We start from the raw sequence: 57,488 nt of genomic DNA, 5'->3' as shown, positions 1-57,488 counted from the left end.
GCGACGCGGTGCGTTGCCGGATCGAGCTTCAGACCGTTGATCGCCACCAGGTCTTCGGTCAACTGCGGCGCGCGGCGGCGCAACACCGCCTTGATGCGCGCCATCAGTTCTTTCGGCGAAAACGGTTTGGTGACGTAGTCGTCGGCGCCGATTTCGAGGCCGAGCACCTTGTCCTGCTCATCGCCACGTGCGGTCAGCATGATGATTGGAATGTGCTTGGTGCGCTCGTTGTTGCGCAGATCGCGAGCGAACGCGATGCCCGACTTGCCCGGCAACATCCAGTCGAGCAGCACGAGGTCGGGCAGTACGTCGCTGATCAGGTTCTGCGCCTGCTCCGCGTTGTACGCGCGAATCGGGCAGTGTCCGGCGTGTTGAAGATTCACCGAAATCAGTTCGGAAATGGCGGGCTCATCTTCAATGACGAGAATGCTGCTGGGCATCGGCACCTCTGATCCTTATAACTGATTAACTGAGTGCTTCGCGTTCGAGCGCGTCGCGCGACTTGTGCCGCACGTCGGTGCCCTTGACGATGTAGATGATGAATTCAGCGATGTTTTTCGCGTGGTCGCCGATCCGTTCGATCGCCTTGGCGATGAACAGAAAATCGAGACCCACCGAAATCGAACGCGGATCTTCAGTCATGTACGAAATCAGCTTGCGAACGAAAGCGCGGAATTCTTCGTCGATCGCCTTGTCGTCGCGCATGATCTGCGCGGCAGCGACCGTGTCCAGACGCGCAAAGGCGTCCAGCGCGCGGCGCAGGATCGACACCGCCATTTCGCCCGACAATTTGATCTCGGCGATATTGATGCTGCGCGAAGCGCCGTCTTCCATCAGACGCTTGGTGCGCTTGGCGATTTTTTCGGCTTCGTCGCCGGCGCGCTCGAGATTCGTGATGGTCTTCGAAATCGCGATCAGGAGGCGCAAGTCGCGCGCGGCCGGCTGACGGCGCGCGATGATGTTGCTGCACTCTTCGTCGATCTCGACTTCCATCGTGTTCAGACGGTCTTCAGCGGCGATCACCTGCTCGCACACATCGAGGTCGAAGTTGTTGAGCGCGATCATTGCGTTGACGATCTGCGACTCGACCAGGCCGCCCATTTCGAGCACCTTCGAGGAAACGAGGTTCAGGTCGGCGTCGAACTGGCTGGACAGATGTTTATCGGACATGTCGTACTCCGTTGTTTTGCGCGGCGGCTTAGCCGAAGCGGCCAGTGATGTAGTCCTCGGTTTCCTTGCGGACCGGCTTGATGAAGATCTTTTCGGTGTCGCCGAATTCGATCAGTTCACCGAGGTACATATAGGCAGTGTAGTCCGAACAGCGTGCGGCCTGTTGCATGTTGTGCGTCACGATTACAACCGTGTAATCGCTCTTCAATTCGGCGATCAGTTCTTCGATGCGGCCCGTGGAAATCGGGTCGAGCGCGGAACACGGCTCGTCGAGCAGCAGCACTTCAGGACGGATCGCGATACCGCGCGCGATACACAGACGCTGTTGCTGGCCGCCGGACAAACCGTAGCCGCTCTGGCCCAATTTATCCTTGACTTCGTTCCACAGCGCGGCCTTGGTCAACGCCCATTCCACGCGGTCGTCCATTTCCGAACGCGGCAGCGTTTCGAACATCTTCACACCGAACGCGATGTTGTCGTAGATCGACATCGGAAACGGCGTCGGCTTCTGGAACACCATGCCGATCCGCGCGCGCAGCAGCGAAATATCGCGCTTGGAGGTCAGCAGGTTTTCGCCGTCCATCAGGATCTCGCCTTCGGCGTGTTGCTCCGGATAGAGCGCGTACATCTTGTTGAGCGTGCGCAGCAAGGTGGACTTGCCGCAACCCGACGGGCCGATGAAGGCAGTGACCTTGCCTTCGGGAATCCGCAGATTGATGTTCTTCAGCGCGTGATACTTGCCGTAGAAGAAGTTCAGGTCGTTGATTTCGATCTTCGGACGCGACGGGGCTTGCGCCTGGCCGCTTTGGGCGGGATCGAAACCGGCCGGCGCCGTGGGACGCGTGCCCGGATTGAGTTGAGTTTCTGCCATATTCATCGGATTACACTCCGCCCTTACTTATTCGAAAAGATCGTGCGCGCGAGGATGTTCAATCCCAGTACCGCGAGCGTGATCAGGAAGACACCGGCCCACGCGAGCGATTGCCACTGCGCAAACGGGCTCATCGCGAACTTGTAGATCGTGACCGGCAGGTTCGCAACCGGCTGGTCCATGTTCCACGAGAAGAACTGGTTCGACAACGCGGTGAAGAGCAGCGGCGCCGTTTCACCGGCAATGCGCGCGACGCCGAGCAGCACGCCGGTGATAATGCCCGCGATCGAAGCTTTCAGCGTGATCGACATCACCATCTTCCACTTCGGCGTGCCGAGTGCGAAAGCGGCTTCGCGCAGCGCATTCGGCACCAGCTTCAGCATGTTCTCGGTGGTGCGGATCACGATCGGAATCTGCAGCAGCGCGAGCGCGAATACGCCGGCCCAACCGCTGAAGTGGCCCATCTTCGCCACGACGAGCGCGTAGACGAACAGACCGACGACGATCGACGGTGCCGACAACAGGATGTCGTTGATGAAGCGCGTGAGACTGGCGAGCCAGCCCTTCTGCCCGTATTCGGCGAGATACACGCCCGCCAGAATGCCGATCGGCGTGCCGACAAAAGTTGCGAGCGCAACCAGCATCACGCTGCCGACGATCGCGTTGGCGAGACCACCGCCATCGGTGTTCGGCGGCGGTGTGGATTGCGTGAACAATTCGACCGACAAGCCGCCGATGCCCAGGCGCAGCGTCGTATAAAGAATCCACACCAGCCACAGCAGGCCGAACGCCATGGCCGCGAGCGACAGCGTCAGCGCAACGGCATTCTTCGCGCGGCGGCGGCCTTGCAGACGCACGCGCATCGCTTCGAGCGCGACGGCGTCGTTCGAACCCGGCATATTCAAGGTGGGCTGGCTCATTTCGCGCCCTCCCCTTTTTCGAGGCGAAGCAGCATGACCTTCGAGATCGCCAGCACGATGAAAGTAATCACAAAGAGGATCAACCCGAGTTCCATCAGCGCCGACGTATGCAGGCCCGGATCCGCTTCCGCGAATTCGTTGGCGAGCGCCGAGGTAATACTGTTGCCCGGCGAAAACAGCGAGACGTTATCGAGCAGATTGGTGTTGCCGATCACGAACGTGACCGCCATGGTCTCGCCGAGCGCGCGGCCGAGGCCGAGCATCACGCCGCCGATCACGCCGCTCTTGGTGAAGGGCAGCACGATCTTCCACATCACTTCCCAGGTCGTGCAGCCGATGCCGTACGCCGATTCCTTCAACAGGACCGGCGTGACTTCGAACACGTCACGCATCACCGAAGCGATGTACGGAATGATCATGATCGCGAGAATCACGCCCGCGCAGAGAATGCCGATGCCGATCGGTGCGCCCTTAAACAACGCGCCGACGATAGGAATGCCGCTGAGGAGCGTGCCGAGCGGCTTTTCGAACCACGTAGCGAAGATCGGCGCGAACACCAGCAGACCCCACATGCCGTAGACGATCGACGGAATCGCGGCAAGCAGTTCGATGGCGACGCCGAGCGGACGGCGCAGCCACGCGGGCGCGAGTTCGGTCAGGAAAAGCGCGATGCCGAAGCTGACGGGCACCGCGATGATGAGTGCAATGAGCGAGGTCGCGATCGTGCCGTAAATAGGCACCAATGCGCCGAATTGCTTGCTAGGTGGATCCCAGTCGGCGGTCCATAGGAACGCGAGGCCGAACTGCTTGATCGACGGCAGGGACGCGACGATCAGCGAAACGATAATGCCGCCGAGCAGCAACAGGGTGACGATGGCGGAGAGACGGGCAAGGCCGCCGAAGATGACGTCGCCGGCGCGGCTGGGCGCTTTCTGCTGCGACGTGCTGCCGGGCGGTGTCGACTTCGCCGCGCCAGACGCTAATTGGATATCGGACATGAGAGCCTGATGGACCTGTTTCCAGTTGCCGTACGACACTTGTCGCGCGGCGGACAATGCTGGCTAATGCCGGGGTAACGCCATTGGCCGTCCTCGAATGAGGACGGCCAATGTATTGCCGCATGCTTACTGCATGCTGTGTCGCTTAGTTGCGGCGCCTAGCTGCGTCGCTTATTCAGCGATCGGCTTGCCCGCAGCGTCCTTCACCTTCGACTTCCACTGCGTGCGGATTTCCGACACAACCGAATCCGGCAGCGAGATGTAGTCCAGATCGTTCGCAGCCTGCGAGCCATTCTTGAACGCCCAGTCGAAGAACTTCAGCGTTTCGGTGCCTTGCGCCGGCTTGTCCTGCGCCGTGTGCAGCAGCACGAACGTTGCGCCGACGATCGGCCATGCGTTCTTGCCCGGCTCGTTCGTCAGGATCTGGTAGAACGACTTCGACCAGTCCGCGCCCGCTGCCGCTGCCTTGAACGTTTCCGTCTTCGGCTCGACCACCGTGCCCGACGAATTCTTCAGGCCGACATACGTCATCTTGTTCTGCTTCGCGTACGCCCATTCGACGTAGCCGATTGCGCCCGGCAGACGTTGCACGAAAGCTGCGACGCCGTCGTTGCCCTTGCCGCCCGTACCCGTCGGCCAGTTGACCGTCGAACCTTCACCAACCTTCGACTTCCAGTCAGCATTGACCTTCGACAGATAGTTCGTCCAGATGAAGCTGGTGCCCGAACCGTCGGCGCGGCGAACCACGGCGATGTCGGTATCCGGCAGCTTAGCCTTCGGGTTCAGCGCAACGATCGCCGGATCGTTCCACTTCTTGATCTTGCCCAGGTAGATGTCGCCGAGCACTTCGCCCGACAGCGTCAGTTCACCCGGCGTCACGCCCGGCACATTGACGACCGGCACCACGCCGCCGACAACCGTCGGGAACTGGAACAGGCCTTCCTTCGCGAGGTCTTCGTCCTTCAGCGGAGCGTCCGAACCAGCGAAGTCAACAGTCTTCGCGACGATCTGCTTCACGCCCCCCGACGAACCGATACCTTGATAGTTGACCTTGCCGCCACCCGACTTCTGGTAGGCATCGGCCCACTTCGTGTAGATCGGTGCTGCGAAGGTGCTGCCCGCGCCGGTGATGTCTGCGGCTTGCGCTGCGATCGCGAAAAGCGCGCCAGCGACGCCAGCGAACACGGTTTGCATCAATTTCATGAGACCTCCAAGGGGTGTGAGCGGTGTGAGCGAGTAACACGAACACCGCGAAGCTTAGGGTCTCTTTGTGACAGTAACGTGACTAACCGTGAAACGGATGTGACAGTGGGATTACTAAGGTGAAAGGCGCACGCGCGGACAAATCGCCGGTTTAGCGGCGTTGCGGGCGTCGTTTTACAGATTAGACGAAAAAAATGGGACGCGAACGTTTGCGTGTGGGGAGACGCGTATTGCAGAGGGGTGCGGCAGCGGGGACGCGCTCATGGTCGTCCCTCGCCGCCGTAGGCCAGGCGCGGTTTAGGCCGTGGCCAGCTTGACCGCGTTAGCGATCGCTTCGGAATGGCGAACCGCGTCGTCGACTTTTTCCGCCTCCACCATCACGCGCAGAACGGGCTCGGTGCCCGAGGCCCGAATCAGCACGCGGCCGCGGCCGTTCAGCGCTGCCTCGGCCGTGCTGATGGCGCGGCGGATCGCATCGCTGCCCTTCCAGTCCGCGCCGGGCTGCATCCGCACGTTGATCAGCTTCTGCGGAAACAGCGTCACACCGTGGAGCAGTTCGGCGAGCGTTTTGTCGCTGCGCTTCATCGCGGCCAGCACCAGCAGGGCCGACACGATGCCGTCGCCGGTCGAATGGCGGTCAAGGGAGAGAATATGGCCGGAGCCTTCCGCGCCCAGTTGCCAGCCGTGTTCACGCAACTGTTCGAGCACGTAACGGTCGCCCACCGCCGCACGGACGAACTTCACGCCGGCTTCCTGCAGCGCGACTTCGACCGCCATGTTGGTCATCAAGGTGCCGACCGCGCCTTCCACTTTACCGTCGGTCGCCATCCGGTCCTTGACCAGCACGTATAGCAACTCGTCGCCGTTATACAGGCGACCTGCCGCGTCCACGACCTGCAGCCGGTCAGCGTCGCCGTCGAGCGCGATGCCGAGGTCCGCGTGGTTCGCGCGCACCGCGCGCACCAGCGCGTCCGGCGCGGTCGCGCCGACGCCGTCGTTGATGTTGAAGCCGTTCGGCGCGACGCCGATCGGAATCACATCGGCGCCGAGTTCATGGAACACGTGCGGCGCGACGTCGTACGCGGCACCGTGCGCACAGTCGACCACCAGCTTCAGGCCGCGCAAGTCGAACGCTGCCGGGAAGGTGCTCTTGCAGAACTCGATATAGCGGCCGGCAGCGTCATCGAGGCGCCGCGCCTTGCCGAGTTGCTCGGAGGCCGCGCATGCGAGCGGCAGATCGAGTTGTTCTTCGATCTGCAATTCCACTTCGTCGGGCAGCTTGTTGCCGTCGGCGGAGAAGAATTTGATGCCGTTGTCGTAGTACGGGTTGTGCGACGCGCTAATCACGACGCCCGCGGCGAGCCGCAGTGCGCGCGTCAGATAGGCAATACCCGGGGTCGGCATTGGCCCGGCCAGCATGACGTCGACGCCCGCCGCGGAAAAGCCCGCTTCGAGCGCGGCTTCGAGCATATAGCCCGACACCCGTGTGTCTTTACCGATCAGCACCGTGGGCCGTGCGCCCGTTCTCGCCCAGCGGTCCGCGCCCGCGAGCACCTTGCCGGCAGCGTAGCCGAGCCGCAATACAAACTCCGGCGTAATCGGCCCTTCGCCGACCTTGCCCCGAATCCCATCCGTTCCGAAATAACGACGTGCCATGTTTTATGTTCCTCCTTGGCTTGCGGGTTCAGCCGCGCGCGCGGCTGTGATTCGCCGCGTCGCGCATGGCCGCCCATACTTTCAATGCATCCACTGTTTGCGCGACATCGTGCACGCGCAGAATTGCCGCACCGCGCCCGGCAGCACACACCGCTGCGGCGATGCTGCCCGCGACGCGCTCCGGCGCCGGGCGTCCGACAACCGCGCCGACCATCGACTTGCGCGACATGCCGGCGAGAATGGGGTACGGCGGCTCGGCCCGCGGCGCCGTGTCCGGCAGGTGCGCGAGCAGCGCGTAATTGTGTTCGATCACCGCTTTGCCGAAACCAAAGCCCGGGTCCACGCTGATGCGAGCACGAGCGATGCCCGCCCGCTTCAGGGTTGCCACCCGTTCTTCGAGAAACTGCCGCACCTCGCTCACCACGTCGTCATAGACGGGCTCACCGAGCTGCATGGTCTGCGGCTCGCCGAGCATATGCATCACACACAGACCGCATTCGCTGTCGCGTACGGCGTCGACCGCACCGGGCATCCGGAAGCCCCAGATATCGTTGATCAGGTCGGCGCCCGCGGTCAGTGCGTGACGCATCACTTCCGGCTTGTACGTATCGACCGACAACGGCACATTCGCGCCGCGCAGTTGTTCGACCAGCGGGATCACCCGCTCAAGTTCTTCGTCGAGCGGCACGGGCGGCGCACCCGGCCGGGTCGACTCGCCGCCGATGTCGATAATGTCCGCGCCGTCGAGCAGCATGCGCTCGGCCTGGCGCAGCGCGTCGCCGCGCATCGCGTACTGACCGCCATCGGAAAAAGAATCGGGCGTGACGTTCAGGATGCCCATGATCAACGGGCGTTCGAAGGTCAGCTTGAAGCGGCCGCATTGCAGCGGTTCGGGGAGGGGAAGAGAAGGGAATTCGACTTTCGACACGTAGCGGTCAATCACGTAAAACAAATAAATGCAAAACGGGCCGGTGTGAATCACACCGGCCCGCACTTTCTACTGGTCGCCGATCAGGCCGGCGCGGTCGCGCTGCCCGGCTTGACTTCGGTGCCCGGGCTGCCGCCCGACGAGGCGTCGCCAACCGACGGCGGCGAGCTCTTCGGCGAACGCGGCGGACGGCCTGCCATGATGTCGTTGATCTGATCGGCGTCGATCGTTTCCCACTCCATCAGCGCGGCGGTCATCGCTTCAACCTTGTCGCGGTTCTCGTCCAGCAGGCGCTTGGCGAGGTTGTACTGCTCGTCGAGCACGCGGCGGATTTCCGCGTCGACCTTTTGCTGCGTCGCTTCCGAAATGGTCCGCGTGAAGCCACGGCCAAACGGCGTTGCGTCGTTTTCGTCGTCGACGTAGACCATCGGTCCGAGTGCGTCGGTCATACCGAAGCGAGCCACCATGGCGCGGGCCGTAGCCGTTGCCTTGTTGAAGTCGTCCGACGCGCCGGTGCTGATCAGGTTCAGGAACAGCTCTTCCGCGACACGGCCACCGAACAGGATCGCGAGGCGATCCAGCAGGTAGTCCTTCGAATACGTTTCGTTGTCATGTTCCGGCAACTGCCACGTCACACCCAGCGCTCGGCCGCGCGGAATAATCGTGACCTTGTGCACCGGATCAGCCTTCGGCAACAGCTTGGCGATCACCGCGTGACCCGACTCGTGATACGCGGTGGCGCGCTTCGATTCTTCGCGAATCACGGCCGACTTGCGCTCCGGACCCATGAAGATCTTGTCCTTCGCGTCTTCGAAATCCGCCATCTCGACGATGCGCTTGCCGCGACGCGCAGCAAACAGCGCTGCTTCGTTGACCAGGTTCGCCAGATCGGCGCCCGAGAAGCCCGGCGTGCCGCGTGCGATCACCGCTGCGTCAACGTCGTTCGAAATCGGCACCTTGCGCAGGTGAACCTTCATGATGTGCTCGCGACCACGGATATCCGGCAGACCGACGTACACCTGACGGTCGAAACGGCCCGGGCGCAGCAGCGCCTTGTCGAGTACGTCCGAACGGTTCGTTGCAGCGATCACGATCACGCCCGAATTCGCTTCGAAGCCGTCCATCTCGACCAGCATCTGGTTCAAGGTCTGTTCGCGTTCGTCGTTGCCACCGCCCATGCCGGCGCCGCGATGACGGCCGACCGCATCGATTTCGTCGATGAACACGATACACGGCGCATGCTTCTTGGCCTGCTCGAACATGTCGCGCACACGAGCCGCACCGACACCCACAAACATTTCCACGAAGTCCGAACCCGAGATGCTGAAGAACGGCACCTTCGCCTCACCGGCGATAGCGCGCGCCAGCAACGTCTTACCCGTTCCCGGTGGGCCGACCAGCAGCACGCCGCGCGGAATGCGTCCGCCCAGCTTCTGGAATTTCTGTGGATCGCGCAGGAAGTCGACCAGTTCGGAGACTTCTTCCTTGGCTTCGTCGCAACCGGCGACGTCGGTGAAATTGATTGCGTTGTTGTTTTCGTCGATCAGACGTGCACGGGATTTACCGAACGAGAACGCACCGCCTTTCCCGCCGCCCTGCATCTGTCGCATCATGTAGAACCAGAAGCCGATGATCAGGATCGTTGGTCCGAGGTAGTACAGCGCGGACACCAGCGCATTCGGTTCGTCATCAGCCTTCCCGCTCACCTGAACGCCATACTTCATCAGATCGCCGACCATCCAGATGTCGCCGGGCGACACGATCTGGTACTTCTGGCCGTCTGCTGGAGTGACCGTGAGGTTCCGCCCCTGGACAATGACGTTCTTGACTTTGCCGTTCTTCGCGTCGTCCATGAACTGCGAATAGGAAACGCCTTCCTGGACACGGGGCTTGTCGAACTGCTTGAACACCGTAAACAGCACCAGTGCGATAACCAGCCACACTGCTGCTTTCGAAAACATATTGTTGTTCAAAGCACCACTCCTTCACTTAGACGGGCGCCTACATTTGCCTTGCGGCACCACGAAAGCATTCTAATCCAGTCCGCAGACCCCTGCCATAAGGTTTCACTACCACACAAATAGCGTAGCGGGCCATTTCAGCGCCAATTTCCGGTGCTGTAGGCACATTATCGGCAGATGCGGAACCTTCCTGCAGCGCACCTATGCGGGCCGCTTCAGATGCTTACCCAAAATAAACGTTTCTGACGATTTGTCCCGCGAGGCTTTCGGCTTGCGGGCCGCCACCACCTTGAACTGGCGCTTGAACTTTTCGACAATCTGGCTGTAACCGCTGCCATGAAAACATTTGACTAAAAGGGCGCCATCCGGCTTCAGGTGGTTTTGCGAAAATTCCATCGCGATATCGCACAGATGCTCGATTCGCGCGGCATCCGCGACCGCCACTCCCGACAGGTTGGGCGCCATATCCGAAATTACAAGATCAACCTGACGTTCCCCGACTAATTCTTCGAGTTGTTCGAGAACCGAGTCTTCGCGGAAGTCGCCCTGAATGAAATGGACGTCGGCGATCGGTTCCATCGGCAGCATGTCCAGCGCGATGATCGTGCCGTCGATGCCGCCCTCGCGCTCGGCGTCGCGCTGCGAGCCCTTGGCGAGCTTGTTGCGGGCGTACTGGCTCCAACTGCCCGGTACCGAGCCGAGGTCGACGATCACCTGGCCTGGCCGGATCAGCTTGTCCTGCTCGTCGATTTCCTTCAGCTTGTAGGCTGCACGGGCGCGATAGCCCTCCCGCTGCGCCATTTTGACGTACGGGTCGTTGATGTGATCATGCAACCACGCCGTGTTGAACTTGTTTTTTGCCATTAAAGGTGAACTCTTGCTGCGAAATGTGGCGCTTTAGGGGATAATACGCGGTTAATTCGCGCGGCCACCGCCAAAACTGGCAGTCATCCGCGATTCTGTTGTTCTGACGCGCCGCCCTGCGCTATTGGCCGAATCTCTCGGAAATGCAGGTGCCGCCATTTTAGTCGAGTCTCCCACTTTCCATGCCAGCCCTTAAAGTCTCTTCCGACCAACGCGCCGAGTTGCGCTCCCAGGCACATGCGCTCAAACCGGTCGTGCTCGTCGGCGCCGAAGGCTTGACCGACGCTGTGCTGTCGGAAATCAAGGTCCACCTTGGCGCGCATCAACTGATCAAGATCCGCGTGTTCGGCGACGAACGCGAAGAACGCATTGCCATCTACGAACAGATCTGCGACACGCTGAACGCCGCGCCGATCCAGCATATCGGCAAGCTGCTGGTGATCTGGAAGCCGGAAGCGGCAGTACAACCGGCTGTCAAGGCCAAGCGCGGCGCCCTGCCGAGCGCCCGCGAAGCGGCTGTCGAAGCCAAACCGGGTAAGGGCCGCGCACCGCGCGTGGTCACGGTGGTGAAGCCCAGCGAAATCCCGATGCGCAAGCCGAAGGCAAAAGCAGTCGTGGTGCGCGGCAATGAACGCGTCACGCAAGGCGGCAATATCAAGCGCGCCAAGAAGCGCCAGACCAGCGCGAAGCGCGCGCATCAGTCGTCGAAGTAAGCGAATGATGAGGGTGCGGGCGGCGTCCGCACCTTGGGGTGAACTGCTCAGGCGGCCTGGCTGATGCCTATTTGATGCCTATTTGATGCCCATTTGGGTAGCGCTGCAGGCAAACCCGCTCAAGCAAGGTAGAACCATACCACTCAACTGGTTACTTTCCCCGCAGCGCCGCGAGCGCCCTGCTCCGCGGTCACAATGCCGACGCTCGCCGGCAGCTTCCACACCAGCACCACACCCAGCAGGCTTTCGATCAGGTAAAACAGACTCGATACGCCGTGCAGGATGCCAAAGCGCGTCGCATAAGCCGAATGCCCGACATCACTGCCCGCTTCCAGCGCGGCAATGCGCATTGCATTCATGAACGGCTGCAGCGCAAAGTAACCCACCAGCACGCACACCAGCATGCCGACGATCAACCAGCGCAAACGACGATAAGCGTCGCTGCCCCGGCGCACCAGTACGTTCGCGAGACCCAGCAGCAAAATGCCGCACACCGCGCCCAGCACGCCCTCGATACGAAACAGTTGCGCCGCTACGGCGCCTGCCGTCATGCGATCGAGCGACGTGAACAACACCGGCGCGACGGCATAGCCGATAGTCAACAGACTACCGACCCACACCACCGTCAGCAGACGGAACAGCCGATGCGGCATCAAGGACACCGGGGCCACCTTCAAACGTAGCTAACCGCGATGATTTCGTACTCGCGCACGCCGCCCGGTGCCTGCACCGATGCAACGTCGCCTTCCGACTTGCCGATCAATGCGCGCGCGATCGGCGAGCTGATCGAGATCAGACCGTGGTCGATGTCCGCTTCATCGTCGCCGACGATCTGGTATTTGACCTTCGCACCCGAATCGAGGTCTTCGAGTTCGAGCGTCGCGCCGAACACCACACGCCCGTCCGCTTCGACCGCCGCCGGGTCGATCACCTGCGCCCCGGCCAGCTTCGATTCGATTTCGGCAATACGGCCTTCGATGAAGCCCTGCTTTTCCTTCGCCGCGTCGTATTCCGCGTTTTCCGACAGATCGCCCTGGGCACGCGCTTCCGCGATCGAATTGATCACGGAGGGACGCTCAACCGATTTCAGGCGCTGCAATTCATCGCGCAACATTTCCGCGCCGCGCTTAGTCAATGGAACAGTGCTCATAAACAACTCTATGCAAAAAACAGCCGTAAAAAAAATCACCGCGGTTAAGTGCATTCCGCGGGGGCCGGAGCACCGGGGGAAACCCGGGCCCAAAGCACCTGCGGAACGCCGCTTAACCGCGGCACTTACATCTTGGACAGGTATTCGAAGCCTTAGTTTAGGCGAGCGTGAAGACCTTGTAAATCATAGACTTCCAGGTCCTTCAAATAGCGCAAACCTTCAACCGCGGCCCGTGCACCGGACATCGTCGTGTAGTACGTGACCTTGTTCGCCTGCGCGCTCATGCGGATCGAACGCGAGTCGGCGATCGCGGCACGGGTTTCGTCGACGGTCGTGAAGACCAGCGCGATTTCACCGTTCTTGATCATGTCGACGATGTGCGGCCGGCCGTCCTTCACCTTGTTGACGACCTTGACCGGCACGCCGGCCGCTTCGATCGCGGCAGCCGTGCCCTTGGTCGCGACGATCGGGTAGCCGAGTTCGTGCAGCATGTGCGCCACTTCGACAGCCTTCGGCTTGTCGGCGTCCATCACGGTCAGGAGCACCGTGCCCGACTCCGGCAGACGCGAACCTGCCGCGAGCTGCGACTTGAACAGCGCTTCGCCGAACGTTTGACCCACGCCCATCACTTCACCGGTCGAACGCATTTCCGGTCCGAGCACCGGATCGACTGTCGGGAACTTGACGAACGGGAACACGGCTTCCTTCACGCTGAAGTACGGCGGATCGATTTCCTTCGTCACGCCCTGTTGCGCAAGCGTCTGGCCGACCATCGCACGCGCGGCGATCTTGGCGAGCGGCAGACTGGTCGCCTTCGAGACGTACGGCACCGTACGCGATGCTCGCGGGTTCACTTCGAGCACGTAGATCACGTCTTCTTTCGAACCATCCGCCTGCGGCACCTGCTGGATCGCGAATTGCACGTTCATCAGGCCGATCACGTTCAGCGCCTTGGCCATTGCGCCGGTCTGGCGCTTCAGCTCGGCAATGGTTTCCTTCGACAGCGAGTACGGCGGCAGCGAGCAAGCCGAGTCGCCCGAGTGGACGCCCGCCTGTTCGATGTGCTCCATCACGCCGCCGATGAACACGGCCTCGCCATCGGAGATGCAATCCACGTCGCATTCGATCGCGTCATTCAGGAAGCGGTCGAGCAGCACCGGCGAATCGTTCGACACCTTCACGGCCTCGCGCATGTAGCGTTCGAGATCGCGCGGCTCGTGGACGATTTCCATGGCGCGGCCACCCAGCACGTACGACGGACGCACCACCAGCGGATAACCGATTTCTTCAGCGAGCTTGAGCGCTTCGTCTTCAGCACGCGCGGTACGGTTCGGCGGTTGACGCAGGCCGAGGTCCTGCAGCAGCTTCTGGAAACGCTCGCGGTCTTCGGCGGCGTCGATCATGTCCGGCGACGTGCCGATGATCGGCACACCGTTCGCTTCGAGATCGAGTGCGAGCTTCAGCGGCGTTTGACCGCCGTATTGCACGATCACGCCGACCGGCTTTTCTTTGTCGACGATTTCGAGCACGTCTTCGAGCGTCAGCGATTCGAAGTACAGACGATCGGACGTGTCGTAGTCGGTCGAAACGGTTTCAGGGTTGCAGTTGACCATGATCGTTTCGTAGCCGTCTTCGCGCATGGCGAGCGCGGCGTGCACGCAGCAGTAGTCGAACTCGATACCCTGGCCGATCCGGTTGGGGCCACCACCCAGCACCATGATCTTCTTGTTGTTCGTCGGGTTCGCTTCGCACTCTTCCTCGTAGGTCGAGTACATGTAGGCGGTTTTCGTGGCGAACTCGGCTGCGCAGGTGTCGACGCGCTTGTAGACCGGGCGCACGTTCAACTCGATACGGCGCTGGCGCACTTCCGCCGGCTTCGCGCCGAGCAGCTTCGCCAAGCGGCGATCCGAGAAGCCGCTTTGCTTCAGATACTTGAGTTCTTCCTTCGAGAGGCTTGCCAGCGTACGGCCGGCCAGCGCCTTTTCCTTCAGAATGATCTGTTCGATCTGCGCGAGGAACCACGGGTCGATCGAGGTCTCTTCGAAGATTTCTTCTGCCATCATGCCGACACGGAACGCGTCGCCGACATACCAGATGCGATCCGGACCGGCTTCGCCGATCTCGCGGATGATCTCGTCGCGATTGACGGTCTTTTCGTCCAGGCCGTCCACGCCCACTTCGAGACCGCGCAGCGCCTTCTGGAACGACTCCTGGAAGGTGCGGCCAATCGCCATCACTTCGCCGACCGACTTCATCTGGGTAGTCAGGCGCGCATCGGCTTCGCGGAATTTCTCGAACGCGAAACGTGGGATCTTGGTGACGACGTAGTCAATCGTCGGTTCGAACGATGCCGGGGTTTGGCCGCCGGTGATTTCGTTCTTCAACTCGTCCAGCGTGTAGCCGACTGCCAGCTTCGCCGCGACCTTCGCGATCGGGAAGCCAGTCGCCTTCGAGGCCAGTGCCGACGAACGCGACACGCGTGGGTTCATTTCGATCACGATCATCCGGCCATCTTTCGGATTGATCGAGAACTGCACGTTCGAACCACCCGTATCCACACCGATCTCGCGCAGCACGGCGAGCGATGCGTTACGCAGGATCTGATATTCCTTGTCCGTGAGCGTTTGCGCCGGCGCGACGGTGATCGAGTCGCCGGTGTGGATGCCCATCGGATCCAGGTTTTCGATCGAGCAAACGATGATGCAGTTGTCCTTCTTGTCGCGGACCACTTCCATCTCGTACTCTTTCCAGCCGAGCAGCGATTCTTCGATCAGCAGTTCACGCGTAGGCGACAGGTCGAGACCGCGCTTGCAGATCTCTTCGAATTCGTCGCGGTTGTACGCGATACCGCCGCCCGAACCGCCCAACGTGAACGACGGACGGATCACGACCGGATAACCGCCGCTACCCGTTTGCGTTGCGATGTCGGCCTGAACCTGCAGTGCTTCTTCCATCGAATGCGCGGTGCCCGACTTGGCCGAACCGAGGCCGATCTTGGTCATCGCGTCTTTGAACTTCTGACGGTCTTCCGCCTTGTCGATCGCTTCCGGCGAGGCGCCGATCAGCTCGACCTTGTACTTGTCCAGCACGCCGTGCGCATGGAGATCCAGTGCGCAGTTCAGCGCGGTCTGGCCGCCCATCGTCGGCAGGATCGCGTCCGGGCGCTCCTTGGCGATGATGCGCTCCACCACTTCCCACGTGATCGGCTCGATGTAGGTGACGTCGGCCGTGTTCGGGTCGGTCATGATCGTCGCCGGATTGCTGTTGACGAGAATGACCTTGTAGCCTTCCTCACGCAGCGCCTTGCATGCCTGCGCGCCCGAGTAATCGAACTCGCACGCCTGGCCGATGATGATCGGACCCGCGCCGATGATGAGGATGCTTTTAATGTCTGTCCGCTTGGGCATAACGCTCTCGCTAATGTATTCCTGAATTCTTTCCGTCGGCGCGCTGCGTTGATACGTTGCGCGCGCTCTGTTGTGTGCGGCTCGCTGCGCTTGTGCGCCGAGGCGCTGTTCGCGCGGCGAGCCGTGCGCCACCTGGGCGCCTCGCACTCTGCTGCTTATGCCGCTGTTGCCTTGCCGGCCTTCTTCGTGTCCATCAACGCCGTGAAGCGATCGAACAGATAGGCGATGTCGTGCGGACCGGGCGACGCTTCCGGGTGGCCCTGGAAGCAGAACGCAGGCTTGTCGGTCAGCGCGAAGCCTTGCAGCGTGCCGTCGAACAGCGAGATGTGCGTGACCTTGGCATTGGCCGGCAGCGTGTCGGCGTCGACCGCGAAACCGTGGTTCTGCGACGTGATGACCACACGGCCGTCTTCGAGATCCTTTACCGGATGGTTCGCGCCGTGGTGGCCGGTCTTCATCTTCAGGGTCTTGGCGCCGAGCGCGAGGCCCATGATCTGGTGGCCGAGGCAGATGCCGAAGGTCGGGATGCCGCGTTCGATCAGCTCTTTAGTCGCAGCGATTGCGTAGTCGCACGGTTCCGGATCGCCGGGGCCGTTCGACAGGAACACGCCGTCCGGATTGAGCGCGAGCGCATCAGCCGCGGAAGCTTGCGCCGGCAGCACGGTAACGTGGCAGCCGCGCTCAGCCAGCATGCGCAGAATGTTGTACTTCACGCCGTAGTCAAACGCGACCACGCGGTACTTCGGTGCGTTCTGCGTGCCGTAGCCGGTGCCCAGACGCCATTCGGTCTGGGTCCATTCGTAGCTTTCCTTCGTCGACACGACCTTCGCGAGGTCCATGCCCGACAAACCCGGGAACGAGCGCGCGAGTTCGATTGCCTTCGCTTCGTCATCCGAACCGGCCAGAATGGCGCCGTTCTGCGCACCCTTGTCGCGCAACACGCGGGTCAGCATACGGGTGTCGAGACCGGCGATGGCGACCACGCCTTCGTCCTTCAGGTATTGCGGGAGCGTGCGCTCCATGCGGAAGTTCGACGCGAGAACCGGCAGATCGCGGATGATCAGGCCGGCGGCATGGACTTTCGTGGCTTCGACGTCTTCGGCATTCACGCCGACATTACCGATGTGCGGATACGTGAGGGTCACGATCTGGCGCGCGTAGCTCGGGTCGGTCAGGATTTCCTGATAACCGGTGATAGCGGTGTTGAACACGACTTCGCCGATCGTATGCCCGGGGGCGCCGATCGAGTAACCACGAAAGACCGTGCCGTCGGCGAGTGCGAGCAAAGCGGGAGAAAATGACGGCAACACGGGAGACTCCTTGGGGAACACCCTGTTGCCGACCTGTCTATCCGACTGCGAGCCGCAGCGAAACGCATCGGCAAGGATGCGCGCGCAGACTCGCTCGCGTACTGCTGGTGACGTCGCAAGGGGCGCGATGGGTCCATTGTGTGGACGGCTCGGCTGGGGTGCGGGGCGTCAAAAGCGCGCGGCGGATGAACGGTATGGGAGAGGTAGGCGCTAGGGTGCGGGTTGATAAGCTCAAACCTTGAAATTATAGCGTGAAACTACCCTTCCCTCCAAATCCGAGATGGGGAGCCGGCGTAGCGGAGCGCCCTCCCAAACGGGTCGAAGTCTTGCTGCACATGGCTCAGAAGCCGGTCGACAAAATTTGTGCGGGCCAGAATCGGGATAGAGCCGGCGAATATGACCCGACCCGGCGAACCATCCACAACGGCCTTAAACCGGCCGTTCAGCGCGCGCGTGCACCGGCTGAAGCCCTGTGCGGCCGGGCAATACGTACCAGATCGCGCTCAACAATTGCAGCGCCATCAGAATGCCCCAGGCGGTGAGATGCGCGGCGGCCGGATAATGTCCGCCACTGGCCGGCCAGTGCGACAGCACCGCGCCGACGCCAATCTGGAAGCCGAAAATCAGCAGAAAGATGATCAGTGTCAGGGTGGTGTTCACCCGGCCGATCATCTGCGCCGGGAAGTGCCGCGCCATCACCGCGTAGCTGAGAATCCCGGTACCGCCGAAGATCCCATACGCCGCCCACAGCAGGCTCGCGGGCAGCGGCGCATTGAACATGATCAGCAACTGGGTGACGACGAACAGCGCCATGCCGGTGCCGCAAAACACGTACAGCGAGACACCGCGCCGCTCGAGGCTGCGCGCGGCCGCGCCGAAGCCCACGCAGCCGGCCATCATCGCGAAGCCGAGAACCGATACGAGCGCGGCAGCTTCACGCGGCTCGAAGCCCTGCACGTCGCGCAACCAGGCGCCGACCCACAGCGATTGCATCGCGTAGAACACGCCTTGCGTGACGACCGAAAACGACGCGATCTTCCAGAATGCCGCGCTCTTCAAAATGTGCAAAGTGCCCTTGAACTGGGCGCCGAGACTTGCCTGGTGATGGGTTTCCTTTGCGTCTGGCGCGAGGGTCCACTGCGCGACTGCCACGAGAACCGTCAGCAAACCCAAGCCAACGCAGACCGCGCGCCAACTGGCGAAGCCCAGCACCCACGTGAGCGGAGAGCCAACCATCACGCCGCCGAAACCGCCAATCGCCATCACCAGCCCGTTCATCAACGGCAACCGTGCCGACGCGAAATGCTGCGCCAACGCCTTGAAGGCGGCGCCGAGACACACGGACACGCCGACGCCGATCAGCAGACGCCCGACCATCATCGCGCCAACGCCGTGCGCCGCTCCGAACACCCAGATTCCCAGCGCGGCAAATAGCAGGGTGACCGCCGTCACCCGACGCGCGCCGAAGTGGTCGAGCAACACGCCCGCCGGAATCTGCGCGCCCGCGAAACCGAGGAAATACAGACTGGTGAGCAAACCGAGATCCGTGGCCGACAAGCCGAGATCGTGTGTGATGAAGGGCGCAAAGCCCAGATTGACGCCGCGAAACACGTACGAAACAAAGTAACCGGCGGAAAACAGCAGAAAGACGCGCAACTGGGTGGACGACATGAGCTTTGAAATGAGCGGCCGACAAGGCCTGAGCACGAACGATAAATGAAATGAGCGAAATTCGCCTGAATTGATCTGCAGAATGAAAAACGCCGTCACCCTAAGGTGACGGCGTCGGAATAACACGGTGCGTGATCGGAGCGCAATTCATGCGCTGCCCCCGCAACGCATGTGGTCACTACCGTGGAGCCGCTTTTTGGTCTACTTACCCTTCTTCGCGTTGGCCACGGTCTTCTGGCGGCTATCTGCCGCGGCCTTCGACGCCTTGCTGGACGTGGAAGCCGACACCTTCGTCATCTTGCCCTTGCTGGCGCCGGACGTTGTCGGCTTGCTCGCTTTATCCACCGGTTCAGACACCTTCACCACGGCGGAGCGGCCACGACCCTTTTTCTTATCGTAGCGCGAATCGTTCTTCGTGTCTGTGACACGGGTGCCGATCTTCTCGACGCCGCCGCCCTGCACGTCAGTCGCGATGCGTTCCGGACCCGGTTCGCTCGGCATCGCCTTGCCAACCGGCACGTGCAGCACGATCACCTGACCACGCGAAACCTGATCGCGATGCGTGCGATTCCACGCCTTCAACTGACCGATCGAGACGCCGTAACGCACTGCGATCGCGGCCATCGATTGATTGCGGCGCACCCGGATCAGCATCTTGCGGGTGTCGGGGACATCGGGCTCCATGGCCAGCACGGCGCTTTCGGCGACGTCGGCGCTGATGTCTTCGTCATCGTCCGAACCACGCGGCACCACGATCGTGGAACCCGGTTTCAAACGCATGCCGGCCGGAATCTTGTTCACTTCCATCAGCGTGTCGGCATCGACACCGATCTTTTGCGCGATCGCCGCCGGCGCCGAGCGCTCCGTGACCGTATACGTGGTCCAGGACGACAGCGAGCCGGAATAGGCCTTCAGATTACGTTCGAAGGCGCTGGCGTTATCGAACGGCAGCAGGATTTGCGGCTGCGTGGCGCCGAGAATCACCGGCTTCCTGAACGACGGGTTCAGCGAGCGGAATTCGTCCGGCGACAGATTCGCGAGTTTTGCCGCCATGTCCACGTCGATGTCGTGCGAGGTCGTGACCGTCACGAAATACGGGTGATTTGGAATCGACGGCAGCGTGAGCCCGTACATCTGGGGGTTCATCACGATGTTCTTCACCGCCTGCAACTTGGGCACGTAGTTGCGCGTCTCGTTCGGCATGCGCAGGCTGAGGTAGTCGGTGGGCAGCCCCGCCGCTTCGTTGCGCGCGATCGCGCGCTGCACGTTGCCCTCACCCCAGTTGTACGCGGCGAGCGCCAGTTGCCAGTCGCCGAACATGTCATGCAGACGGGACAGGTAGTCGAGCGCGGCGCTGGTCGAAGCCAGCACGTCGCGGCGCTCGTCCTGCCACATGTTCTGCTTGAGGTTGTAGGTGCGGCCCGTGCCCGGCATGAACTGCCACATGCCGGCGGCCTTCGCCACCGACAACGCCTGCGGGCTGTATGCGGATTCGATGAACGGCAGCAACGCAAGCTCGGTCGGCATATTGCGCGCTTCGAGCTCTTCGACGATGTGGTACAGGTATTTCTGCGAGCGCTCGGTCATGCGCTGCACGTAATCCGGGCGCTGCGCATACCAGTTGACCTGCATGTCGACGAGGTCGGTTTGCAGATCCGGCATTTGAAAACCACGGCGAATACGGCCCCACAAATCGGCGTCCGCGCTCGTCAGTTGACTGACCGAGCCTTGATCGACGTTGATCGTCTCTTTGGCGGTGGCTGTCTTGCGAAGGGCGTCGGCTACGGCTTGCTGGCTGGCGGGGTTTGTTGCGGTGGTAGGGCTATTCGTCGCCGGTCCCTGACTCGCGCAAGCGGCGAGTGTCAGGACCAACAACGCACTAAAGATAAATCGCATGAACGTCTCGGCTTCCACAAGGGCTGGAATTTGCAGCCGATAGTACGAAACGGCAACGTTTACGTCAATCGGAAAATTACGAAAAAAATCAAGGAAATCTTAGGCTTGGCGAATTTTTGCGATTCTTCGCGTGAGGAACACCCCGATGCTCAACGGGTCAACGGAAGCGGTTTTTCCATTCGCGCATCAGCGTAAATGCGGTCAAACGATCGGACACTTTTTCGTGCAACTGCTCTTGCAAGGTAGCGCGAATCGCCGGACTGTCGGCGCGTAAAAACGGATTCACGGCGCGTTCGTGGGCGATGGTGGTGGGCAGCGTCGGCACATGGCGCGCGCGCAATTCGCTCGCCGTGTCGCGCCAGGCTTGCAATTCGGCGTTGCCCGGCTCGCAGGCGAGCGCGAAGCGGATGTTCGACAAGGTGTACTCGTGGGCGCAGTGAACCTCGGTCGCGCCGGGCAGCGCGGCCAGCGCATCCAGCGACGCCAGCATCTGCGTGGGCGTGCCTTCGAACAAGCGGCCGCAGCCGCACGCGAACAGCGTGTCGCCACAAAACACGTGCGGCGTGCCGCGCGGGTCGGCCGCCTGAAAATAGGCAATGTGACCGCTTGTGTGACCGGGCACGTCGAGTACGCTGAATTCGAGTGCGGGGGCCGCGATCGTCACGTGATCGCCGTTATTGAGACGATGCGTGAGATGCTGGATCGCCTCACCAGCGGGGCCGTACACGGGAACGGCCTGGCCGTTCAGCAGATCGGCCACCCCACCGACATGGTCTTGGTGATGGTGCGTGAGTAAAATAGCGCTCAGCCGCCAACCCCGTTTCGCCAGATATGCGCGCACGGGGGCGGCCTCACCCGGATCGACGACCACCGCATGATGCCCGTCGGAAACGACCCAGATGTAATTGTCTTCAAACGCCGGGACCGGTACGTACTCGAGCGCATTCATAGGTGACGCATTCTCTGATATGACTGATCGAGCAATTATAGACTGGCCCGCCTGGACCGATTCACCGCCCGGCCGCTACGTACTCGAGTGGGAACAGACCCAGCTCGATCGCGTGGTGTCCGACGTGTTCGGTTACCATGCGCTGCAACTCGGCCTGCCGCAGCTCGACGCCCTGCGCGAGAACCGCATGCCGTGCCGCGGGCTCGTGCTCGACGCAGCGAGCGGCGCGAGTGCGCCCTACACTTTTCCGCGCGGCCTCGGGCGCGCCGGGAATGGCTCGGGCAAGGGCATGGGTAACAGCGCCGCGCAAGGTCTGCCCGCGGGTTTGCCTGCGCCCGCTGGACGCAGCGCTGTCTGGTGCGATCTGCTCGACTTGCCGTTCGAAGCACAAAGCGTCGACCTGATTGTGATGCCGCATACGCTGGAATTCACGAGCGACCCGCACCGGCTGCTGCGCGAAGCGGAGCGCGTGCTGATGCCCGAAGGCCAGTTGATCATTCTCGGCTTCAATTCGCTGTCGCTGTGGGGCGCGCGCCAATCGGTCGGCAAGATGACGGGCCGGCCGTTCGTGCCCGCCGCAGTCGACCTGATCGCCTTCACGCGCCTGAAAGACTGGATCAAATTGCTGGGTTTCGACCTTGAACGCGGGCGCTTTGGCTGCTATCGTCCGCCGCTCGGCAGCGAACAATGGCTGTCCCGCTATGGCTTCATGGAAGCCGCCGGCGACCGCTGGTGGCCGATTTTCGGCGCCACCTACATGATCAAGGCGATCAAGCGCGTGCGCGGCATGCGCCTCGTCGGCCCGCTGAAAGTCAAGAAACCTGTCCTCGCCGCGGGCCTCGCGCCCGCCGCCACTCCGAACACACGCAACCACACACAATGACTTCCGACATCATCGATATTTATACCGACGGCGCCTGCAAGGGCAACCCCGGCCCCGGCGGCTGGGGCGCGCTGCTGCGCTTCGGCGATCAGGAAAAAGAACTGTTCGGCGGTGAGCCCAACACCACCAACAATCGCATGGAACTGATGGGCGTGATCGGCGCTCTCGAGGCGCTCAAGCGCCCCTGCAAGGCCGTCGTGCACACTGACTCGCAGTACGTGCAGAAAGGCATCAGCGAATGGATTCACGGCTGGAAGAAAAAAGGCTGGATCACCGCCGCGAAGCAACCGGTGAAGAACGCCGATCTCTGGAAGCGGCTCGATGCGCTCGTCGCGCAGCACGAAATTGAATGGCGCTGGGTGCGCGGTCACAACGGCCACCCGGAAAACGAACGCGCGGATCAACTGGCCAATCGCGGCGTCGCGTCACTCGCAGAAATGTGATGCGTGCCGTGATGTCCGCGGCGACGCCCACGCGCGCGCCCTTCTTTTTTGCTGATTTTTTTAGAGCAGGCTAATCCGACATGCGTCAACTCATCCTCGATACCGAAACCACCGGCCTGAATGCACGAACCGGCGACCGGATCCTTGAACTCGGTTGCGTCGAAATGGTGAACCGCCGGCTCACGGGCAACAACCTGCATTTCTACATCAACCCGGAACGCGAAAGCGATCCGGGCGCTTTGGCCGTTCACGGGCTGACCACCGAGTTCCTGAGCGACAAGCCAAAGTTCGCCGAGATTGCCGATCAGATTCGCGACTTCATTCAGGACGCGGAACTGATCATTCACAACGCGCCGTTCGACATCGGCTTTCTGGATGCCGAATTTGCGTTGCTGGGTTTGCCGCCGGTGAAAACCTACTGCGGCGAGATCATCGATACGCTCGCGCGCGCCAAGCAGATGTTCCCGGGCAAGCGCAATTCGCTCGACGCGCTGTGCGACCGCTTCGGCATCAGCAACGCACACCGCACCTTGCACGGCGCACTGCTCGACTCGGAACTGCTTGCCGAGGTTTACCTGGCAATGACGCGCGGCCAGGAGAGCCTCGTTATCGACATGCTCGGCGATTCGCACGGCGGCGGCGATGCGAACGCACCGCGCATCGCGATCGATTCGCTGAATCTGGTCGTGATCGCCGCGAGCGACGACGAAGTCGCCGAACATCAGGCCGTGCTCGACGGTCTCGACAAAGCGGTCAAAGGCACGAGCGTGTGGCGTCTCGAACCGGCTCCGGCTGCGGCCGCGGATGAGCAAACCACTTAAAAAGTACTAGACGAGTCGAAAAATCCCTGACATAATTCGGCTCTCTTCGGGTGGTTAGCTCAGCGGTAGAGCACTGCCTTCACACGGCAGGGGTCACAGGTTCAATCCCTGTACCACCCACCAGATTCGCTGGTTCCCGAAGAACCGCAAGAGAAAGCCCTTAGACGAAAGTCGAGGGCTTTTTTGTTTTTGCTTCCGCTTGATTCTGTTTGTTTCCAGCATGCGCGCGCCGGATTGATCACGTGTGTGTGCGTCGATACGCATCTGCATCTGCGCCGACTCTGCTTCGAAGTCAACACCGAACTTTCGTACGATTGCGGCCGCGAAATACTGCTGATATAGTCAGTTTTCGGGCACTCGCCCCGTCCATTCCTTCACTTCATTCGACTACAGGGAGGCGTCACATGTTCGCAGTGCATATCGCTCTCCCTGGGATGGCTTCACGACCATTCTCGCGACCTTAAGTTTGTCGCGTTGTCGCTCACGCGGTTCTGCCTGACCAGGCGTCCCGTGCAATTCCCAGACAGTCCGTAGTCTCATTGCCGGCATTGCTGTCAACACAGCGCGGCTCGCTTGACTGTCTCTTCCTTTCGCTCCTGACTGGAACCTCGGTGCGCTCGCGCGCCACCGGGTCGTGGCAAATGACTAGAAAAAAACTCGACTTTCGTGGACAAGCCTTCAAGGACGTCCTTGGCTTCACCTTCCGTCACTGGGCCAAACAGCCCTGGCGCATCTTCGTCATTGCGGCGCTGGTGCTGCTCTCGGCTTTGGCCGACGTACTCACGCCGATGTTCGCCGGGCGGCTCGTCGACGCGATCGCATCCGGCTCCGCCGGCGACGCCGTCGCGTGGCACGCGGCGATCACGGCCTTCTGCGTGCTGGGTGCGCTCGGGCTCGGCGCCACACTGCTTCGCCAGGGCGTGTTCTTCAACCTCATCAGGCTGACGCTCAAGATGATGAGCGAGATCGCCGGGAACGCTTTTCATCGCGTGCAACGCTTTTCGACGGACTGGCACGCCAACAGCTTCGCCGGATCCACCGTGCGCAAGATCACGCGCGGCATGTGGGCGCTCGATCTGCTCAACGACACGTTGCTGGTCGCGCTGCTGCCGTCGCTGGTCATGCTGGTCGGCGCAACGGTGCTGCTCGGCTGGCGCTGGCCGATGATGGGCGCGGTCGTCGGTATTGGTTCGGTGCTCTATATCGCGGCGACCGTGGCCCTGTCGCTCGGCTTCGTTGCGCCCGCCGCGCGCCTCGCTAACGCGTGGGACACGCGCATGGGCGGCGCCCTCGCCGACGCAGTCAGCTGCAATGGCGTGGTGAAAGCGTTCGGCGCCGAAGCGCGCGAAGAAGCCCTGCTCGAGCGTGTGATCGTCAAGTGGCGTCATCGCACGCGCCGCACGTGGATTCGCGGCACGATCAACGGCGGCGTGCAGGGCAGCATGCTGGTGGCGATCCAGGCCGCCATTCTCGGCGCCGCGTTGCTGTTGTGGGTGCGCGGCGAAGCGAGCGTCGGCGATATCACGTTCGCGCTGACGATGTTCTTCATGCTGCAAGGCTATCTGCGCGACGTAGGCATGCACATCCGCAACCTGCAGCGCTCCGTCAACGACATGGAAGAACTGGTGTCGCTGGAGAGCCAGCCGCTGGGCATCGAAGACCGCCCCGGCGCGGGCCCGATCTCGATCGGCAAAGGCGAAATTCGCTTCGAGCACGTTACCTTCCACTACGGTGCGAAAGCCACGCCGCTCTACGACAACTTCTCCGTGCGCATCGCGCCGGGAGAACGCGTCGGACTGGTCGGGCATTCGGGTTCGGGGAAGACGACTTTCATCAAGCTGATCCAGCGGCTCTACGACATTTCGGAAGGCCGGATCACGATCGACGGTCAGGATATCGCCCGTGTGCGGCAGGCGTCGTTGCGCAGCCAGATCGCCATCGTTCAGCAGGAGCCGGTGCTGTTTCACCGCTCGTTGGCGGAGAACATCGCCTATGCACGGCCCGGTGCGAGCCGTGCCGAGATCGAACGCGCCGCGAAGCTCGCGAGTGCGCACGGCTTTATCTCGGCGCTGCCTCAAGGTTACGACACGCTGGTGGGCGAACGCGGTATCAAGCTCTCGGGTGGCGAACGTCAGCGTGTAGCGATTGCGCGGGCGTTTCTCGCGGACGCGCCGATCCTGATTCTGGACGAAGCGACCTCGAGCCTCGACAGCGAAAGCGAAGTGCTGATCCAGCAGGCCATGGAACGGCTGATGATGGGCCGCACGACGCTGGTGGTGGCGCACCGTCTGTCCACCGTGCGAGCGCTGGACAGACTGCTGGTGCTGGACAAGGGCAAGGTCATCGAGGAAGGTAGTCACGAGGCGTTGATCAGACTCGAGAACGGCTTGTACAGGCGCTTGTTCGAACGTCAGGCGCTGGAGTTGATCAAGGGCCTGGGCGATTCGGAAGTCATGCACAAGACCGCGGGCGCGAAGGCGAATCGACGCGATGATTCAGACTTGCTGGTCGAAAAGTAAATTGCGAAGAAGCGTGCGGGACGTCCTGCAGAAGCCGCCGTAACAGGCGTTTTCTGCAGGCTTACGCACTTACACCACGCCCGCAGGCAGCCCGATGCCGCGCGCCATGCCGGTCGCCGCGAACACCATCAACACCAGCAGCACGGTCTGGATCACACTGAACCGCGCATAACTACGGGCCTTTCGCAAATCAGGCGGCGCGCCTTTTCTGATACTTGCGCGCCAGCGCATCAGGCCGAGCATCGTCGGGACTTCGAGAATGAGTATCAGCACGAGCAGCGTCATCTTCAAGTGAAAGAGCGGCTCATGCAGGTAGTAGTCGGCGCCCTTTTCGAAACCGCCGAAGGCGCGCATCAGACCGGTGACGATCAGCACCAAAGCCGAAAGACCCCACCGCGAGTCGGAGCGGAATACGGATCGCAGCGCAGCAGGCACGCTGGCTCGCCGCAATGACCAGGTGCGCCGAAGAATCGACGCGAGGGCAAAGCCATAAGCAAGTAGATGAAGGGCGGCAAGCAACCAGCGAACCAGCATAGCGACTCCTGAAAACGACGCAATACGATCGATGTATCTCTCACTCGCCCACCGAAACGCCGGGCGGCACTTTTTCTTACATGTCTTATTATCGACTACCGCACTTTACGATGTCTGCTTCGCCCGCGTGTTGTAGCTGACTGTCCGGAGCGACAGTTTCAGACTTGCCGCAACGATGTGTCGAGCGCTCGCGCGGCGACCCGATCGCCCTCGGTAGTCAGCGCGGCGCGGAACACGGTTTGCCGATTGTGTCCCGCCGCAGCCGGCGAATCCCACAGCAATTCGATTTTCGGACGTCGGCCGAAGCCGCTGCGCACCAGCGCAGGCGCGCCGACCGAACCGACCGGCGCTGCAGGTCGACCCGCTTCACCGGCAACACCGAACGCCACCGCCGGGGCAGGCGCCGGCGGCGCGCCCATGCCTGGCGCCGCCGCCCAGCGCACGGACAATTCGCGAGCGTCGTACTGCCCCACCTTGCGACGCTCGGCCCAGACGACCACCGTGCGCGTGGCCGGATCGAGCGAGACCGCATAGCGGCCGATTGCAAAGCGCCGCGCAGCGATATTGGTTCGCCAGAGCGCGCGCGGCCGGCAAATCCACACGACCGCCGCGTACAACGCCGGTGCCGCCAACAGCCAGCCGTTGGTGGCCGCCACCGCCTGCGCGGCGCGCCGCCAACCGGCGCTCGCCGCAAATGCGCCGACCGACCAGACAGCAAACAGGAATCCGAGGAAAGCAAACAGACGCACCGCCTGCCGCAACCATTGCGGCAGCGGATGCAACGGGCGCTCGGCCACGGCGCGGGCGCCCGGCAGGAAGATCAGCAGGAACAGGAACACCAGGTTGATGCACGCCCACGGCGAGGACACCATCGCCGACAGCGACGCGCCCAGGTCCATCTGCGCCATCGAAAAGAGCCAGCGAGTGAGGAGCACGAGACCGATGGCGCGCAGCGCGAAAATCATTCCGGCGCCGGGCGCCGCGTTCGCACGCGTCTCTTTCGTTCTCGCCAAAGCATCCTCCTGTCGTCGACGGCGCCGCAGCCAGATTTGCGGCACGGCCATTATAGGGATATTACCGAGACAGGCTCATGCTTGCCGGTCCCAAAACCGTACTTTCTGCCGCATACGCGCAAAATCGCGGCGCGCATGCAACAACGCCCCGCAGGCGAGATGCACGCGGGGCGTTGCTGGGGCAGCCGAACCATCGATCACTGGGCGCCGAAAGCGCGCGCCCGGCCAGCCGGTCTGGCTGCTTTTACGTACCGTACTTAGCTGGCGCTCAACTGGCGTTCACTTCGCGCAGCACCGTGCGATGCTTCTGACGCAGCAGCTCTTCGTAGGTGGCAACGTAGTTCTTCGCCATGACCTTCGACGAGAAGCGCGCTTCGAATGCCTTGCGCACTCCGGTGCGCGGCAGCGTGTGCAGACGCTTCACTGCGGCGACCGCGCTGATTTCGTCTTCGACGACGAAACCCGACACGCCGTTTTCGATCACTTCCGGCACCGAACCACGGTTGAACGCGATCACCGGCGTACCGCAAGCCATTGCTTCGATCATCACCAGACCGAAGGGCTCCGGCCAGTCGATCGGGAACACCAGTGCGTGCGCGTTGCCGAGGAACTCACGCTTTTCGGTTTCGCCGATTTCGCCAATGTATTCGACGTGCGGGAGCGCCATCAGCGGCTTGATCACTTCTTCATAATAGGCACGATCGGCCTTGTCGATCTTGGCGGCGACCTTGAGCTTCATGCCTGCCTGGCCGGCGATGCGGATCGCACGGTCGAGACCCTTCTCCGGCGAGACGCGGCCAAGGAATGCGAGGTAGCCCGGCTCGACGTCCTTGATCGGCGTGAGCACGTTTTCCGGCAGCCCGTGATAAACGGTTTGCAGCCAGTTCGCCTGTTGCAGCGGGATGCGCTGGTTGTCCGAAATCGACACCACCGGCACGTCGCTGAACGTGTTGAAGATCGGCTGCAGTTCCGGCAGATCGAGACGGCCGTGCAGCGTGGTCAGGAACGGCACCGGCTGGCGGGCGAACAGCGAGAACGGGTAGTAGTCGATGTGGAAATGCAGCACGTCGAATTCGTCCGCGCGGCGGCGCACTTCTTCCAGCAGCAGCATATGCGGCGCCATCACGTCGCGGATGGTCGGGTCGAGGCGCAGCGCCTGCGGCCAGAACGCTTCGAGCTTCGCCGAGGTTTGCGAATCGCCGCTTGCGAAAAGCGTGACGTCATGGCCCTGTTCAACCAGCGCTTCGGTCAGGTAGGACACCACGCGTTCCGTCCCGCCGTAAAGCTTGGGAGGAACCGCCTCGTGCAAGGGAGCGATTTGAGCGATTCGCATAATGAAGAACTCCTCGTAAAAAATCAGGCAAAAGTACTGCGTTTGGTAAAAGCGACTCGCTTGCTCGCCAGGGCAGTCTGGCCGGATATGCCGGCGCGGGCCTGATTCTTTCGAGAAATCCTGCGATGGATCGCTTGGGTAGTGAGCCCAGATCAGCAGTTCGCTGTCTGCGCATGTGCCGGTAAACGCACACATGGCACCTACGTTGACAAACTGTCAGATATTTCGGTGGGCTAGCAGAGCATGCATTATCAATGCCGGGGATCTCGCTGCACCACAACATTTCAAAGTCTTTACGTTGTTACAAAGGCGAAACACTTTACAAACCCTTGTTTTATAAGACAGTTCTACAGTAGCAACTGGCTTGCAACGCTGCCCCGAAGACGGTCGCTGTAAGCTCCTGTGTCAACTTTGCCGGCAGGCATTGAAGAAATGCCGCACCGCAGTTGAATGCAATTTGTAATTATATCCCGAAATATTCCGCAGCCTGCGTGAACCACCGCACCATCGGCGGGTCGAGCAACAGTAGGTCGCGGTCGTCTATCGCGAAATCAGTCGCGTCATTGCCCGGATACACAGGGCGCAATCGCTTTTGCATGTTTACAATGCGAAGCATCGGCTTCGCGGCGAAGGCTTTTGCTGTGGCCCATGCCTTGCATGCACAACCTGAAACACACCGACCTCACGATCAATTGGAACACTTAACCATCGCCCAGCGTAACGCCCAGAACGCAAAGCTTGCGAGCTATGCGCACAGGCCGCTTGCGTTTCTTTTCCGCTTTATTCGCCGCCATCCGCTCGCGCATGCGATCGTCCTGTGCAGCGTGTTCGCGGCCGTGGGCTGTGCGCTCGCTTCGCAATACGCGATCAAGCATCTGATCGATGTGCTCGGCGAAGGCCGGCATCACCCCGGTCCGTTGTGGGGCGCGTTCGCCATCCTGGTTGGCCTGATTGCCGCCGACAACCTGCTGTGGCGGGTCGGCGGCTGGGTGGCCGCGCATACCTTCGTGGCCGTAACTGGCGACCTGCGGCGCGATTTGTTCCAGTATTTAAGCGGCCACTCGCCGACTTACTACTCGGAGAAACAGCCGGGCATGCTGGCGAGCCGCATCACGGCAACCTCGAACGCGGTCTACACCGCCGAAAACACCACCGCCTGGAACGTGCTGCCGCCGTGTATCGCGGTGCTCGGCGCGATCGTCATGATCACCGCCGTGAATCCGCTGATGGCGGGCGGCCTGATGCTGTGTTCGGCCATTCTGTCGGTCGTGCTTTACAAACTTGCCGGGCGTGGCTCGGCGCGGCATCACCATTTCGCCACGAAAGCAGCGTCGGTGGACGGTGAGCTGGTCGACGTGATCAGCAACATGGGCCTCGTGCGCGCCTTCGGCATGACGTTTCGCGAGCAGCAGCGTTTCGGCGCGACCGTCAAAGCGGAAATGGAAGCGCGCCAGCAAAGCCTGCTGTATCTGGAAAAGCTGCGCCTGCTGCATGCAGTGATCACCGCGCTGCTGTCGGCAGGCTTGCTGGGCTGGGCGCTGTGGCTGTGGGATCAAGGCCGTGCGACCTCCGGCGACATCGTGCTGGTCAGCTCGCTCGGCTTCACGATTCTGCACGGCACGCGTGATCTGGCCGTGGCGCTGGTCGACGTCACGCAGCACGTCGCGCGACTCGCGGAAGCCGTGCGCACCCTGCTCGAGCCCCACGGCATGCCGGACCGCGACGGCGCCACCGAACTCGTGCCGCAAGGCGGCCGGGTCGATTTCGAAGGCGTGACGTTCGCCTACCCGCGCCGCCGGCCGATTCTCGATCACTTCGACCTGCATATCGAGCCGGGCCAGCGGGTCGGCCTGATCGGCAAGTCGGGCGCGGGCAAATCCACCGTGCTGGCGCTGCTGCAGCGTTTCTACGAGACGCAGGGCGGCGCCATCAAGATCGACGGTCAGGACATCGCTGCGATCACCCAGGACAGCCTGCGCCACACAATCGCGCTGGTGCCGCAGGATATTTCCCTGTTCCATCGCACGGTGTACGAAAACATCGCTTACGGCCGCCCTGAAGCGACCCGGGAAGAAGTGGTCGCCGCCGCGCGCGAAGCCCGCTGCAGCGATTTCATCGAAGCCATGCCGGAAGGGTTCGACACGATCGTCGGCGACCGCGGTGTCAAGCTCTCCGGCGGACAGCGCCAGCGCATCGCGATTGCGCGCGCAATCCTGAAGAACGCGCCGATCCTGCTGCTCGACGAAGCCACCTCGGCGCTCGACAGCGCCTCGGAAGAAGCGATCCAGAAAGCGCTCGACCGGCTGATGGTGGGCCGCACGGTGATCGCGATCGCGCACCGGTTGTCGACACTGAACAACTTCGACCGGATCATCGTGATGAGCCAAGGCAAGGTCATCGACGACGGCAGTCCGGAAGAGTTGCGCCAGCGGCCGGGCCTGTATCGCGATCTGCTTTCGAAGCAGTACGGCAAGGGCACCACGCTGCATGTCGGCGGCAAGAAGGTGGACGAACAGCACGTGGTCTAGTCAACACACCGCCTTCTGCTGCTTCAGCAACACCCGCAGCAATAAACAAAAAAGCCGCTTTCGTGCGGCTTTTTTGTTTTCCAAAGGCACTTCTAATCGGGCCTGAAAACCACCTATCCGACCGTGGTTTCGCGCGCCGCCTTCTTGCCCGATCCGGCACGCACCTTCACGGTTCTGGTGCTTTTCGCACCATCGACGCGCTGAAGATCGCGCATGAAGTTGTCGCGCCACACCGATACGTTGTTCTCGCGCAATTGCACCATCATGTCGCGATGACGCGCCTGGCGCTCCACAAGCGGCATCTCCAGCGCTCTCGCCAACGCCTCGGCCATACCGTCGATATCGACCGGATTCACGATCAGCGCACCATCCAGTTCCTGCGCGGCGCCGGCAAAGCGTGACAGCACGAGCACGCCCGGATTGTCCGGATCCTGCGCCGACACGTACTCCTTGGCGACGAGGTTCATGCCGTCGCGCAACGGCGTGACGTAGCCGACATGCGCGGTACGAAACAACGCAGCCAGCACCGAGCGCTCGTACTGCTTATGGATGTACAGGATTGGTGTCCAGTCCAGTTCGGCAAACCGGCCGTTGATGCGCCCCGACTCCCCTTCGAGCTGCAGGCGGATGTCCTGGTACGCGTGCATGTCGGCGCGCGTCGGCGGTGCGATTTGCAGGAACGACACCTGGTTGCGTTGCGCGGTGAAATGTTCCAGCAAGCGCTCGAACGCGCGGAAACGTTCGACCAGCCCCTTCGAATAATCGAGGCGGTCCACGCTCATGATCAGCTTGCGCGAATGCAGCGCCGTCTTCATCGTGCGCACCGGTTTGCCGCGCTCGCCCGCTTTCGCGAGCTCGGCGATTTCGTCCGGATAGACGCCGATCGGATAGGCCGCCGCGCGCAAGGTGCGGCCGAACGCATGGACGCCCAGCGGCCCGCTGGCTGACACGTCGACCGTGCCGTTCGCCTCATTGACGATGTAGTCGCAGAACGCCCGCAAATCCGGCGCGGTCTGGAAACCGAGCAGATCGAACGAGCACAGCGCTTCGACCAGCTCGCGATGCGGCGGTACCGCCAGCAATACCTGCGACGCCGGAAACGGAATATGCAGGAAAAAGCCGATGCGATTTTTCACGCCGGCCGCACGCAACGCCTGGGCGAACGGAATCAGGTGATAGTCGTGGACCCAGATCACGTCGTCTTCGCGCAATAGCGGGACCAGTTGCTGAGCGAGCCACGCGTTGACGCGGCAGTAGCCTTCGAAGTCGTGCCGGTCGTATTGCAGCAGATCGGCGCGATAGTGGAACGCGGGCCACAGCGTGGCGTTCGAGAAACCGCGGTAGTACTGGTCGTAGTCACGGCGCATCAGCGCGATGGTCGCGAAGGTCACCGGTCCGCGCTCTTCCACCTTGATCTGCGGCTGGCCCGAGCTCAGCACATCGCCGCTCCAGCCAAACCACATGCCGCCGGTTTCCTTCAGCGCGTCGTACACGCCGACCGCCAGGCCGCCCGCCGCCGGGCCGCCCTCCGAGATCGGCGCAACCCGGTTCGATACGATGATCAGTCGGCTCATGAAGCGCGATTCCCGATGCAGTAAGTCATGGTCGTTAGGGGATGAGGCGCCACGGGCGGTGTCAAGATCACGCTCCGCGCGCGGCCGCGACAATCGATTCCAGCCAGTCGAGCAACGCCGTGACCGATTCGATGCGCGTATGCGCCATCGTGTCTCCCGCACCCACCTTGATCGACAGGCCGCCGCGCTCGTTGACGACAGCAAAGCCTTTCTCGTCGGTCAGATCGTCGCCGGCAAACACCGGCGTGCGGCCCACGAACGGCGGCTCTTCCAGAAACGCGCGCATCGCGCGGCCCTTGTCGACGTCCTTCGGCTTGATTTCGTAGACCATCTTGCCCGGCTGCAGCACATACGAGCCGGGATAATCGGCCACCAGCCGCTCGGTCGCCTCGCGCGCCACCGGTTCGCGGTCGGGAGCGTTGCGGTAGTGCAGCGCGAGCGCCGCGCCTTTGATCTCGAGCAGCATGCCGGGATGTTCGTTGACGACCTGCGCGAGCACCTGCTCCATGCGCAACAGGCGTTCGTCGTGAAAACCGATGCGCTGTGTGTCGCCGTTCGCGTCGCGCCGCTCGGCGCCATGCAGACCGGCAATCGGCAGATCGGGCATGCCGAGAAAACCGTCGATGCTGTCGATACCGCGGCCCGACACGATCGCGACCGCGCCATTCGTGAGACTGCGCAACTCGCTCAGCAACACGATCACGCGCGGTTGCACCAGCACGCCGTCCGGCGTGGGCGCGAGTTCGACGAGCGTGCCATCGAAGTCGAAGAAAAATGCCGTCTCACCAGGAGACAGAACAGCCGGAAGTGCTTGCATCGGTTAATTTTGCCTTTCAGCCTTCTGCGGCCGGAAAAGTGTGCGCATCTTACCGCGCATCCGTCAATTTTTCGAGAAAGTAAGCCGGGACACAAGCCTGGCCGGGTAGCGCAGCCGGCGCTGCTCACGATTGCGTTCAAAAAGAGAACAATCGGGCTTCAGCGAGCTTTCAGCCGCCTGCGTCAAATTGCCTCGCAAACCGCGCGCCCGCGGGCGCTGCGCGACGTCTTCGGAGATTTTGCGATACAGTCGCTGCCACACAGACCATTGCAGCGACAACCCTATTTGCACACCATGACGGGCCGCGCGCCTGGCACGAACCAACCGAGTCCGTTTACGGGCAGCGTCAGGCGCCGCTCTTCAATCGAGTCATTGAACCCTGCTTTGTTCCCCATCCTCTCGTCCCGCCACCAACAGTCGAATCGCTTAACGCCACGCCGGCCGTGGCCCGGGCGCCTGGTCGCGTTGACCGCGATGGTAGGCGCACTCGCTGCGCTAGCCGGCTGCACACATCGCGCCGAACCGTTCCAGTTGACCAACGTGACCGGCCACTTGCCGGATCTCGATTTCACCCTAACTGGCGACGACGGCCGCACCGTAACCGGTGATTCGTTCAAAGGCCGCACCTCGCTCGTCTACTTTGGTTATACGCATTGTCCGGACGTCTGCCCAGAAACGATGGGTCGCCTGATGCAGGTGCTCGGCAAACTCGGCCCGGACGCGCAAAAAGTGCGCATCCTGTTCATCACCGTCGATCCGGCACGCGACACGCCCAAAGCGCTGCATGATTACGTCGGCGCTTTCGACTCGCAGCACGCCGAGGGCCTGACCGGCACCGACTGGCAGATCGAGTCGCTAGCCAAGCGTTACCGGGTCGCCTATCAGATGGAAAAACGCGACCCCAACGGCAACTACGAAGTCACCCATAGCTCGGCCGTCTACGTGTTCGACCCGCAAGGCCACGCGCGCCTGCTCGCCACCGATCACGATACGCCCGATGCGATCGCACAAGACCTGCGCCGCATCATCGATGACCGTTCCTGACCTTTCCCGAGTTCACCCATGTCGATCAAGATCAAAACGTTCGCCGCACTGAGCTGCACGCTCGCCCTCTCATTCGGTTTCGCTTCGGCCGCGCATGCCGCCGGTGCGAACGCGATCAGCGTCAAGGACGCGTGGGTGCGCTGGCTGCCGAACAACCTCCCCGCCGCCGGCTACGTGACGCTGGTGAACGCGAGTGACAAGCCGGTCGACCTCGTCGATATTTCCAGCAACGACTACGGCGACGCGATGCTGCATCAAACCGTATCGAACGGCTCAACGCAAAAGATGGTGATGGTCGACAAGCTGACGGTGCCCGCGCACGGCCAGGTAGCGATTGCGCCGGGCGGCTATCACGTGATGCTCGAAGACGCGAAGCACAAGGTCGCACCGGGCGACACCGTGCATCTGACGCTGAAGTTCTCCGACGGCGAAACGCTCGATACGCCGTTCGCCGTCAAGTCGCCCGCCCAGACCAAGTAACGTCCCGCGATGAACCTGCTCTACTGGCTCGACCCCTGGGAGTTTTCGCCGACCGTCGTCATCGCCTTGCTGGTGCCGGCGATTCTTTTCGTGCGTGGTGCGGACAAAGCGAAAGTGTCGATTCGCCGGCGCATTTCCTTCTGGTTTGGGTTGGTCGCGTTGTATATCGCGCTGCATACGCGGCTCGATTATTTCTTCGAGCATGAGTTCTTCATGCATCGCGCGCAGCATCTGGTGTTGCATCACCTCGGGCCGTTCTTTATCGCCCTCTCCTATCCGGGCGCCGCGTTGCGCGCGGGCATTCCGTTCAGTTGGCGGCAGCGCTTCGTGCGGCCGGCGCTGGAGACTCCCGTAGTACGCAAGTTGCTCGACGTGGTGATGCATCCGGTAGTCGCCGTCACGTTGTTCGTCGGGTTGATCTACTTCTGGCTGATGTCGCCAATTCATTTCGTGGCGATGCTCGACTGGCGGCTCTATCGCGTGATGAACTGGAGCATGGTGATCGACGGGCTGCTGTTCTGGTGGCTCGTGCTCGATCCGCGTCCTGCGCCGCCGGCGCGTTTGTCGCCCGGCAAGCGCGTACTGGTGGTGATTGCTGCGATTCCGCCGCAGATCATGCTCGGCGCATTTATCTTCTTTACGCCGCGCGAGCTCTATCCGATCTACTCGATCTGCGGCCGCGCCTTCACGTGGCTGAGCCCGATGCGCGATCAGCAAATCGGCGGGCTGTTGCTGTGGATTCCGGGCTCGATGATGAGCGTGATCGGCGCGCTGTTGGCGTTGCGTCACTGGATGCGGCTGTCGGCACGCGGACGTCTGCGCGGCGAGCGGCACGTTAAGGCGACGCAAGGCTTGACGCAGCCCGCGTCGGTGCCTGCGAGCAGCCAGCGCTGAGCATTTCGAATCGAATGAAGTCGTCGCGGCGTTTGAAGCCGGTCGGCGCATGCGCACCGAGTCCGATTGCGACCCGGTTCTTTAAGCCGAACGCATCCACACGTGCGGGATGCCGTCCTCTTCGTGAATCTCCGACACCGGCGTAAAGCCGAACGCCCCGTAGAAACCTTGCAGATGCGCCTGCGCATGCAAACGGATCGGCGTACCCGGCCACTGCACCCGGATATGCGCGAGCGAGCGTTCGAGCATCGCGTTGCCGACGCCGATGCCGCGGAATTCCGCCGTGGTCAGTACGCGGCCGATGCGGATATCGGTGTCGTCGGCGTCCGCCAACAGCACGCGCAAATAGCCCGCGAGCTGCGGCTTCTTTTCACCGGGGCCAAAGGCAAACAGGTGCCAGGCATCTGAATCGAGCCCGTCGATATCGCCATACAAGCAGTTCTGCTCGATCACGAACACCGCGCTGCGCGCGGCCAGCATCGCGTAGACTTCGGCGGCCGTGAGGTCTTCGAACGCTTTCCAGCGCCATTCGAGTTGCGCCAGTCGTGTGCTGGCGGTTTGCTGCGGTTCGGTCATGGAATGGCTTCAAAAAGAGGTGCGCCGGCAGGGGCGGCGGCAATGCGAAATTATGCCGCGCGTGGCGATCTTAGGCTATGCCGCGCCGATATTGGCGAGTTCGGTGGCGACCCACACGCATGCTGCGTTCAGCCGCCATGCGCCCGACCGCACCCCCGTTACGCCACGCATTCAGGACGCTTCACGGTCAATCGCGTTGATGCGGCCGCCAGCCGCAATCCTGCTACGCGCTTGCAAAAACCGGCTCGACGGGCTGTGCGAGACAGTCGATCAGGTTACCGGGTCCGCACAAATGCAGCGCGCCCACCACCACCAAAGTCCGCTCCGGCCGCCGGAGCAGCGCCGTCACACGCGCCGCCCACGCGCGATTGCGCGCATCGAGAATGGCGTGGCGGATGCCGGGCAGATTGAACATCGGCGACTCGACAGCGATCTGTTGCACGGCTTCCAGATCGCCATGCAGCCACGCGGTGTGCATCCGCTCGAGCGTGCGCTGCGGTTCGTCGAGATCGGCCATCAGCATGCCGAGTGCGGTGCCAACTGCTTCAAGCGAAATCGATTCGAGCGACGCCGCCACCTCCTGCGCGGTCTCGAGATACTGGTACGGTTTGGCTTGCGTGAGCGCCGAGCGCAGCATGCGCGGCTCGACACCTTCGACGACCTGCTGAAACAGCGTCGGCGCGACGATCAACGCGGCCCACGGACGTAGCTCGACGAGCGGCGCCAACGGGCCCTCGACGGGCCACACAGCTTGCAGCCGATTCCAGGCATCGGCGGATAGCAAAGGCCGCAGTTGATCGGCACCGCCCTGCGGGGGAGCCTTCAGAAACGGCAGGATCGTCGGCGGATCGGATTCGAAGACCAGCGATTCGGCCCAGTCATACGCTTCGGCGATCCACGGCGGCGTTCTGCGACTCGTCGCCGGAAACAGATGCATCGAGCCGAGCAGACGGACGTTGGTGCCGGTGAGTTGTAGGTACATGCAGCCTCGTGTAGACGGGCAATTGCGCAAAGCGGCAATCGGGCAATTCAATCAGCGGCGCGCAGCGCGGCGGCCCGGCTCGCGGCCCCTCGCCACGCGGTCCGCACCGTGAACGCGACGAACAGCAGGAAAGCGATCTGCGAAACGTACAGGTCCATGCGGATCGGATGATGCAGCGCGAACCATGAATTGTGCACCACGTCTGTCACGACGACAGCGACACAGAGGATCAGCCCTGCTCTCGGACTCAACAGTAATAACAGAACCGTGAGCGGGTCGATAAAGAGCAGTGACGTCCAGTAGATTTGTGTCAGCGGCGCCGCGCCGCCGTAGTCCCACCAGAGCCCATGGACCAAAGCCACTTGCAGATGCGCCCAGGTGGCGCCGCACAGACATAGCGCGTAGATCAGGCGCAAATAGAAGGAGCGGCGTTCGATATCCTGGATGCGCATGATGTCGATGAGGGAGCGTTGGAGTCTGCGAACTATAGCGTTGCGCGCAGATGGACATGGACGCAGCGGCGTATCGTAAGCGGCGACCTGAGTACCAAGGCTAAAAGGAGAGACACGAAGTACGAGGTGCACGACGCCGGATAAAAGAAAAGCCCCGACAAGTCGGGGCTTTTCTTTACATCAACTACTGGAGGCGCGAGCCGGAGTCGAACCGGCCTAAACGGCTTTGCAGGCCGCTGCATAACCGCTTTGCTATCGCGCCGCAAGCGGACTGGAACCTAGCTGCAGATTCTCAGATTTGTCTGGTGGGTAACCGTAAGGACTGACCCACCAAACAAAAAGGGAAGCGTTGCTTCCCCTTATGTATGGAGCGGGAGACGAGGCTCGAACGAACTCGCGACCTCAACCTTGGCAAGGTTGCGCTCTACCAACTGAGCTACTCCCGCATTGCCCTACTTCACAACGCCTTGCACTTTTACTTCGCCAAACAACGCGTTGCTTCAAAATTTGGAGCGGGAGACGAGGCTCGAACTCGCGACCTCAACCTTGGCAAGGTTGCGCTCTACCAACTGAGCTACTCCCGCAATGTGCTGCTAACTACTGCCTTATTACTGCAACTGCTCTCTTACTGCTACCGCGCTTCAAACTGCGTGCATCGGAGAAACGAGATTATGGAGAAACGACTGAAACGTGTCAACCCCTTTTGCGAATGTCTTTAACGGAAAAGATTTCACTCATGCTTGCCCGACGTTCGGACACGCTTCAGCCGCTCGGGCGTCGCGCCCCGAACGTTTTCCAATCAGGCGACGCCACTCCGCTCGCGGATCTGCGGCCACGCGAGTTTCATGTAGTAGAGCATCGACCAGATCGTCAGGAACGCGGCCAGATAGATCAGCCACAGGCCCCACACGCGCGTATCGACAGACACCCCGCCACCGAACGGCAACGGCCCGTAGAACAGCAGCATCGGAATCGCGACCATCTGGCACACCGTCTTGAACTTGCCGAGCGAATTCACCGCGACACTCTTCGATGCGCCGATCTGCGCCATCCACTCACGCAGTGCCGAGATGGCGATCTCGCGCCCAACGATCACCAGCGCGATCGCCGAATCGATCCGTGCCAGTTGCACGAGCACCAGCAGCGCAGCCGTCACCATCAGCTTGTCGGCGACCGGATCGAGAAACGCGCCGAACGCCGAGGTCTGATTCCATTTACGGGCCAGAAAGCCGTCGAACCAGTCGGTGAGCGCCGCCAGAATGAAAATCGTCGCGGCGGCCAGATTGCGGTGTGCCGGGCTCATCATCATGTCAGGCAAATAGAACACGCCGACGACGAGCGGAATCAGGACGATCCGCAGCCAAGTCAGGAAAATCGGGAAATTAAACGGCATGGGCAGGCGCAGCGTCTGACAAGGGAGATGCAATTGTGCCGTGTCACAGGGCCTGCCACAAGCAAAGCGGCGCGCGGGGGCTGGCACGTGCAGCGCCGGAGCACCGCTTGCCGGACACTTATCACCCGCTTGCTGAGCGCTTCTGCGCCACCTATCGACCGCTCGCTGCCCCTCCTCGGGCAGCGTGGCGTACCGCAATCAGTGCAACTGCCGATAGATCTGCTCGGCAAGCGCCTGCGAAATTCCTTCGACGCTCGCCAGATCCTCGACGCTGGCCGCGACCACCCCGCGCAGCCCGCCGAAGCGCGCCAACAGCCGCTGACGCCGCTTCGCGCCCACCCCTTCGAGTTCTTCGAGCCGCGAGGTCTGGCGAGTCTTGCCGCGCTTCGCGCGCATACCGGTAATCGCAAAGCGGTGCGCCTCGTCACGAATTTGCGCGACCAGCATCAGCGCAGCGCTTTCCTTGCCGAGTTCGAGCGCCGCGCGGCCGTCCGCGAAAATCAAGGTTTCGAGACCGACCTTGCGTCCTTCGCCCTTCGCGACACCGACCAGCATGCCGGTATCGAGACCCAGTTCGGTGAACACCTGGCGCGCGATTTCAACCTGACCCTTGCCACCGTCGATCAACACGATAGTCGGCAGGATGCCGCCGGCCGCAGCCGGTTCCGCGGCATCCGCTGCGAGTGACGGATCCGCGGCTGCGTCGCTTTGCAATTCGGCGGCTTCGTCCGCGGCGTTCGCAGCCGCCTGCGCAACCATCTTCTCGTAGCGGCGCGTCAGCACCTGGCGCATCGCCGCGTAGTCGTCACCGGGCGTAATGCCGGTGATGTTGTAGCGCCGGTATTCGGACGACTGCATCTTGTGATGGTGATACACCACGCACGATGCCTGCGTCGCCTCGCCCATTGTGTGGCTGATGTCGAAGCACTCGATACGCAGATGCGCGAGATCGTCGTACTCCATGCCGAGCGTGTCCGTGAGCGCGCGCGTACGGGCCTGCTGCGAGCCTTGTTCCGAGAGCAGGCGTGCGAGCGCGAGCCGCGCGTTCTGCTCGGCCATCGCGAGCCATGCGCGCCGTTGACCTTGCGGCTGGCGCAGCACCGTCACTTTATGGCCGGCCTGCTCGATCAGCACGTCGACCAGCTCGCGTGTGGACGGCGCATGGCTGACCACGAGCACCGGCGGGACGCGATTGCCGATGTAGTGCTGCGCGATGAACGCCTCCAGCACTTCAGATTCGATGCCGCCGACGGTTGCACGGCCTTTGCGTGGCGCCGAAGGCTCGACTTCGGACTCGACCGCATCACCCTCTTCATCTTCGGCCTCGACAGCAGCATCTGCCTCGTCATCATCCTCTTCGGACGGCATCTCCCCGGCGATTGCGAGCGCGTCGGTTGCATCGGACGATGCGCTCACGCTGTTTGCAGCCTCGTCAGACACCAGACCCGCACCGCTCGCGACATCGACCAGCAGTTCATCGTCGCCGCCTTGTTCAAGCCCGCCCTCGCCGACCGTCAACGCGCTTTCCACGTGCGACGGAAAATACGCCTTGTCGCCCAGATGACGTCCGCCGCGCACCATCGCGAGATTCACGCACACGCGCCCGCCGAGGGCAACCACCGCGAGAATATCCACATCGCTATCGCCGCCGACTTCGATCGCCTGCTGATGCAGCACCGTCGACAGCGAGCTCATCTGATTGCGCACCGCCGCGGCCTGCTCGAACTTCAGTTCGCTCGCGAACGCGTGCATTTTCTGCTCGAGCTCCTTCATCACTTCGCCCTGGCGGCCGAGCAGAAAGCGCGACGCGTTGGCGACATCGCGCGCGTAATCTTCTTCGCTAATCGCCGCGACGCACGGGGCCGTGCAACGGCCGATCTGATGCAGCAGACACGGCCGTGTGCGGTTGTTGAACACGGAATCCTCACACGTACGCAACTGGAAGACGCGTTGCAGGATCTGGATGCTTTCGCGCACCGCCCACGCACTCGGGAACGGCCCGAAGTACTGGTTCTTGCGATCCACCGAGCCGCGGTAGTACGCCATGCGCGGAAACTTGTGACCGGTCAGCTTGAGATAGGGATACGACTTGTCGTCGCGAAACAGGATGTTGTAACGCGGCGCCAACGCCTTGATCAGGTTGTTTTCGAGCAGCAGCGCTTCGGCCTCGGAGCGCGTGACGGTCGTCTCGATGCGCGCAATGCGCGTCACCATCATCGCGATGCGCGGCGACAGTTGGGTCTTCGTGAAGTAGCTCGAGACGCGCTTCTTGAGATCGCGCGCCTTGCCCACGTAAAGCACCGTGCCCTGCGTATCGTAATAGCGATAGACGCCGGGCAGATGCGGCAATTGGGCGAGCACTTTTTTCGGCTCGAAAACGTCGGTTGCTTCAGGTTCGGTCATGCAGAATCGGTTGGCTGGGACAGTGTCGCGAAGCCTCTGCTCACGCGCTGCGCGCTGAATGTTCACTGAGGCGCGGAACCGCGGGCGAGTGCTTTAGAATCGCCAGTTTAGAGCATTCCGCGTGCGTTCGAACCCTGCTGCATCGAATGGCGTGATGCACCGGTAGAAGGCGGCGACCGAAGCCGATTGCGGCACCCGCCAGCAAGACCCTGCAGAACCCGACCACGCCACCTGTTCCACTCTGCGACCACGCCACCATGCCCTCCGCTTCCTCCGTTAGGCCCGTTTCCGAACAATCCGCGGCCGCGCCCACAGGGATTGCCTGCGACATCTTCTGCGCGGTGATCGACAATTTCGGCGACATCGGCGTGTGCTGGCGTCTCGCGCGCCAGTTGGCAAGCGAGCGCGGCTGGCAGGTGCGTGTGTTCGTCGACGATCTGCATGCGTTCCAGAAACTGTGCCCGTCGCTGGCGCTGGATCGCGCGCGCCAGGCAGTCGGTAGCATCATCGTCGAGCACTGGCACGAGCCGGCCCACGCGGGCGATACGCTCGAAGTGGCTGACGTCGTGATCGAAGCATTCGCCTGCGAGTTGCCGCCGATCTACGTCGCTGCAATGGCGCGGCGCGAGCGCGCGCCGGTCTGGTTCAACCTCGAATATCTGAGCGCCGAGGACTGGGTCGCGGATTTCCATCTGCGGCCGTCGCCGCATCCGCGCTACCCGCTGACCAAGACCTTCTTTTTCCCGGGACTCGGTCCCGGCACCGGCGGCGTACTGAAGGAACGGCCTCTCGACGCCGCACGCGCGGCCTTCGAGGCCTCGCAACCGGAGCGCGCAGCGTGGTGGCTAAAGACCACCGGCCATGCGCCGCCACCGGCCACGGCCACGGTCGTCTCGCTGTTCGCCTACGAAAACCCCGCCGTCGACAGCCTGCTCGAACAATGGCGCGATAGCGTTGCACCGGTCGTACTGCTGGTGCCGGAAGGCCGTATTTCGGGCGCGGTCGCGCGCTTTTTCGGGCTGCCTGCGTTCGCTGCCGGCTCATATGCCGAGCGCGGCGGCCTCAGCGTTCACGCGCTTGCTTTCACCGAGCAGCCGGGTTACGACACGCTGCTGTGGGCCAGCGACGTCAATTTCGTGCGCGGCGAAGATTCGTTCGTGCGCGCCCAATGGGCCGCCAAACCCTTTGTCTGGCACATCTACCCCCAGGCCGACGACGCCCATCTGCCGAAGCTCGATGCCGCGCTCGCCCACTACGCCCGCACCCTGCCCGCCGACGCGCGGGACGCCCTCGCACGCTTCTGGCACGCATGGAACGGCGCGGGCCGGCCGGACTGGGCGGAATTCCAGCGCCACCGCGCGGCGCTGAAGCAGCGCGCGGCCGAATGGGCCGGCGAACTGGCCCAGGTAGGCGACCTCGCCGGAAATCTGGCCTTGTTCGCAAAAAGTCAGTTAAAATAAGCGGTTATCCAACGGCCGACGACGCAAGCGCGGCCCGACCGTGGCGAGGTTTGGCAAACTCGTTTGACCAATTCATCTGGCAGACTCGTCTTGCAAATTCGTCTGGCAAATTCGCCCGGATAACGGGGCCAGACTCAGAGGGCAGACTCAGGGGCTAGACCCACGGGCCAGACCAATTCGCAAGGCAAACCCGGCAGGCCAATCCGCTTGCGCCGTATGCCGTTGAGCAAAAGTTGAAGCTACTAATTTCGTACAGGACAGTTTTATGAAGACCGCACAGGAACTCCGCACCGGCAACGTCGTAATGATCGGCAGCGACGCGATGGTCGTGCAGAAGGCCGAATACAACAAGTCGGGCCGTAACTCCGCCGTCGTGAAGATGAAGTTCAAGAATCTGCTGACCGGCGCAGGCATGGAAAGCGTGTACAAGGCAGACGACAAGTTCGACGTCGTCGTGCTGGAGCGCAAGGAAGTCACGTACTCGTACTTCGCTGACCCGATGTACGTGTTCATGGACGCCGACTACAACCAGTTCGAAGTCGAAGGCGAAATGATGGGCGACGCCCTCCATTACCTCGAAGACGGCATGGCTTGCGAAGTCGTGTTCTACAACGAGAAAGCCATTTCGGTCGAACTGCCGACTACGCTGGTCCGTGAAATCATCTACACGGAACCGGCAGTCAAGGGCGATACGTCGTCGGGCAAGGTGCTGAAAAACGCCAAGCTGACCACCGGTTTTGAACTGCAAGTGCCGCTCTTCTGCAACATCGGCGACAAGATCGAAATCGACACGCGTACGCACGAGTACCGCAGCCGCGCCTAAGCGCCTGCAGCCCGCGCTGGAGCAAGTCCGGCGCGGCGAAAAATAATTGGCAAAAAAAGCGCCCGCTTTGGGCGCTTTTTCTTTTTTGCGCCGCCGTGTATGGTTGTGGAAATCTTTACCGGCCCTTTCTCAAAAATGCCTGTCCGTTGCTCTTCTCTTCCTGCCTTGCGTCAAACAAACCATTGATAAGCTTAAGTAATTGGCCGTGGCACAGTCCATGCTTCTCTCCGATACAGGCTGGTTAGGCTTGATTTCCTCAACTCCGGAGATGCGACATGAATCACGACATCGCTGAAGGCAAGTGGAAGCAAATGGTCGGTAAGGCCAAAACAGCATGGGGTGAATTGACGGACGACGAACTGACCAAGGCAGAAGGCCGCGTCGACAAACTGACCGGGCTGATCCAGCAACGCTACGCCAAGACCCGCCAGCAGGCGGAGCTTGAGGTACGGCATTCGACCGGCAGTACCGGCCAGCCATCGCGCCCGTGTCGCGCGCCAGAGTACCGGCGCGGCGTATCGGGTATTCCGTCCATCTAAAAAATAGCGCTCGCCATGCCACACGCCCTGATTGTTGAAGACGATCCCAATAGCCTGTCAGGCCTGTCCGCCATCCTCGCCGCCGACGGCTTCTCCGTCGACACCGCGACCACCATCGCCGAGGCCCGGGCGGCACTGACGCGCTTCATCCCCGATGTCGTGCTGGTCGACCTGAATCTGCCGGACGGCAGCGGGCTCGACGTGTTGCAGCACCTGCCCGCGCATCCACCCGGCGGCGCCCTGCCCGTGATCGTGATGACCGGCAACGCGACTGTCGAGAGCGCGATCGAGGGTCTGCGGCACGGCATCTGGGACTATCTGCTCAAACCGGTCAATATCCCGCGTCTGCGCAGCCTGCTAGCCAGGATTCCGCGTCCGTACGAGCTGACCGAAGAAGTTCAGACGTTGCGCGCATCGTTGCGCCGGCTCGGTCGTTTCGGCTCGTTACTCGGCCGCAGCGGTGCAATCCAGCATGTCTACGACACGATCGAACATATCGCGCCGACCGAAGCCGCCGTGCTGATTTCCGGTGAAGCCGGCACGGGCAAGCAGATTGCCGCACGCACGCTGCACGACATGAGCCGGCGCCGCAAAGGACCGTTCATCACATTCGACTGCCGGACGGCGGGCAGCGTCGCGGCGCACCGCTCGCTCGAGAGCCTGCTGTTCGGCCACGAGCGCGGTGCGTTCAGCGGTGCCGAGCAGCGCGAGCCGGGCCTGTTCGAGCAGGCCAGTGGCGGCACGCTGTTCATCGACGAAATCGCCGAACTGCCGCGCGCCCAGCAGGAAGCGCTGCTGCGCGCACTCGATTCGCAGACCTTCATGCGTGTCGGTGGCACGAATCAGGTGACGACCGACTTCCGGCTGATCGCCTCGACGCGCAAAAACCCGCGCGCGGCGGTCGCAGACGGCAGCCTGCACGAAGATCTCGCGCTGCGTCTCGAAGCGGCCGCGATATCACTGCCGCCGTTGCGCGAGCGCGGTGACGATCCAACGCTGATCGCGCAAGCTGTCGTCGACGAGTTAAATCACGAAGCGATCGCGCGCGGCACCTCGGAAACGGCCAAGCAGGTCGGACCGAACTTCCTGCGCGAGTGCCTCTCGTACGAGTGGCCAGGTAATGTGCGTGAGTTGCAGGATCGCGTGCGCCGCGCGTATCACGCATCGGGCGACGTCCTGGAAACGTTGCGCGCCGATGAAGCGGGTTCGGTAAACGGGCGCGATCTGAACGGTAGCCGCGTGCAGGTCACCGTCGGCACCCCCCTCGCGGACGTCGAGGAAATGCTGATTCGCGCAACGCTCGACGCGGTCGGCGGCACGCGCCATCGCGCCGCATCGCTGCTGGGGATCAGTCCGAAGACGCTATACAACAAGCTGCAGCGGATGCGCTTGAACTGACTCTCACGCAAATGCACTGCGCAATAAAGTTTGCGCTTGCAGATACTGTGGCTCGGCGACCAGCTTGCTCCACTTGAGCGCCTTGCCGCGCGGCCGCATGCGCTTGAGCCGCTGCTGCGACTCCTTCGACGGTGTGAAGTGCAGCGCGTCCAGCACCTTCTCCGCTTCGTCCGGCTGATTGCAGATCAGCACCATGTCGCAGCCGGCCTGCAGCGCGGCGGCCGCGCCTTCCGTCAGCGTGCCGCCCTGGCGCGCGGCTTCCATCGAAAGATCGTCGCTGAAGACCGCGCCTTCAAAACGCAATTTTTTGCGCAGGATGTCCTGCAGCCAGACACGCGAAAAACCCGCCGGCTTCGAGTCGACCTGCGGATAAACCACATGGGCGGGCAGCACGGCCCCGAGCGACACATCGAGCCAGTCGTACGGCGCCGCGTCCTCGCGCAGGATCTCATCGAGCGAACGTTCGTCGACCGGCATCGCGACGTGCGAGTCCGCGTGCGCGAAGCCGTGTCCTGGAAAATGTTTGCCGCAATTGCTCATGCCGGCCAACGCAAGGCCGTGACTGAGGCTCTTCGCCAGCAAGGTCACGACGCGCGGATCGCGATGGAACGAGCGATCGCCGATCACCTGCGACTGACCGTAGTTCAGATCGAGTACCGGCGTAAAACTCATATCGATGCCGCACGCGCGCAACTCAGACGCGAGGATGTAGCCGACCGCAGTCGTCACCTTCGTGGCGTGCAGCACGTCGCTGTCCCACAGCGTGCCGAGCTTGCCCATCGCCGGCAGCACCGTGAAGCCGTCGGTGCGAAAGCGCTGCACGCGGCCGCCTTCGTGGTCGACGGCAATCAGCAGATCGTCGCGAATCGCGCGGATCGAATCGGTCAGCGCGATCAATTGTGCGCGGCTCTCGTAATGCCGGGTGAACAGGATCACGCCGCCGGTCATCGGATGGGCAAGGCGGCGTTTGTCGTCGTGGTTCAGCGTTGTGCCGACCACGTCGAGCATTACCGGTCCGGGAGTGAGTTTCATCGAATTCCGCTAGAAAAAGCTTGAAGCAAAGAGAGACACGGCCGACGTGCGCCGCGTTCAGAATATTTTTATTCGTCGCTGGCGGGTGCGTGCGGAGAGTCCGGCCCTCGCGCCACCTCCCCTGTTTCGGCAATCACGAACGACACGGCGTAATCGCGTTCGTCGCTGACCGTCACACGTGCTGTAATGCCGCGCGCGTCGAGCCATTCGGCCAGCTCACCTGATGCAACCACCATCGGCTCGCCGCTCGGCTTGTTGAGCGTTTGCAGCGCGCGCCAGGTCATCGGCCAGCGCATGCCGAGGCCGATCGCTTTCGAGAATGCTTCTTTGGCCGAGAACCGTGTGGCGAGAAATGCGATCCCACGCGCCGCCGAACGCGCGTGGCGCGCGTGATAAACGCGCAGCTCGTCCGGGCCGAGCACCTTCTCGGCGAAGCGGCCGTTGGTGCGTGTCATCACCGCGGCCACGCGGCTGACCTGAACGATATCCGTGCCGATGCCGTAGATCGTCATGTTCGGCGCCGCGGCGTTAAGCGCTTGCGCCGAGACGGGCGGCGACCATGATCGCCTTCATCTCGCGCACGGCGTTTTCCCAGCCGGCGAAGATCGCGTGTGCGACGATCGCGTGGCCGATATTGAGCTCGACGATGCCTTCGATCGCGGCGATCTGCTGAACGTTGGTGTAGTGCAGGCCGTGACCCGCATTGACCTTGATGCCGAACGTCGCGCCGAATTCGACGGCACGCACCACGCGCTCATATTCGCGCTGCTGTTCGGCGGGATCGTGTGCCTCGGCATAGCGGCCCGTGTGCAGCTCGATCACCGGTGCGCCGGCTTCGTGCGCGGCGCGGATTTGCGTTTCGTCCGGATCGATGAAGAGCGACACGCGCGAGTTCGCTTCGGCAAGTTGCTTGCATGCGGCGCGCACGGCTTCGAACTGGCCGGCGACGTCGAGGCCGCCTTCAGTCGTCAGTTCCTGACGCTTTTCCGGCACGAGGCAGACATCGTGCGGCTGCACTTCACAGGCGATGTCGAGCATCTCCTGCGTGACCGCGCATTCCAGATTCATGCGCGTTTTCAGGAGCGGCCGCAGCTTGCGCACGTCGGCGTCGACGATATGGCGGCGGTCTTCACGCAGATGCAGCGTGATCACATCGGCGCCCGCCTCTTCGGCCATCAACGCGGCGCGGATCGGATCGGGGTAAGACGTGCCGCGCGCGTTGCGCAGCGTGGCGACGTGATCGATGTTCACGCCCAGGTCAATCACATTCGGCGACGTAAGAAAGAAGCTCATAAGTTCTGCAAGTCGATCAGTATCTGGCGCGTCGCGAGCGGCGTGCCGCCAAGGTAGGTGTTGAGCAGAAAGCGCATCAGCGTTTTGCTTTGCGCCACCGTCTGCGCTCGATGGTAATCGTCCTTTTCCATATCGAGCAAGGTCTGTCCGGCGATCACCGGCCATTGCGCGGGTAGATCGTCGGACGCTTCGCGCACGCCGCGCTCCGGGTCGAACACGTAGCGGCCTTCGGCCTGCACCGCTTTGCGCGCAACGGTGCGATCGAGCGCCATCGCATAGCCGGTTTCGCGCAGCAGCACGCGTTCGAACGAACGCAGCACCTGCACGGGCGGCTCGTCATGCGCGAGGCGCGTCATCGTGACGACGTAGTGATGGAACAGTTGCGGATGCGGGTCTTCGCGTGCGCAGAACTTGACCAGCAGTTCGTTGACATAGAAACCGCAGAGCAGCGCGTCGCCCGCCAAAGGCAGCATGCCGCCAACCCACTCTGCGCCGGTTAGCGTGCGCACTTCGGACTTGCCGGTCCACGACAAGGCGAGCGGCTGGAACGTCTGCAGCACGCCGCGCAAAGCGGAGTGCGGACGCTTCGCGCCCTTTGCGACGAGCGCAAGGCGGCCGTGATCGCGCGACAGCACGTCGATGATCAGGCTGGTCTCACGATACGGATAACTGTGCAGGACAAAAGCGGGTTGCTCAGCGATCCGGTAATCGGACGCGGAGGTGCGAGGCGCGCGGCGCGCCGGCGCTTTGCGCGGCTCGCCTTCGGCGCCTTGAGCACCGCTTTGAGCACCCTGAGCGCCTTTGGCACTCGATGAGGATTTTTTGGTACTGCGAGCCGGTTTGGACGGCTCGCGTGCCGGCGCGGCCGGCGCCGAGTCGTCCGGGTCAGCGTCGGAATTCAGTGTCATCCACGCGTCATTCGTACCCATACGCACGGAGTCCGGCTTCGTTATCGGCCCAGCCGCTCTTCACCTTGATGAAGGTTTCCAGATACACAGGGCCGTCGAACAGTTTCTCCATGTCAAGGCGCGCTTCGGTGCTGATCTGCTTCAGCTTGGCGCCCTTCTGGCCGATGATCATCGCTTTTTGCGTATCGCGCTCCACGAGGATGGTCGCGAAAATGCGGCGCAGACGCCCTTCGGTTTCGAACTTGTCGATCAGCACGGTGCTCGTGTACGGCAGTTCGTCGCCGGTCCAGCGGAACACTTTTTCGCGCAGGATTTCGGCGGCAAGAAAGCGCTCGCTACGATCGGTCAGATCGTCTTCACCGTAGATCGGTGCGCCTTCCGGCAGGAACGGCTTGATCGTCGCCAGCAAACGCTTGATGTCGTCCGGATTTTTCGCCGACAGCGGCACGATCTCGTTGAACTGACGCAGCGCACTCACCTGCTGCATGAACGGATACAGCGAGTCCTTATCCGACACGCGATCGAGTTTGTTCGCGATCAGCAGCGTGGGTACCGACGGCGGAATCAGGTCGAGCACCTTCTGGTCATCCGGGCCGAAGCGGCCGGCTTCGATCACGAACAGAATCGCGTCCACCGAACTCAGCGTGGATGTGACCGCGCGGTTGAGCGAACGGTTCAGCGCGCCGCTGTGTTTGGTCTGGAAACCCGGCGTATCGACGAAGATGTACTGTGCGTCTTCAAACGTATGAATGCCGGTGATGCGGTGGCGCGTGGTCTGCGCCTTGCGCGACGTGATACTGACTTTCTGGCCGACCAGCGCATTCATCAGCGTGGACTTGCCGACGTTCGGGCGGCCGACGATCGCGACCATGCCGCAGCGAAAACCAGTGGGAGTGGGAGCGTTCATATTCGGGCTACGGCAGGTTCAGATCGACGCGCGAGGAATGGCGCGCCGATGGCAATCAATGGCCCGCATCGGCGACGCGGGTTTGCACCGCGTCGGCTACGCCGGGTTCGTGTTCGATAGGTGCCGGCACGCCAGGCGCGGGCACGGCTGCGCCGGGTGTGGCTTCACGGCTGCGATGTTTGTCGGCGCTGCGGACGGCGGCTTCTGGCTTGGCTTCGGCGGGCTTTGCTTCAGCGGGCTTTGCTTCAGCAGCCTTCGCGTCTACGGGCTTCGCTTCTACCGGTTTTGGGTCCGCGGGCTTCGCGGCTTCCGATTTGATCTCAGCAGATTTGGCGTCCAGCTTGTCGGCCGGCTTATCCGTCGCTACTTTGTCAGCAGACCTGTCGGACCTCTCAGCGCGCTCTGACTTGTCCTGTCCGCTGTACTCCACGTGCGCGGCGCGAATCACAGCCAGCGGCGCGGACGTCGCCGTCAGGGTCGGCCGTTCGGCTGCGGACTCCGCTGCCGGCACGGCACGTGTGTCACCCCGCCCGGCCCCGCGCTCACTCTTACGATCCGGACTGCGCAAGTCGAGCGCGGCCTGTACACCGGTCACGCCGGGCACGATCTCCTGCTCGGCATTCTTCGCCGCACGGGCGCCCTTTGAACGCTTTGGCTTGGCGACCACGGCGGGCGCGGCGGCCATGACTTCGTCGAGCGCCTTCTTGGCCGCGGCCTGCTCTGCCGCACGGCGGCTTGCGCCGGAGCCGGACACCTTGACGTCCAGCTTCGGCACCGTGCATTCGACTTCAAACTGTTGATTGTGCGCCGCACCATGCGTCGCGACGACCGTGTAAGTAGGCAACGCGATCTTGTGGCCCTGCAGATACTCCTGCAGCAGCGTCTTGGCGTCCTTGCCGAGCGTGCGCGGGTCGATGTGATCGAGAATCGGCACGTAAAGGCGCTTGATGACCGTCTGGGCGGCATCGAACCCGCCGTCGAGGAACACCGCGCCCAGCACGGCTTCGAGCGTGTCAGCCAGGATCGACGGACGGCGGAAGCCACCGCTGCGCAGTTCGCCCTCACCGAGACGCAGGCCTTCCGAGATATTGAGGGCCTGAGCGATTTCGTAAAGCGACTGCTGTTTGACCAGATTGGCACGGACGCGCGACAGGTCGCCTTCGTCCAATTTGCCGAAACGTTGGAACAAAAGCGCAGCCACCGCGCAATTTAGAACGGAATCGCCGAGAAACTCGAGCCGTTCGTTGTGCGTGGAGCTATGACTGCGGTGCGTTAAAGCCTGGCGCAACAATTCCGCATTGCGAAATTCGTAGCGCAGACGGCTTTCCAACGGAGATAGGGGCATGGGCAGAGTATAACGCGGGCGCCTGCCCCGGCGAAAACGCGGGACGGCCAGCGGAAAAAGCGTGGTGAAGCGACGTTACCGCGGATTCTTAAAGTAGCGTGATAACACGCCGCGACTGATGTGACCTACGTGTGGGCCACCCGCGCGGCGTGTTGTGCGATCAAGGCATGCGTGCTCAGTGGAATGAGCCGATGCGTTTCAGATCGCTGAAGTTCATCCAGATGAAAAACGCGCGGCCGACGATATTCTTATCCGGCGCGAAACCCCAATAACGGCTGTCCGCGCTGTTATCGCGGTTGTCGCCCATCATGAAGTAATTGCCAGGCGGCACTTTGCAGATCACGCCGCGTGCGTTGTACGTGCAGTTATCGCGATACGGATAATCTTCCGCGCCGACGATGAACGGAGGCACGGCCGGATTGTTCAGAATCGCGTTCTTGCGGCCACCGAGATTTTCTTCGAATTGCTTCGCGTAGCCGAGGCGCTCTTCGTCAAGGTAGTCAGGCAGCGGCGTTTCCGGCACGGGCTTGCCGTTGATCGTCAGTTGCTTGTCCTGATAAGCAACGGTGTCGCCCGGCAGACCGATCACGCGCTTGATGTAGTCGACCGATTCGTCTTTCGGGTAGCGGAACACCACCACGTCGCCGCGTTCGAGCGGACGGCCTTCGGTGACCTTCGTGTTGGTGATTGGCAGACGGATACCGTAGTCGAATTTGTTGACGAGGATGAAGTCGCCCACCAGCAACGTCGGCACCATCGAACCCGACGGAATCTTGAACGGCTCGACCACGAACGAGCGCACCACGAACACCACCAGAATCACCGGGAAAAAGCTCGCCGAATACTCGAGCCACCACGGTTGACGCAGCTTGTCGTCACGCAGACGGGCACGCGTTTGCGCCGCGTTTTCGTCGGCGAAACGCTCGCCGACGCGCGCCTGCTGGCGGTCGAACTCAGCGACCACGGCCTCCGCCGCGCGCCGCCGTTGCGGCATGAAAACCAGTTTGTCTGCGACCCATGCGACGCCCGTCAAAATGACGAGCACAAAAAGAATCAGCGCAAAATTCATAGGGTTCCGTTGTTCGTCTTATTTGTCTTCGACACGCAGAATTGCGAGGAAAGCCTCTTGCGGAATCTCGACGGACCCGACCTGCTTCATTCGCTTCTTGCCTGCCTTTTGTTTCTCGAGCAGTTTCTTCTTACGGGAAATGTCGCCGCCGTAGCATTTTGCCAGCACGTTCTTACGCAAGGCTTTAATGTTCTCGCGCGCAATAATGTTCGAACCGATGGTGGCCTGAATCGCCACGTCGTACATCTGACGCGGAATCAGTTCGCGCATTTTCGCCGCGACTTCACGGCCGCGATACTGGCTCTGCGAACGGTGCACGATCACAGACAAGGCATCCACCTTGTCGCCGTTGATCAGCATGTCGACCTTCACAACGTCTGCCGCGCGATATTCCTTGAACTCGTAATCCATCGATGCGTAGCCGCGCGAGATCGACTTCAGACGATCGAAGAAATCGAGCACGACTTCACCCATCGGGATTTCGTAGGTCAACTGCACCTGACGGCCGTGGTACTGCATGTTGATCTGGTTGCCGCGCTTTTGCGTGCACAGCGTGATCACCGCGCCGACATAGTCTTGCGGCATGTACAGGTTCACGGTGACGATCGGCTCGCGCACCTCTTCGATCTTCGAGGGCTCCGGCATCTTGGCCGGGTTTTCGACCATGAGGATCGTGCCGTCGCGCTGCAGAACTTCGTACACCACGGTCGGCGCCGTGGTGATCAGGTCCATGTCGAACTCGCGCTCCAGACGTTCCTGCACGATCTCCATGTGCAGCAGACCGAGGAAGCCGCAACGGAAACCGAAACCGAGTGCCTGCGACACTTCCGGCTCGTACATCAGCGAGGCGTCGTTCAGCTTCAGCTTTTCCAGCGAGTCGCGCAGCGCGTCGTACTGGTTCGCTTCGACCGGATAGAGACCGGCGAACACCTGCGGCTTCACTTCCTTGAAGCCCGGCAGCGGTTCGGCAGCAGGACGATTCACCAGCGTGACGGTGTCGCCCACTTTCGCGGCAGCCAGTTCCTTGATGCCGGCGATGATGAAGCCAACCTGCCCCGCGGACAGCGATTCGAGGTTCTTCGACTTCGGCGTGAACACGCCGATATGCTCGACCGGATACTGCGCGCCGGTCGCCATCATGCGGATCTTGTCTTTCGGACGCAGCGTGCCGTTGACGATACGCACCAGCATCACGACGCCAACGTAGTTGTCGAACCACGAGTCGATGATCAGCGCCTGCAGCGGTGCTTCCGGATCGCCCTTGGGCGGCGGCACTTTAGCGACCAGCGCTTCGAGCACATCTTCCACGCCGAGGCCGGTCTTCGCGCTGCAACGTGTCGCGTCGGTCGCGTCGATACCGATCACGTCTTCGATTTCTTCGATCGCGTTCTCGGGATTCGCGGCCGGCAGGTCAATCTTGTTGAGCACCGGAATGACGTCGACGCCAAGCTCGATCGCCGTGTAGCAATTGGCGACGGTTTGCGCTTCCACGCCCTGGCTTGCGTCGACGACCAGCAACGCGCCTTCACATGCGGACAGCGAGCGACTGACTTCGTACGAGAAGTCGACGTGGCCCGGCGTGTCGATCATGTTCAGGTTGTAGATCTGCCCGTCACGGGCCTTATACGTCAGTGCGGCGGTTTGTGCCTTGATGGTGATACCGCGCTCGCGCTCGAGATCCATCGAGTCGAGCACTTGGGATTCCATCTCGCGGTCGGACAAGCCACCGCAGATCTGGATGATGCGATCGGCGAGCGTCGACTTGCCATGGTCGATGTGCGCAATGATCGAAAAGTTACGAATATGATCCATTCAGTACCGATCAAGCGAAAAAGGCGCGCTCGGACAATAGCGGAGCACGCCTTGTAAGTAGGTGAAAAACCTATCTATTTTAGCCGAAAAGGCTATCGCCCGGCGCATCTTGCAAGGCTCGGGCGGAAAAGACGGCTCATGAGAGACGTGAAACGGGGTGTGAACAGCGCACGTTCGCGCCTGTTTCGAACCCTTAACTGGATCCCGAATGGGTCACTGCAACGCGTGCAGCAAGCGCGGCACGAACCCGCGCCACGTCAAGGTGATAGTGACACAGTTCGACGCCGTCACAGACCAGAACCGGAACCAGCTCGTTATAACGGGCTTCCAGCAAAGAATCCGTGTCGACGTCGATCACGACGACATGCGCAGCGAATTCGGCCAGCAACGGCTCCAGCGCGGCGCGCATGTCGTCGCATAAGTGGCACCACGCGCGCCCGTAGAGCGTGAGCGGCGCCGTTGACTTCATTTCTGCGCGCTGCGCGGGCGAATCGGCACGAACTGCGTGTTCTCGCCGCGACGGACCAGCAACGCAACCATCTTCTGCGAGTCGAGGTGCGCGGTCAGCTCGTCGAACTGCTTCGCGCTCGTGATATCCGTATCACCCACACGCAGGACGATGTCGCCCTTTTGCAATCCAACGCGCACGGCCGGTCCGTCTACCGCGTCGATCTGCACACCGTTGTGCAGCTTCAGCGCCTTCATCTGGTCGGCAGGGATATCGCTAACGGCAAGACCCAACACGTTCGTGGCGCGCTGCTTCGGCACCGGCGGCTTTTTATCATCCGCCTTGGTGGCCTTGTCCGGCTGCATCTCGGTAATCGTGACCGGCAGATCGCGCGTCTGACCCTTGCGCCAGATCGTGATGGTCGACTTGGTGCCCGGCTTCGTATCGCCAACCATACGCGGCAAGTCCGTTGCCGTGTCCACCGAATGGCCATTGAACTTCAGGATGATGTCACCCGGCTGCACGCCGGCTTTGTCTGCCGGGCCACCCGGTTCGACGCTGCTGACCAGCGCGCCCTGCGCCTTCGGCAGACCGAGCGAATCGGCAACATCTTTCGTCACTTCACCGATCGCCACCGCGATCCGGCCGCGCACGACCTTGCCCGATGCCTTCAACTGATCGGCCACGCGCATGGCCTCGTCGATCGGAATCGCGAACGAGATGCCCATGAAGCCGCCGGTACGGCTGTAAATCTGCGAATTGATACCGATCACTTCGCCCTGCATATTGATCAGCGGACCGCCCGAATTACCTGGATTGACGGCCACGTCGGTCTGGATGAACGGCAGATAATCGCCCGTATCGCGCCCCTTGGCGCTAACGATACCGGCCGTCACCGTGTTCTCGAGACCGAACGGCGAACCGATCGCGACCACCCACTCGCCCACCCGCACCTTGTTCGAGTCACCAATCGTGATGGTCGGCAAGTTGGCCGCACTGATCTTCACGACGGCAACATCGGTCCGATCGTCCACGCCAATGAGTTTGGCCTTGAACTCGCGTTTGTCGGTGAGGGTGACGTAAATGGTGTCCGCGTCGTCCACGACGTGTGCGTTGGTCATCACGTAGCCGTCCGCCGACAGAATGAAGCCTGAGCCGACGCCGCTGTTCTGTTCGGGATCGCTGTTATCCGGCGAGTCCTGGTTGCCGCCACTGCCGCTCCCACCGTTATCGCCACCGCGTGGCGAACCAGGCGATTGCGGCGACTGCGGCAACGGAATGCCGAAGAAGCGCCGGAAAAACTCCGACATGTCTCCGTCGTCCATGCCTGGCGGCAAGCCGCCGCGGGCACCGCTGCTCGACACGCGCGTGGTCGTGCGAATATTGACGACTGCCGGGCCGACCTTGTCGACGAGGTCAGTGAAGTCGGGCAGATTGGCTGCGGGAGCGGCCGATGCCGTGTGCGGCACGAGCGGCAAACACGCCGCTACCACCGCGGCCGCGAGGAATTTGCGCACCGAGAAAGTCGTCATATCGTAGCAAGCCGAGGGATTCGAGTGATTCGGAGGATTACTTCGGAGCTTTATATTCTATGGCAGACGCAAATTGCTGCAATGTGGTCTGGGGCACTTCACCAAGCAGAGTAATCCAGAAGTCGCCGCGCCGCTTGACCAGTACGTGCGTGGCGCCGCTACTGCCCGCGCCTTCCTTGCGGGTATTGTTCTCGACCGGCTCGACGAATACCGAAATGGCCGCAAGGCCATCGGAGAATACAGCCTGATCAACCGGAATGGTGGGCTGGCCCGCGTCACGCGCGGCCATGGGGCGGCGAAGCTCGCGAATCTTGCGGAAGCCCGGTACCGTCGGTGCGATCTGCCAGCCTTGCGCAGCCATATCGACCGGCTCGACCGGCGGACGCACTACCGTCCAACCTGTTGTATTACGAATGCCGTTGACGATAGCGGTCTTGTCGACCGGCACGCCGATGCGAATCTGCGAAAACGACAACTGCTCAAGCACCTGGCCATTCGGGTCAAGCGTCTGCGCACGCAGCAGCAGGCCAGTCTTCTTATCGGCCCACAGCTTGTAGGCAAAGCGA

Annotated in this window: 50 protein-coding genes, 4 tRNA genes and 1 pseudogene (2 of these 55 cut by a window edge); 14 read left to right on the top strand and 41 right to left on the bottom strand. The window is 62.1% G+C overall.

What is annotated here, in order from left to right:
- The 10 genes from phoB to M0D67_RS18555 all read right to left on the bottom strand — a co-directional run.
- Positions 1-440 carry the 5' portion of a phosphate regulon transcriptional regulator PhoB gene (phoB, locus tag M0D67_RS18600; RefSeq protein ID WP_028199153.1) on the bottom strand. Its footprint begins 262 nt before the window's first position, so only the first 440 of its 702 coding nucleotides appear in the window; it begins with the start codon at positions 438-440; the stop codon falls past the left edge of the window.
- A gap of 25 nt (positions 441-465) precedes the next feature.
- On the bottom strand, positions 466-1,170 hold the full coding sequence (gene phoU / locus M0D67_RS18595; protein WP_054036271.1) for a phosphate signaling complex protein PhoU: 705 nt from the start codon (positions 1,168-1,170) through the stop codon (positions 466-468).
- Between the two features lie 28 nt (positions 1,171-1,198).
- Positions 1,199-2,047, bottom strand: coding sequence for a phosphate ABC transporter ATP-binding protein PstB (gene pstB / locus M0D67_RS18590; RefSeq protein WP_154565262.1), 849 nt, complete (start codon positions 2,045-2,047; stop codon positions 1,199-1,201).
- A 17-nt stretch (positions 2,048-2,064) separates the two neighbouring features.
- A complete protein-coding gene (pstA, locus tag M0D67_RS18585; protein WP_154565263.1) occupies positions 2,065-2,961 on the bottom strand; it encodes a phosphate ABC transporter permease PstA in 897 nt (298 codons plus the stop codon).
- A complete protein-coding gene (pstC, locus tag M0D67_RS18580; protein WP_154565264.1) occupies positions 2,958-3,959 on the bottom strand; it encodes a phosphate ABC transporter permease PstC in 1,002 nt (333 codons plus the stop codon). The genes pstA and pstC overlap by 4 nt, the downstream gene beginning before the upstream one ends.
- Before the next feature lie 171 nt (positions 3,960-4,130).
- On the bottom strand, positions 4,131-5,162 hold the full coding sequence (gene pstS, locus M0D67_RS18575) for a phosphate ABC transporter substrate-binding protein PstS (RefSeq protein ID WP_154565265.1): 1,032 nt from the start codon (positions 5,160-5,162) through the stop codon (positions 4,131-4,133).
- A 297-nt stretch (positions 5,163-5,459) separates the two neighbouring features.
- The gene (gene glmM / locus M0D67_RS18570; protein ID WP_154565266.1) at positions 5,460-6,818 is read right to left on the bottom strand and encodes a phosphoglucosamine mutase; all 1,359 of its coding nucleotides are present in this window, start codon (positions 6,816-6,818) and stop codon (positions 5,460-5,462) included.
- A gap of 28 nt (positions 6,819-6,846) precedes the next feature.
- A complete protein-coding gene (gene folP, locus M0D67_RS18565) occupies positions 6,847-7,746 on the bottom strand; it encodes a dihydropteroate synthase (RefSeq protein ID WP_171925339.1) in 900 nt (299 codons plus the stop codon).
- 83 nt (positions 7,747-7,829) lie between these two features.
- A complete protein-coding gene (gene ftsH / locus M0D67_RS18560) occupies positions 7,830-9,719 on the bottom strand; it encodes an ATP-dependent zinc metalloprotease FtsH (RefSeq protein WP_074282683.1) in 1,890 nt (629 codons plus the stop codon).
- Positions 9,720-9,908: 189 nt separating this feature from the next.
- Entirely contained in the window at positions 9,909-10,571 is a 663-nt protein-coding gene (locus M0D67_RS18555) for an RlmE family RNA methyltransferase (protein ID WP_054036258.1), read from the bottom strand.
- A gap of 182 nt (positions 10,572-10,753) precedes the next feature.
- Between M0D67_RS18555 and M0D67_RS18550 the strand changes: the two genes are divergently transcribed.
- On the top strand, positions 10,754-11,284 hold the full coding sequence (locus tag M0D67_RS18550; RefSeq protein ID WP_093640370.1) for a YhbY family RNA-binding protein: 531 nt from the start codon (positions 10,754-10,756) through the stop codon (positions 11,282-11,284).
- 143 nt (positions 11,285-11,427) lie between these two features.
- Here the strand turns inward: M0D67_RS18550 and M0D67_RS18545 are convergent, their stop codons facing one another.
- From M0D67_RS18545 to gloB, 7 genes are all read right to left on the bottom strand, one after another.
- The gene (locus M0D67_RS18545; protein ID WP_154565268.1) at positions 11,428-11,937 is read right to left on the bottom strand and encodes a DUF4149 domain-containing protein; all 510 of its coding nucleotides are present in this window, start codon (positions 11,935-11,937) and stop codon (positions 11,428-11,430) included.
- A gap of 20 nt (positions 11,938-11,957) precedes the next feature.
- Positions 11,958-12,434, bottom strand: a complete 477-nt coding sequence (greA, locus tag M0D67_RS18540) for a transcription elongation factor GreA (RefSeq protein ID WP_054036257.1) — start codon at positions 12,432-12,434, stop codon at positions 11,958-11,960.
- A 152-nt stretch (positions 12,435-12,586) separates the two neighbouring features.
- Positions 12,587-15,841 (bottom strand): carbamoyl-phosphate synthase large subunit, encoded by a 3,255-nt coding sequence (gene carB / locus M0D67_RS18535; protein WP_266239346.1) that lies wholly within the window; start codon positions 15,839-15,841, stop codon positions 12,587-12,589.
- A 155-nt stretch (positions 15,842-15,996) separates the two neighbouring features.
- Positions 15,997-17,151 (bottom strand): glutamine-hydrolyzing carbamoyl-phosphate synthase small subunit, encoded by a 1,155-nt coding sequence (gene carA / locus M0D67_RS18530; protein WP_054036255.1) that lies wholly within the window; start codon positions 17,149-17,151, stop codon positions 15,997-15,999.
- A 429-nt stretch (positions 17,152-17,580) separates the two neighbouring features.
- Positions 17,581-18,822, bottom strand: coding sequence for a nitrate/nitrite transporter (locus tag M0D67_RS18525; protein ID WP_171925341.1), 1,242 nt, complete (start codon positions 18,820-18,822; stop codon positions 17,581-17,583).
- A gap of 201 nt (positions 18,823-19,023) precedes the next feature.
- Positions 19,024-20,718, bottom strand: coding sequence for a transglycosylase SLT domain-containing protein (locus tag M0D67_RS18520; protein ID WP_171925342.1), 1,695 nt, complete (start codon positions 20,716-20,718; stop codon positions 19,024-19,026).
- A 157-nt stretch (positions 20,719-20,875) separates the two neighbouring features.
- Positions 20,876-21,667, bottom strand: a complete 792-nt coding sequence (gene gloB / locus M0D67_RS18515) for a hydroxyacylglutathione hydrolase (protein ID WP_154565272.1) — start codon at positions 21,665-21,667, stop codon at positions 20,876-20,878.
- A gap of 19 nt (positions 21,668-21,686) precedes the next feature.
- On the opposite strand from gloB, the gene M0D67_RS18510 reads away from it, so the two are divergent.
- From M0D67_RS18510 to M0D67_RS18490, 5 genes are all read left to right on the top strand, one after another.
- Positions 21,687-22,550: a class I SAM-dependent methyltransferase gene (locus tag M0D67_RS18510; RefSeq protein WP_154565273.1), complete on the top strand. Its 864-nt coding sequence runs from the start codon at positions 21,687-21,689 to the stop codon at positions 22,548-22,550.
- Positions 22,547-22,993, top strand: coding sequence for a ribonuclease HI (gene rnhA, locus M0D67_RS18505; RefSeq protein WP_154565274.1), 447 nt, complete (start codon positions 22,547-22,549; stop codon positions 22,991-22,993). The genes M0D67_RS18510 and rnhA overlap by 4 nt, the downstream gene beginning before the upstream one ends.
- Before the next feature lie 80 nt (positions 22,994-23,073).
- Entirely contained in the window at positions 23,074-23,814 is a 741-nt protein-coding gene (gene dnaQ, locus M0D67_RS18500) for a DNA polymerase III subunit epsilon (protein WP_171925344.1), read from the top strand.
- A 48-nt stretch (positions 23,815-23,862) separates the two neighbouring features.
- A tRNA-Val gene (locus M0D67_RS18495) sits at positions 23,863-23,937 on the top strand.
- A gap of 518 nt (positions 23,938-24,455) precedes the next feature.
- Positions 24,456-26,333 (top strand): ABC transporter ATP-binding protein, encoded by a 1,878-nt coding sequence (locus M0D67_RS18490; RefSeq protein ID WP_154565276.1) that lies wholly within the window; start codon positions 24,456-24,458, stop codon positions 26,331-26,333.
- 69 nt (positions 26,334-26,402) lie between these two features.
- Here the strand turns inward: M0D67_RS18490 and M0D67_RS18485 are convergent, their stop codons facing one another.
- The 3 genes from M0D67_RS18485 to M0D67_RS18475 all read right to left on the bottom strand — a co-directional run bounded on the left by M0D67_RS18485 (position 26,403) and on the right by M0D67_RS18475 (position 29,213).
- Positions 26,403-26,867 (bottom strand): DUF2214 family protein, encoded by a 465-nt coding sequence (locus M0D67_RS18485; RefSeq protein ID WP_154565277.1) that lies wholly within the window; start codon positions 26,865-26,867, stop codon positions 26,403-26,405.
- A gap of 158 nt (positions 26,868-27,025) precedes the next feature.
- On the bottom strand, positions 27,026-27,880 hold the full coding sequence (locus tag M0D67_RS18480; protein WP_154565278.1) for a hypothetical protein: 855 nt from the start codon (positions 27,878-27,880) through the stop codon (positions 27,026-27,028).
- A gap of 268 nt (positions 27,881-28,148) precedes the next feature.
- Positions 28,149-29,213 (bottom strand): glycosyltransferase family 4 protein, encoded by a 1,065-nt coding sequence (locus tag M0D67_RS18475; protein WP_154565279.1) that lies wholly within the window; start codon positions 29,211-29,213, stop codon positions 28,149-28,151.
- A gap of 692 nt (positions 29,214-29,905) precedes the next feature.
- Between M0D67_RS18475 and M0D67_RS18470 the strand changes: the two genes are divergently transcribed.
- The gene (locus tag M0D67_RS18470; protein ID WP_154565280.1) at positions 29,906-31,741 is read left to right on the top strand and encodes an ABC transporter ATP-binding protein; all 1,836 of its coding nucleotides are present in this window, start codon (positions 29,906-29,908) and stop codon (positions 31,739-31,741) included.
- A gap of 113 nt (positions 31,742-31,854) precedes the next feature.
- On the opposite strand, the gene otsA is transcribed toward M0D67_RS18470, so the two are convergent.
- The gene (gene otsA / locus M0D67_RS18465; protein ID WP_266239345.1) at positions 31,855-33,315 is read right to left on the bottom strand and encodes an alpha,alpha-trehalose-phosphate synthase (UDP-forming); all 1,461 of its coding nucleotides are present in this window, start codon (positions 33,313-33,315) and stop codon (positions 31,855-31,857) included.
- A gap of 67 nt (positions 33,316-33,382) precedes the next feature.
- Entirely contained in the window at positions 33,383-34,132 is a 750-nt protein-coding gene (gene otsB / locus M0D67_RS18460) for a trehalose-phosphatase (RefSeq protein WP_154565282.1), read from the bottom strand.
- Between the two features lie 474 nt (positions 34,133-34,606).
- Between otsB and M0D67_RS18455 the strand changes: the two genes are divergently transcribed.
- The 3 genes from M0D67_RS18455 to M0D67_RS18445 are packed head-to-tail and all read left to right on the top strand — an operon-like array spanning position 34,607 to position 36,550.
- The gene (locus M0D67_RS18455; RefSeq protein ID WP_233468704.1) at positions 34,607-35,176 is read left to right on the top strand and encodes an SCO family protein; all 570 of its coding nucleotides are present in this window, start codon (positions 34,607-34,609) and stop codon (positions 35,174-35,176) included.
- An 18-nt stretch (positions 35,177-35,194) separates the two neighbouring features.
- Positions 35,195-35,656, top strand: coding sequence for a copper chaperone PCu(A)C (locus M0D67_RS18450; protein WP_054036246.1), 462 nt, complete (start codon positions 35,195-35,197; stop codon positions 35,654-35,656).
- Between the two features lie 9 nt (positions 35,657-35,665).
- The gene (locus M0D67_RS18445; protein WP_171925348.1) at positions 35,666-36,550 is read left to right on the top strand and encodes a cytochrome c oxidase assembly protein; all 885 of its coding nucleotides are present in this window, start codon (positions 35,666-35,668) and stop codon (positions 36,548-36,550) included.
- Positions 36,551-36,631: 81 nt separating this feature from the next.
- On the opposite strand, the gene M0D67_RS18440 is transcribed toward M0D67_RS18445, so the two are convergent.
- The 8 genes from M0D67_RS18440 to uvrC form a co-directional block, all read right to left on the bottom strand.
- Positions 36,632-37,126, bottom strand: a complete 495-nt coding sequence (locus M0D67_RS18440; RefSeq protein WP_171925349.1) for a GNAT family N-acetyltransferase — start codon at positions 37,124-37,126, stop codon at positions 36,632-36,634.
- A gap of 223 nt (positions 37,127-37,349) precedes the next feature.
- A complete protein-coding gene (locus tag M0D67_RS18435) occupies positions 37,350-38,108 on the bottom strand; it encodes a TraB/GumN family protein (protein WP_171925350.1) in 759 nt (252 codons plus the stop codon).
- 47 nt (positions 38,109-38,155) lie between these two features.
- Positions 38,156-38,560: a hypothetical protein gene (locus M0D67_RS18430; RefSeq protein WP_171925351.1), complete on the bottom strand. Its 405-nt coding sequence runs from the start codon at positions 38,558-38,560 to the stop codon at positions 38,156-38,158.
- A 188-nt stretch (positions 38,561-38,748) separates the two neighbouring features.
- Positions 38,749-38,822, bottom strand: a tRNA-Cys gene (locus M0D67_RS18425).
- A gap of 104 nt (positions 38,823-38,926) precedes the next feature.
- A tRNA-Gly gene (locus M0D67_RS18420) sits at positions 38,927-39,006 on the bottom strand.
- A gap of 62 nt (positions 39,007-39,068) precedes the next feature.
- Positions 39,069-39,144 (bottom strand) — tRNA-Gly (locus M0D67_RS18415).
- Positions 39,145-39,359: 215 nt separating this feature from the next.
- Complete coding sequence (gene pgsA / locus M0D67_RS18410; protein WP_054036235.1) at positions 39,360-39,953, bottom strand: CDP-diacylglycerol--glycerol-3-phosphate 3-phosphatidyltransferase; 594 nt, start codon at positions 39,951-39,953, stop codon at positions 39,360-39,362.
- Between the two features lie 198 nt (positions 39,954-40,151).
- Positions 40,152-42,356: an excinuclease ABC subunit UvrC gene (gene uvrC / locus M0D67_RS18405; protein WP_266239344.1), complete on the bottom strand. Its 2,205-nt coding sequence runs from the start codon at positions 42,354-42,356 to the stop codon at positions 40,152-40,154.
- 257 nt (positions 42,357-42,613) lie between these two features.
- On the opposite strand from uvrC, the gene earP reads away from it, so the two are divergent.
- The 4 genes and pseudogenes from earP (at position 42,614) to M0D67_RS18385 (ending at position 46,576) form a co-directional block, all read left to right on the top strand.
- A complete protein-coding gene (gene earP, locus M0D67_RS18400) occupies positions 42,614-43,816 on the top strand; it encodes an elongation factor P maturation arginine rhamnosyltransferase EarP (RefSeq protein ID WP_266239343.1) in 1,203 nt (400 codons plus the stop codon).
- Between the two features lie 265 nt (positions 43,817-44,081).
- Positions 44,082-44,639: an elongation factor P gene (gene efp, locus M0D67_RS18395; RefSeq protein WP_054036233.1), complete on the top strand. Its 558-nt coding sequence runs from the start codon at positions 44,082-44,084 to the stop codon at positions 44,637-44,639.
- 275 nt (positions 44,640-44,914) lie between these two features.
- A pseudogene (locus M0D67_RS18390) lies at positions 44,915-45,091 on the top strand (CsbD family protein); the annotation flags it as partial.
- Between the two features lie 102 nt (positions 45,092-45,193).
- Positions 45,194-46,576 carry a sigma-54 dependent transcriptional regulator gene (locus tag M0D67_RS18385; RefSeq protein ID WP_154560660.1) on the top strand — a complete coding sequence of 461 codons (1,383 nt, stop codon included), beginning with the start codon at positions 45,194-45,196 and terminating at the stop codon, positions 46,574-46,576.
- 3 nt (positions 46,577-46,579) lie between these two features.
- Here the strand turns inward: M0D67_RS18385 and nagZ are convergent, their stop codons facing one another.
- The 11 genes from nagZ to M0D67_RS18330 all read right to left on the bottom strand — a co-directional run.
- Positions 46,580-47,608 carry a beta-N-acetylhexosaminidase gene (gene nagZ / locus M0D67_RS18380; protein WP_154560659.1) on the bottom strand — a complete coding sequence of 343 codons (1,029 nt, stop codon included), beginning with the start codon at positions 47,606-47,608 and terminating at the stop codon, positions 46,580-46,582.
- A gap of 68 nt (positions 47,609-47,676) precedes the next feature.
- Positions 47,677-48,120 (bottom strand): holo-ACP synthase, encoded by a 444-nt coding sequence (gene acpS / locus M0D67_RS18375; protein WP_171925353.1) that lies wholly within the window; start codon positions 48,118-48,120, stop codon positions 47,677-47,679.
- Between the two features lie 16 nt (positions 48,121-48,136).
- Positions 48,137-48,901: a pyridoxine 5'-phosphate synthase gene (gene pdxJ / locus M0D67_RS18370; protein WP_171925354.1), complete on the bottom strand. Its 765-nt coding sequence runs from the start codon at positions 48,899-48,901 to the stop codon at positions 48,137-48,139.
- Entirely contained in the window at positions 48,898-49,830 is a 933-nt protein-coding gene (gene recO, locus M0D67_RS18365; RefSeq protein ID WP_171925355.1) for a DNA repair protein RecO, read from the bottom strand. The genes pdxJ and recO overlap by 4 nt, the downstream gene beginning before the upstream one ends.
- Entirely contained in the window at positions 49,817-50,716 is a 900-nt protein-coding gene (era, locus tag M0D67_RS18360; protein WP_154560655.1) for a GTPase Era, read from the bottom strand. Before era ends, recO begins: the two co-directional genes overlap by 14 nt.
- A 55-nt stretch (positions 50,717-50,771) precedes the next feature.
- The gene (gene rnc / locus M0D67_RS18355; protein ID WP_266239342.1) at positions 50,772-52,061 is read right to left on the bottom strand and encodes a ribonuclease III; all 1,290 of its coding nucleotides are present in this window, start codon (positions 52,059-52,061) and stop codon (positions 50,772-50,774) included.
- A gap of 175 nt (positions 52,062-52,236) precedes the next feature.
- Complete coding sequence (gene lepB, locus M0D67_RS18350; RefSeq protein ID WP_154560653.1) at positions 52,237-53,130, bottom strand: signal peptidase I; 894 nt, start codon at positions 53,128-53,130, stop codon at positions 52,237-52,239.
- 18 nt (positions 53,131-53,148) lie between these two features.
- A complete protein-coding gene (lepA, locus tag M0D67_RS18345) occupies positions 53,149-54,942 on the bottom strand; it encodes a translation elongation factor 4 (protein WP_154560652.1) in 1,794 nt (597 codons plus the stop codon).
- 193 nt (positions 54,943-55,135) lie between these two features.
- Positions 55,136-55,411 carry a glutaredoxin family protein gene (locus M0D67_RS18340; protein ID WP_154560651.1) on the bottom strand — a complete coding sequence of 92 codons (276 nt, stop codon included), beginning with the start codon at positions 55,409-55,411 and terminating at the stop codon, positions 55,136-55,138.
- Positions 55,408-56,922, bottom strand: a complete 1,515-nt coding sequence (locus tag M0D67_RS18335) for a DegQ family serine endoprotease (protein WP_154560650.1) — start codon at positions 56,920-56,922, stop codon at positions 55,408-55,410. Before M0D67_RS18335 ends, M0D67_RS18340 begins: the two co-directional genes overlap by 4 nt.
- A 37-nt stretch (positions 56,923-56,959) precedes the next feature.
- Positions 56,960-57,488: the 3' portion of a MucB/RseB C-terminal domain-containing protein gene (locus M0D67_RS18330; RefSeq protein WP_154560649.1), read on the bottom strand. The gene runs 515 nt beyond the window's last position; the window shows 529 of its 1,044 coding nt (coding positions 516-1,044); the start codon falls outside the window, past its right edge; it ends in the stop codon at positions 56,960-56,962.

The organism is Paraburkholderia sp. SECH4, assembly GCF_030511745.1.
Classification (GTDB): domain Bacteria; phylum Pseudomonadota; class Gammaproteobacteria; order Burkholderiales; family Burkholderiaceae; genus Paraburkholderia; species Paraburkholderia madseniana.
The sequence above is the reverse complement of the archived record's forward strand: the minus strand, read 5'-3'. Positions and strand labels throughout refer to the sequence as shown.

Excerpts from the sequence above, each read along its gene's own strand:
- M0D67_RS18435 (WP_171925350.1), bottom strand. The coding sequence starts at position 38,108 with ATGTACCTACAACTCACCGGCACCAACGTCCGTCTGCTCGGCTCGATG.
- M0D67_RS18430 (WP_171925351.1), bottom strand. The coding sequence starts at position 38,560 with ATGCGCATCCAGGATATCGAACGCCGCTCCTTCTATTTGCGCCTGATC.
- M0D67_RS18335 (WP_154560650.1), bottom strand. The coding sequence starts at position 56,922 with ATGACGACTTTCTCGGTGCGCAAATTCCTCGCGGCCGCGGTGGTAGCG.
- M0D67_RS18545 (WP_154565268.1), bottom strand. The coding sequence starts at position 11,937 with ATGCCGCATCGGCTGTTCCGTCTGCTGACGGTGGTGTGGGTCGGTAGT.
- M0D67_RS18340 (WP_154560651.1), bottom strand. The coding sequence starts at position 55,411 with ATGAAGTCAACGGCGCCGCTCACGCTCTACGGGCGCGCGTGGTGCCAC.
- otsB (WP_154565282.1), bottom strand. The coding sequence starts at position 34,132 with ATGCAAGCACTTCCGGCTGTTCTGTCTCCTGGTGAGACGGCATTTTTC.
- pstC (WP_154565264.1), bottom strand. The coding sequence starts at position 3,959 with ATGTCCGATATCCAATTAGCGTCTGGCGCGGCGAAGTCGACACCGCCC.
- M0D67_RS18450 (WP_054036246.1), top strand. The coding sequence starts at position 35,195 with ATGTCGATCAAGATCAAAACGTTCGCCGCACTGAGCTGCACGCTCGCC.
- rnc (WP_266239342.1), bottom strand. The coding sequence starts at position 52,061 with ATGCCCCTATCTCCGTTGGAAAGCCGTCTGCGCTACGAATTTCGCAAT.
- pdxJ (WP_171925354.1), bottom strand. The coding sequence starts at position 48,901 with ATGAGCTTCTTTCTTACGTCGCCGAATGTGATTGACCTGGGCGTGAAC.
- phoU (WP_054036271.1), bottom strand. The coding sequence starts at position 1,170 with ATGTCCGATAAACATCTGTCCAGCCAGTTCGACGCCGACCTGAACCTC.
- M0D67_RS18550 (WP_093640370.1), top strand. The coding sequence starts at position 10,754 with ATGCCAGCCCTTAAAGTCTCTTCCGACCAACGCGCCGAGTTGCGCTCC.
- pgsA (WP_054036235.1), bottom strand. The coding sequence starts at position 39,953 with ATGCCGTTTAATTTCCCGATTTTCCTGACTTGGCTGCGGATCGTCCTG.
- otsA (WP_266239345.1), bottom strand. The coding sequence starts at position 33,315 with ATGAGCCGACTGATCATCGTATCGAACCGGGTTGCGCCGATCTCGGAG.
- efp (WP_054036233.1), top strand. The coding sequence starts at position 44,082 with ATGAAGACCGCACAGGAACTCCGCACCGGCAACGTCGTAATGATCGGC.
- rnhA (WP_154565274.1), top strand. The coding sequence starts at position 22,547 with ATGACTTCCGACATCATCGATATTTATACCGACGGCGCCTGCAAGGGC.
- M0D67_RS18445 (WP_171925348.1), top strand. The coding sequence starts at position 35,666 with ATGAACCTGCTCTACTGGCTCGACCCCTGGGAGTTTTCGCCGACCGTC.
- greA (WP_054036257.1), bottom strand. The coding sequence starts at position 12,434 with ATGAGCACTGTTCCATTGACTAAGCGCGGCGCGGAAATGTTGCGCGAT.
- era (WP_154560655.1), bottom strand. The coding sequence starts at position 50,716 with ATGAACGCTCCCACTCCCACTGGTTTTCGCTGCGGCATGGTCGCGATC.
- M0D67_RS18520 (WP_171925342.1), bottom strand. The coding sequence starts at position 20,718 with ATGCGATTTATCTTTAGTGCGTTGTTGGTCCTGACACTCGCCGCTTGC.
- gloB (WP_154565272.1), bottom strand. The coding sequence starts at position 21,667 with ATGAATGCGCTCGAGTACGTACCGGTCCCGGCGTTTGAAGACAATTAC.
- glmM (WP_154565266.1), bottom strand. The coding sequence starts at position 6,818 with ATGGCACGTCGTTATTTCGGAACGGATGGGATTCGGGGCAAGGTCGGC.
- nagZ (WP_154560659.1), bottom strand. The coding sequence starts at position 47,608 with ATGAAACTCACTCCCGGACCGGTAATGCTCGACGTGGTCGGCACAACG.
- M0D67_RS18555 (WP_054036258.1), bottom strand. The coding sequence starts at position 10,571 with ATGGCAAAAAACAAGTTCAACACGGCGTGGTTGCATGATCACATCAAC.
- carB (WP_266239346.1), bottom strand. The coding sequence starts at position 15,841 with ATGCCCAAGCGGACAGACATTAAAAGCATCCTCATCATCGGCGCGGGT.
- uvrC (WP_266239344.1), bottom strand. The coding sequence starts at position 42,356 with ATGACCGAACCTGAAGCAACCGACGTTTTCGAGCCGAAAAAAGTGCTC.
- M0D67_RS18475 (WP_154565279.1), bottom strand. The coding sequence starts at position 29,213 with ATGCGAATCGCTCAAATCGCTCCCTTGCACGAGGCGGTTCCTCCCAAG.
- M0D67_RS18485 (WP_154565277.1), bottom strand. The coding sequence starts at position 26,867 with ATGCTGGTTCGCTGGTTGCTTGCCGCCCTTCATCTACTTGCTTATGGC.
- M0D67_RS18455 (WP_233468704.1), top strand. The coding sequence starts at position 34,607 with ATGGTAGGCGCACTCGCTGCGCTAGCCGGCTGCACACATCGCGCCGAA.
- recO (WP_171925355.1), bottom strand. The coding sequence starts at position 49,830 with ATGGGTACGAATGACGCGTGGATGACACTGAATTCCGACGCTGACCCG.
- pstA (WP_154565263.1), bottom strand. The coding sequence starts at position 2,961 with ATGAGCCAGCCCACCTTGAATATGCCGGGTTCGAACGACGCCGTCGCG.
- acpS (WP_171925353.1), bottom strand. The coding sequence starts at position 48,120 with ATGACGATCTACGGCATCGGCACGGATATCGTTCAGGTCAGCCGCGTG.
- lepA (WP_154560652.1), bottom strand. The coding sequence starts at position 54,942 with ATGGATCATATTCGTAACTTTTCGATCATTGCGCACATCGACCATGGC.
- lepB (WP_154560653.1), bottom strand. The coding sequence starts at position 53,130 with ATGAATTTTGCGCTGATTCTTTTTGTGCTCGTCATTTTGACGGGCGTC.
- M0D67_RS18385 (WP_154560660.1), top strand. The coding sequence starts at position 45,194 with ATGCCACACGCCCTGATTGTTGAAGACGATCCCAATAGCCTGTCAGGC.
- M0D67_RS18525 (WP_171925341.1), bottom strand. The coding sequence starts at position 18,822 with ATGTCGTCCACCCAGTTGCGCGTCTTTCTGCTGTTTTCCGCCGGTTAC.
- pstS (WP_154565265.1), bottom strand. The coding sequence starts at position 5,162 with ATGAAATTGATGCAAACCGTGTTCGCTGGCGTCGCTGGCGCGCTTTTC.
- M0D67_RS18510 (WP_154565273.1), top strand. The coding sequence starts at position 21,687 with ATGACTGATCGAGCAATTATAGACTGGCCCGCCTGGACCGATTCACCG.
- M0D67_RS18490 (WP_154565276.1), top strand. The coding sequence starts at position 24,456 with ATGACTAGAAAAAAACTCGACTTTCGTGGACAAGCCTTCAAGGACGTC.
- pstB (WP_154565262.1), bottom strand. The coding sequence starts at position 2,047 with ATGAATATGGCAGAAACTCAACTCAATCCGGGCACGCGTCCCACGGCG.
- earP (WP_266239343.1), top strand. The coding sequence starts at position 42,614 with ATGCCCTCCGCTTCCTCCGTTAGGCCCGTTTCCGAACAATCCGCGGCC.
- dnaQ (WP_171925344.1), top strand. The coding sequence starts at position 23,074 with ATGCGTCAACTCATCCTCGATACCGAAACCACCGGCCTGAATGCACGA.
- M0D67_RS18440 (WP_171925349.1), bottom strand. The coding sequence starts at position 37,126 with ATGACCGAACCGCAGCAAACCGCCAGCACACGACTGGCGCAACTCGAA.